Source organism: Variovorax sp. HJSM1_2 (assembly GCF_049316285.1).
Classification (GTDB): domain Bacteria; phylum Pseudomonadota; class Gammaproteobacteria; order Burkholderiales; family Burkholderiaceae_C; genus Rhodoferax_B.
Window position 1 is genome coordinate 1 of sequence record NZ_JBMOXA010000020.1, and the last position, 55,774, is coordinate 55,774.

The following is a 55,774-nucleotide window of genomic DNA, read 5'->3' on the forward strand; positions in this document are numbered from 1 at the left end:
GCGGTGAAGCGGCGGGAATGATGGCCGGGTCGAAGCGTTGCTCGATCACCGGGCGCAGCACACCATCGACCACCTTGGCGCGGCCCATGTAGTTGGGCAGCATGAGTTGGTTGTCGGCGGCGCGCATGTTCACGCTGCCGTAGATGGTGTCGAGCTGGGCGCCGCGCAGGGCCTTGCTCACCTCGGCGGGCTTGACGCTGCCGGCCTTTTTCACGCCGTCAAACATCACCTGCGCGCCGTTGTAGGCCTGGCCTTCGTTGTCGGTGGGCAGGCGGTTGAACTTGGCTTTCCAGGCCGCGACAAAAGCCTTGTTGCGTGGCGCGTCGATCTCGGGGGTGTAGGCGGTGTTGCCGAAGGTGCCTTCGAGTGCCTTGTCGGTGGCGGTGACCATGAAGTTCTGGATCAGTGCATGGCCGATGAGCTTCTTCGCCGGGATCAGACCGAACTCCTGCGCCTGCTTCACAAACGCGATGGCGTCGCGGCCGGTCTCGGCCACCCAGATGGCTTCGACGTTGGCCGCCTTGAGTTGTGCAATGTAGGGTGAGTAGTCCTTGGTGCCCAGCGGTGCGTACAACGCCAGGGGCACGCTTTTGCCGGCGGCTTCGGCGGCCTTTTTGAACGACTCGCCCGAATCGCGGCCCCAGACGTAGTCGGCGGCCAGCACGGCGAACGACTTTTCTTTCAAGTCCTTGGCCAGCTCGTTGATCATGGCGATGTCCATCGCGTCCGAGTGGTTGGTGCGGAAGCTGCGTGCCTTGCAGGTGTCGCCGGTGAGTTTGTCCGACTTGCTGGCGACCACGAAGTAGGCCGCGTCCCAACGGTCCAGGTTTTGCGCAATGGCCAGCGAGATGGAGGAGGGGATGGCGCCGATCAACAGGTTGTAGCCGTCGCGCGCCATCTTCTCGGCCACACGGCGGCCGGCGTCGGGTGTGCCTTCGTCGTCGCCTGTGGTCACTTCCACCTTGCGGCCGTCAATGCCGCCTTTGGCATTGGCCTCGTCGATGGCGAACTGCACGGCGCGAATCACCTCTTCGCCCTGTTGCGCAAACACGCCTGATTTGGACGACACCAGGCCGACCTTGACCGGCTCTTTGCCCTGGGCCAGCGCGGCCAGCGGCAGTGCGCCCGCGGCGCTGAGGGTGAGTGCGGCCAGCGTGGCCAGGGGCTTCATCTTGAACATGGTTTTGTCTCCTGAATCAAAGAGCCGGAATCGGTCCGGCCACCGTCTTAATCAGATCTGCAGAAAGCGTTTAGACCGTCACGTGTGCTTCCAGGTCGTGCAGGCTGGCCTTGGTGTTGTGTACCGCGCCTTGCGCCACCACCGAGCCCTTGGCCATGGCGCAGTAACGCTCGGCCACACGTACCACCAGGCTCATGTTTTGTTCGATCAGTAGCAGCGCCGTGCCTTGCGCCGCCACCTGGTTGAAGATGTCACTGAGCTGATCGACGATCACCGGTGCCAGGCCTTCTGTGGGTTCGTCGAGCAGGATCAAGGCGGGGTTGGCCATCAGCGCACGGCCCACCGCCAGCATCTGCTGCTGGCCGCCCGACAAAGCCGTGCCCGGCGTGTGCGCGCGCTCTTGCAGAATCGGGAACAGCTTGTAGATTTGGGGCACGCTCCACGGGCCCTTGCGGCCCACGGCGGCGCCGAGTTGCAGGTTCTCCTCGACCGTCAGGTTGGCGACGATGCGCCGGCCTTGCGGAACCACCACCACGCCGTTTTGCGAAGCCAGATAAGGGCGCGGTCGCGGCAAGCTCTTGGCGCCCAGGCGGATGCTGCCGCCACGCAAGCTGGCCAGACCCAGAATGGTGTTGACCACCGTGGTCTTGCCCACGCCGTTGCGGCCTATGAGGGCGACGCGCTCGCCGGGGTTCACCGTCAAGCTCAGGTTGTGCAGGATGTGTGCCGAGCCATAAAAGGCGTTCACATCTTCGAGTTTGAGCAAAGCACTCATTTGTTGACCCCCACGTTCGGCACTTTTGTGTCCTCTCTGTCCCCCAAGGGGGCGTTCGCTGGCTTGAAGCGGTTCTGCGCTGCGCTCATGCTGCGCTCCCCAGATAGGCTTCGCGCACACGCGGATCGGCGCGCACGCTGGCCGGTGCGCCACTGGCGATCACGCGGCCGAGTTCAAATACGGTGACGGCGTCGGAGATGCCGAACACCACGTCCATGTCGTGCTCGACCAGCAGCACCGAAACATCCCAGCGCGAGGTCAAGGCTTTCAGATGTTTCGCCAGGTCGTGCGACTCTTTGACTGACAAACCGGCCATGGGCTCGTCGAGCAGCAGCACACTCGGGCGGCCCACCAGCGCCAGGGCCAGGTCCAGGCGGCGCTGTTCGCCGTAGCCCAGGTCTTCGGCCGTGGCTTCGGCCAGCGCGATCAGGTCCAGCTCTTGCAACACGGCGTCGGCGTCGGCGCTGGAGTCGGCCACCCCCATCTTGTGCGAGGCCAGTTCCACCTGCTGGCGCACCCCCATCTGGCCAAAGATGCTGGTGCGCTGAAAGCTGCGCGACAGACCGCGCATGCGCCGCTGTGTGGCGCCGAGCGCACTCACGTCCTGGCCACCAAGCTTGACCGAGCCACGCGTCAGGCTCACGCGCCCGGTGATGGCGTCTATGACCGTGGACTTGCCGGCACCGTTGGGGCCTATGAGCCCGCGAATCTGCCCACGTGTGAGCGTGAGCGAAACCCCGTCCACGGCCTTGACCCCGCCGTAGTGGATGGCCACGTCGTGTGCTTCCAATACATAGTCCGTCATGTTGTCTCCTTCAAAGCGCGGCCGCAGGTGCATTGCCTGGACCTTGGTCTTGTGTGGTGTTTGCAGCGGGGGTGGCCGCGGCCTTCTGCCCGGCTGCTGTAGCTGCAGGTTTTTTGCGCTGGAACGATTTCTTCAGTGCACCGGCGATGCCGGTGGGCGAAAACACGATCACCGTGATCAGCGCCACACCGAAGATGGCCATCCAGTGGTTGGCGTAGTCGCCCAGAATGTCCTTGGCCAGGAAATACACCACCGCGCCCAGGGCGGGGCCCCACATGGCCTTGTAGCCGCCCACCACCACCATCATCAGCGCCACGCCCGACAGGCTCCAGTGCAGGTTCTCGGGCGAGACGAAGCCGGTGTTCAAGGCCGACAACAAGCCGGCGACCGCCGTGACACCGGCCGACAGGCCGTACACCGCGGCGCGCGGCATCAGGGTGCGGATGCCGATGAAACGCGCGCGTTCCTCGTTGTCGCGCACGGCCTCGGTAATGCTGCCGAAGCGGCTGCGCAGCAACAGGGCCAGCACCAGCATCACCAGCACCAAGGCGGCCCAGCTCAAGAGGAACATGTTGGCCGGCTTGAGCAACAGCGACAGCGGCACACCGAACAGCGTGCTGGGCCAATCGATGTTCATGCCGTCGGCGCCGCCGGTGATGCCGCGTGAGCGCGAGGCCGTGAGAAAGAACATCTGGCCTATGGCCAGCGTGAGCATGCCGAAGGCCACACCGGGCACACGCACAATCACCAGGCCCACCAGGAAGGCGCCCAGGGTGATGCCCAGGAGCGTGAGCACCAGTGCCGCCTCTGCCGGAATGGCTTGGGTCTGCAGCATCAGGCCCACGGCGTAGCCCGAGCCACCGAAGTACAAGGCATGGCCGAAGCTGGCCATGCCGTTCTGGCGCAGCAGCAGGCCCACGCCCAGCGCGAACACGGCGTAGATGATGGCCTGCGTGAGCAGCGACAGCACGGTGCTGGAGGTGACGGTGGCGGCCACGATGGCACCCACCACCACAGCGCCTACAGCGTTGAAGCCGATGCGTTGGATCGAAAACATGTTTGAGAACTCCAGAAGCTTGGGTTAATCAGGTGCGGCTGCCGGCTAATCCAGACGGCTTCCAGATCAGGATGACAACCATGATCACGAAGGGCAGCACGGCGGCCAGGTCGGCGATGTACACCGCGCCCAAGGCCTGCACCATGCCCAGTGCCATGGCGGCGATGAAGGCGCCAACCAGTGAGCCCAGGCCGCCGATCACCACGACCACAAACGAATCGATGATCACGTCCGCGCTCATGGCCGGCGACAGCGACAGGAAAGGTGCGGCCACCACGCCTGCCAAACCCGCGAGCGCACAGCCCAGGCCAACCACACCGGCGCTGAGTGCATCGGTGTTCACGCCCTGCATGGCCGTGGTGGTCGGGTCGGTGCTGGCGGCGCGGACAAACAGGCCTATCCTGGAAAAGCGCAGCCACAGGCTCAGACCCAGTGCCACCATGGCACCCACGGCGATCACACCCAGGCGGTAGGCCGGCAGCGGCGTGCCGAAGAAGTCGATAGAAGTGTTGAGCAGCGCAGGCGCGGCCACCGACAGGTTGCTTTTGCCCCAGATGGTTTGCACGCCGTCTTCTATGATCAGCAGCAGACCAAAGGTGACCAGCACCACGCTCAGCGGGTCGCGGTCCTGCAGCAGGCGAAAGCCGTAGCGGTCGAGCAACACACCAAACAGCGCCATCACCGCCGGTGCCGCTACCAGGGCGACCCAGAAGTTGCTGTAGTTGGCGATCGAATAACCCAGGTAGGCGCCCAGCATGTAGAGCGAGCCGTGGGCAAAGTTGACCACGCGGCGCAGGCCGTAGATCAGCGCCAGGCCCGAGCACATGACCACCAGCAGAGCGCCGTAGACCAGGCCGTTGAACAAGTTGATCGCAAGCATTGTTGTCTCCTCACTTTTTTAAAATCAATCGAGTGCGGGCAGCAGCGACTCGGTGGCACCGAAGGCCGACCAGCCGCCGTCCACCGGCAGCACCGCGCCAGTGACGTAGCTCGCGTGTGGCGAGGCCAGGAAGGCAATCACCTCGGCGATCTCTGCGGGCTCGGCCATGCGGCCCAGCGGTGTGCGGTGGCGAATCGCGGGCGCGTCAACGGCGCCTTTTTCTTCCAGCGCGATGAGTAGTGCTGTGCGCACGTAGCCCGGTGCCACGGCGTTGACGCGTACACCTGCGCGTGCCCACTCGCTGGCCATGGCGCGGGTCATGCCCAACACACCGGCCTTGGCAGCGCAGTAGGCGTTGCGTGCGGGCAGGCCGACGAGGCTGGCGATGGAGCCGAGGTTGACGATGGCGCCGCGAGCGCCCCTGGCCTGGGCCGGCTGCTGCAGCATGTGCCGGGCGACGGCCTGGCTCATGAGAAACGTGCCGCGCAAATGCACGGCCAGCACGCGCTCGAATGCGTCGGCGCCTTGTGTCAGCGTTGGGCCGGTCTGGTCACCTATGCCGGCGTTGTTGACCAGGACGGTTATGCGGCCACACTGCTGCGCGACCTGAGCCATGGCGTTGTCCACACGGTTGGCATCGGTCACGTCGCAGGCGAGGCCAAGGTGTTGGCTGCCGAGTTGTGTTGCGCGCGCCTGTACCGCTTCGGTATGTTGGTCCAGCAGGGCCACGCGGTAGCCGTCGGCTGCCAGGCGCTGTGCGGTGGCCCAGCCAATGCCGTCGGCCGCGCCTGTGACGATGGCGGCGCCGGGGCCGGATGGCGATGTTGCATCAGTTGGCAAGCTTGTCTCCTTGTGGTCTGAAACTTCACACCGGCTGTGGCCGCCGTTGGGGTGTGAAATGTTTTGACGGTGTGGCTGCTGTTGTTTTGCTTGTGGTGCGCCAACCGTCTTGATGGCTGCGAATTTTGGGAGTCGGGACTGTCTCGGCGCTCGACGATTCGGGCCAGCAACAGGACATTTCGTGCACGTCTTGGTGGGTGTTTTCCCCTGGTGCCCTGTGGCTAGACAACATCGTGACCATGACAAAAAATCCTTTAGGCTGCGGCCATCCACACCCCGCAAAAATGCGGCGTGAAGTGTTTGCAAAAACCGGGTGAGGTGGCTTAGGGGGTGGGCTGCGCGAAAGCGCTGGCGCGTGCGCCCGCATGTTTGGCGGCCAGGTAGCCGAACACCAAACCGGGGCCTATGGTGATGCCCGGCGCGGTGTACACGCCGCCCATCATCGATTGCATGTCGTTGCCCACGGCGTAGAGGCCGGGAATGGCTTTGTCGTCTTCGCCGAGCACACAGGCATTGGCATCGGTGGCGAAGCCCGTGGCCGCGCCGATGTCGCCGGGGTACAGGCGTATGGCGTAGAAAGGGCCTTGGGTCAACGCGCCCAGGTTGGGATTTTTTCCGCCGCGTGCGGCGTCGCCAATGTTCTGTTGGTAGGCCGTCACGCCACGCTGAAAGTCGGGGTCTACACCGCTCTGGGCATAGGCGTTGATCTTGGCCACACTGGCGTTTAAACCCGCAGCGTTGATGCCGAGTTTTTGCGCCAGTTCATCCAGGGTGTTGGCCTGGGTGAGATAACCATCGGCTAGAAAGGGCGCCAAACCTTTGCCACCGGGCCGCACCATGCCCATGCCGTAGCGGCGCAGGGCTTCGGCGTCGGCCACCATGAAGGCGGGTACAGCCGGTGTGGTTTTGTGCGCCTGCTGCATGGCCAGGCCAAACAGGTGGTACGAGGTGCTTTCGTTGACGAAGCGCTCGCCGTTCTGGTTCACGGTGAGCATGCCGGGTTTGGCGCGGTCCATCACAAAATGCGGGAAGGACGCGCTGCTGCCATCGGCACGCTTGCGCAGCGAAACCGGCGCCCAGAACGCATGGCTGGCGCCCTGTGTGCCGTAGTGCGCGCCAATCTGTTGCGCCAGTGTGTGGGCTTCGCCGGTGGCCACCGGGGCGGTGGGCGACCACTCGGCCGGCACACCCGGAATCATCTGTGCGCGCAGCTGTGCATGGCGGTTGAAGCCGCCGCTGGCCAGCACCACGCCGCCGTTCACGCTCACCGTGCGGCGCTGGCCCTCCTGCATCAACAGCACCGATTCGATGCCACGTGTGTGCTCCAGGCTGCGCCCCAGTTTGCCAACCGAGGTGTTCAGCAGCAGCGAGACATTGCTGCGCTTGGACAGCGAATACAACAGTCGCCCGACCAGGGCGTTGCCCATCACCAGGCGGGTGCCGCGTGGGTGGCTTAGCCGGTCGAGGCCGTGGCGCGTGATCAGCTTCAGCGCGTGTTTGAAAGACGCCATCGACTTGCCCAGTGCGAGCAGGTGGTTGATGTCGGTGCGGTCCACCATCATGCCGCCGAGCACGGTGAATTCTGGAATTGGCGGGCGCACGAGTTTGAACAGATCGCCCAGCAGGCGGCCGTCAAACGGCAGCGGCTCCAAGGCGCGGCCGTTGAGTGTGGAGCCGCCCAGGTCGGAGATGTAGTCGGGGTGTTTGGCGTAGGGCCGGTAGTGGACTTCGGAGTGGTCTTCCATCACGTCTACCGCTGCTTTGCCGTTGTCCAGAAAAGCCTGGCGCAAGGCGCGTGGGCTGTGTTCACCCACGGCGTTGTCCAGGTAACGCGCCGCCTCGGCCAGAGTGTCCTGGGGGTTGACCTTGGCGGCGTGGCGCGTGCCGGGAATCCAGGTGGTGCCGGCCGAGTATGCGGTGGTGCCACCGACGTATTCGGTACGCTCCACCAGCAGTACCTTTTGGCCGTCAATCGCGGCAAACAAGGCCGCCGCCATGCCGGCGCCGCCGGCGCCAATCACCACCAGGTCGAACGATGCTGCTTCGGGAAGGGCGGCGAGGGAGGAGAGGATTTGCATGCTCATGTTTCAGTAGTAGACGCCGCTGCTGGGGCCGCGGCTGGTTGGGTGGACAAACAGCGTGGAACTGGTTTGGCCAGACCACAGGTGTTGCCCCTGCAAGGGGGTTGGCGGAGCGACACGTTGTGCACGCTGGGGCCTAGGGCAAGGCGTGACAGGTCCGGCGTGCGCCGCGTTTGCTCGTGTTCCTCGTTAGAGCAGGAAGTCCACCATCAGGTCGCGCACACGCGCAAACATGTGGCTGCCGGTCATGGTGTGGCAGCCTTTGGCGCGGGCGGCGGCGATCAGTGGTGTCACGGCCGGTGCGGTGATCACGCAGCCGACGAACATGCTGGCCGTGAGGCGCTCCACGTCCAGTGGGTAGGGGTCGTGGGCCTGCATGCCGACGGGTGTGGCGTTGACCACCACGTCAAATCCTGTCGGGTCGGCGCTGCCGTGGCTTACCGGGCAGCGGCCCAGGCCGGCAAGCCGGTCGACCAGTGTGCTGCGGCGCTGGTCGTTGTCATCAAAAATGGCCAGCTCGCGCACACCGGCCATCACCAGCGCGTGGGCGATGGCTGAGCCCGCACCGCCCGCGCCCACCAGCAGCACTTTCTTGCGCTCCGGGGCGCAACCGTTGTCGCGCAGCGCGGCGACAAAGCCCAGACCGTCGAACATGTCGCCATGCCAGGTGCCGTCAGCATTGCGGCGCATGGTGTTGACGGCGTGCAAAAAGCTGGCGCGTTCGGTGGTGGTGGTGCACAGATCGAAGCAGGCGAACTTGTGTGGCACGGTGACGATGACACCATCCACATTGTGTGCCAGCGACACACCTGCCAACCAGGTCGCCAGGTCGGCCGGCGCCACATGGGCCGGCATCACATAGGCGTTGTGGCCGCGGTCGTGGAAGGCCTGGCTCACGCCCTGGGGTGATTTCACCTGGGCAATGGGGTCGCCGACGATGAAGTGCACTCGGCTGGCGCCGCTGAGTGGCTCCTTCAGGGGCTCTGTTTTCAGCGAGGAGATGGAGGTCGGGTTCAAAACGGTTGTCATGTGTCTGCCCTGGTTTGTCTCAATGATTGGCAGTTTATATAAAACTGGAATACTATTCAACTATAGAACAAAGTTTTATTTAAGAATAGAATTTCGACAAACCATGACGGAGAGCCACCATGAACGGTGTTTTGGAGCGAACCCTGGGCATCCTGGAGATGTTGTCGCGTCACGGCGAAGGCCTGGAGATGGCCACCTTGGCCGATCAGTTGAATATTCCGCGCAGCGCGGTGCACCGACTGCTCGGCGACCTGCAGCAGTTTGGTTATGTGCGGCAAACCCGTGAACACGGCGACTATGTGTTGACCACCAAACTGGTGTCGCTGGGGCTGAGCTTCCTGGGCAACTCGGGCATCAGCGATGTGGCGCAGCCACTGCTGGACCGCCTGGCCAACGTCTCCGGTGAACTGGTGCGCCTGGCGGTAGTGGACGGCAACCGGCTGACCTGGGTGGCGCGCGCCCAAGGCGCTCGCCAGGGCTTGCGCTACGACCCCGACATGGGCAGCGAGGCAAGGCTGAGTTGCTCGTCCAGCGGCATCGCCTGGTTGTCGGCCTTGGCGGATGAAGAGGCGCTGGCCCTGGTGGCTCAGCAAGGCATAGGCCCGCCCGAAGCCTATGGCCCGAACGCCGCCGCCAGCCTGCAGGAAGTGTTGGCCCAAGTGCAGGCGGCGCGGACACGTGGCTACAGCCTGACGGAAGAAACCTATACCGCAGGCCTGAACGCCATGGCCGTGCCGGTGGGCCTGCCGGGCGAGCCGCCGCTGGGGGCGATCACGGTGGCGGGCCCGACCGTGCGCTTCACCCGCGCCCGCATGCTGGCCCTGGCCCCCGAGTTGTTGGCCGTGGCCGCTGAGTGCGCCAAGGCCAGCCTGGCCTCGCCGTTTTTTAACCACGCCCTGGAGCGCCCACGCGCTGCCGCAAACAGTGTGCCCATTTATGCAGAATGAAGTGGTTTGTGATCTGCTGGTCATAGGCTCGGGTGCGGGTGGGCTGGCCACTGCGGTGACGGCTGCGCACCTGGGCTTGAAGGTGCTGGTGGTGGAGAAAGAGGCGCAGTTTGGTGGCACCACCGCATGGTCTGGCGGCTGGATGTGGATCCCGTGCAACCCATTGGCGGTGTCGGCGGGCCTGGTGGAGGATGTGGCGCGGCCGTGGTCTTACCTACAGCATGAGTTGGGGGCGCAATTCGACGCCCAGCGCGCGGATGCCTACCTTGCGGCGGGTCCGCGCATGGTCACATTTTTCAAGACCCACACGGCGCTGCAGTTTATCGACGGCAATGCCATTCCCGACTTCCATGGCCGCACCACGGATGCCGCCCAGGGCGGACGTTCGATCTGTGCCGCGCCGTTTGACGCGCGTCGGCTCGGCCGCAAAGTGGCCTTGCTGAAGCCGCCGCTGCCGGAAACCACCTTGTGGGGCATGGGCATTGCCTCGGGCGCGGAGCTACGTCACTTCCTGAATGCGCTGCGCAAGCCCGCGTCGTTCTGTTATGTGAGCCGGCAGGTGCTGCGTTATGCGCGTGACCGGCTGTTGTATGGCCGGGGCATGCGCCTGGTCAATGGCAACGCCCTTGCCGCAGGTCTGGCGGCCTCGGCATGGGAGGCGGGTGTGGAGATACAGCTGAACAGTCCGGCGCGTGATCTGCTGGTCGAGCAGGGCCGGGTGACGGGCGCCGTCATCCGCAGCCCGCAGGGTGATGTGAGCGTGCGCGCCACACGTGGTGTGGTGCTCGCCTGTGGTGGTTTTCCATTCGACGCGCTACGCCTCAAGCAACTGTTGCCCCACGCGCCCACCGGGGTCGAGCATTGGTCCGCCGCCGCGCGCGGCAACACCGGTGATGGCCTGCGCATGGGCGAAGCCGCAGGCGGCGCGGTGGCGCGCGACCTGGCACAAGCGGCCGCGCTGGCGCCGGTGTCGCTGGTGCCGCGGCGCGATGGCAGCGTGGCGCATTTTCCGCACCTGATAGAGCGCGGCAAGCCCGGGCTGATCGCGGTCACCCCCAGCGGCCAACGCTTTGTCAACGAAGCCGACTCCTACCACGACTTCATGCGCGGCTTGCTCGCGGCCACGCCCGCGGGCGAGCCCGTGCAAGCCTGGTTGCTGTGTGACCACGCCTTCATCCGCCACTACGGTCTGGGTGCCGTGAAACCGGCTCCGCTGCCCATGCGCGCCATGCTGCGTAACGGCTACCTGAAGCGCGGCGCGAGCCTGGCCGCATTGGCCCGTGCCTGCGGCATCAACAGCGATGGCCTGCAGGCCACGGTATTGCGCTACAACGCCATGGCCCAGGCCGGCCGCGATGCAGATTTCGCCAAAGGCGAAACCGCCTACAACTGCATGCAGGGCGATGCTGCTGCTGGCTGGCCCAACGCCTGTATGGCGCCGCTGGCGCGTGGCCCGTTTTACGCGGTGCGGGTGGTGCCGGGCAGCCTGGGCACGTTTGCCGGGCTCAAGACCAATACACAGGCCCAGGTGCTGGATGCGCAGAACGCGCCCATCGCCGGTTTGTACGCCGTGGGCAACGACATGAACAGCCTGATGGGCGGCCACTATCCCAGCGGCGGCATCACCTTGGGGCCGGCGATGACGTTTGGCTTTATTGCCGCACACCACGCAGCCCACAGAAGTTTATGAAAAAGAGGCCGCTGAGGCTTGGCCAATCAGCGCAAGCCGCTGCGAATTGAATAGCAAACATTTTTGAACATCACATCAAGGAAGCCCCATGTTTTACGAACTTGCCACCATGACCCTGCCTTTTGGCACTGCCGCCCAGGCCGCCAACCAGGTGCAGGCCTTTAGCACCGCCGCCGAGGCTGGCGGTGAGTTGCTCGCCTGCTGGTTCACCGACATAGGTGCGCTGAACCAGATGCTGGTGTTGCGTGGCTTCGATGACCTGGCGGCGCTGCAGGCCGAGCGCAGCCGCACGCAAAAAAGCGCCGACCCGTTTGGCTGCGGCGGCCTGTTCCAAAGCCTGGAGATGCACAGCTACGAGGGCTTTGGCTGGATGCCACCGGCGCGGCCCACGGCCGCATCCGGCATCAGCGGCCCGGTGTATGAAATCCGCACCTATGGCATCAAGCCCGGCGGTGTGCAGGCCACCATAGACCTGTGGCAGCAATACCTGCCGGCACGCGAAAAAATCTCGCCCTGTGTGCTGGCCATGGTGGCACTCGATGGCCCGCTGCGCTTCACCAACATCTGGGCCTACTCCACGCTGGATGCGCGCAGCCAGGGCCGCGCCGACGCGGTGGCGCAAGGCATCTGGCCACCCAAGGGTGGCCCGGCCAATCTGACGACGAATATGTTGTCGACGATTGCCTTGCCCACGGCGGTGTCGCCTATGAAGTGAAGGGCGCCGCAACGGCAAAGTTTGTCAGGGCCCCGGCCAACCCGCGTCCAGCGAAGCCTGTGTCACGCGTTCGGCCAGAAAGTCCAGCAACACGCGCACGCGTGCCGGCAAGCGCCCCGGCTTGCCCAGGTAGACCGCGTGTATGGGGGCACGGTCGCCGGGGTTGAAGTCTTCCATCACGGCCACCAGCCGGCCCGCATCGATATCGGCCTGCATGTGGTAACGCGAAAGCCGTACCAGACCCACACCGCTGATGGCCAGACGGCGCAGGGTTTCGCCATCGGCCGCACGCACGCTGCCCTTTACCGGCAGGTGTTCCATCTTGCCGGCCACACGCAGCGGCCAGTCCGGCGCGTTGCGGCGGTAGCTGGAGCCTAGCCGGTTGTGTTGCGCCAGCGTCTCCACGCTGTGCGGTGTGCCGTGGCGTGCAAGGTAGTCCGGCGAGCCGACGATGGCCAACGCGGTGTCACCCAAGCGGCGTGCCACCAGGCCGGAGTCGGGCAACTCGCCCCAGCGCACGGCGACATCGGTGCGCTCGTCCATCAGGTCGACCACACGGTCGGTGAGCGCAATGTCCAGCGTCACCTCGGGGTATAGCGCCAGAAAATCCGGCACCAGCGGCAACAACACACTCAGGCCCACGGGCAGGCTGGAGTTCAGGCTCACCCGGCCACGCGGCGCGGCAGCGGCGGCGGCACCACGTTCGGCGTCCAGCATATCGGCCAACACCAAGACGCTGCGCTCGTAGAAGGCGTTGCCCTCGGCTGTGAGCTGCAGCTTGCGGGTCGAGCGGTGCACCAGTTGCACACCCAGGCGCGCCTCCAGCCGCAGCACCAGTTTGCTGATGGCCGAAGGTGTCATACACAAATGACGCGCCGCGGCCGAGAAGCCGCCGCGTTCGACGATTTGCACAAAGGCTTCCATTTCGCCGGAGCGATTGACTTCGTTGCGTGGCATGCCGCGTGACCCGGGTGAAGGATGTGATCTGTGAATTGAAGTCACAAATCTACTTCTTTTTGGGCCGCTAGTCGCGCCCAGGGTTTATCCCCATCATTCAGTCCATCATGTCTATTGCACTCCTTGCCCTCACCGCCGGCGCCTTTGGCATCGGCACCACCGAATTCGTCATCATGGGCCTGCTGCAGCAGGTCGCGGCGGATCTTCAGGTTTCCATCACGGCCGCCGGTCTGCTGATCTCGGCCTACGCTCTGGGTGTTGCTGTTGGCGCGCCCGTGCTGACCATTGCCACGCGCCGCCTGCCGCGCAAAACCGTGCTGCTGGCGCTGATGGTGATCTTCACGCTGGGCAACATCGCCTGTGCGCTGGCGCCCAATTACGCCTTGCTGATGGCCGCACGTGTGCTGACCTCGCTGGCGCACGGCACCTTCTTCGGTGTGGGCGCGGTGGTGGCCACAGGTTTGGTGGCGGCCGAACGCCGCGCTTCGGCCATCGCCATCATGTTCACCGGCCTGACGGCGGCCACGGTGCTGGGTGTGCCCGCGGGCGCCTGGCTGGGTTTGCACTACGGCTGGCGCGCCACCTTCTGGGCGGTGGCAGCGGTGGGTGTGGTGGCGCTGCTGGTGTTGGCCATCTTTGTGCCGCGCAGCCAGCAGGCCGAGCCCACGGTGGCCTTGCGCGACGAACTGGCGGTGCTGGCCCGGCCACAGGTCTGGCTGGGCCTGGGCATCACGGTGTTTGGTTTTGCGGGGGTGTTGGCGGTGTTCACCTACATCCAGCCGCTGCTGACCGAGCTGACCGGTTTGTCTGCCGCAGCCGTCTCGCCGGTGCTGCTGGTGTTTGGCGGCGGCCTGGCCGCGGGCAATCTGCTGGGCGGGCGCCTGGCCGACCGGGCGCTGATGCCCGCGCTGCTGGGCTCTCTCGCGGCCTTGGCTGTGGTGTTGTTCGCCATGCCCTTGGCGATCTACACACCGGTGGCGGCGGTTGTTTTCATGGGTGTGCTGGGCGTGGTGGCGTTCGCCACCGTGGCGCCGCTGCAGATGCGGGTGCTGGAGCAGGCCAGTGGCGCCGGGCAAAACCTGGCATCGAGCTTGAACATTGCGGCCTTCAACCTGGGCAACGCCCTGGGCGCCTGGATGGGCGGGGTGGTGATTGCGCAGGGCCCCGGCCTGGCCGCCTTGGGCTGGGTGGCCGGCCTGCTGACCCTGGTGGGCCTGGTGTTGACCTGGTGGAGCCGTGCGCTGGAGCGCCCACGTAGTGCTTTGGCCGGTGTGTAAGCACCTTACTTCTCGCTTTATTCTGAAAGACAGTCATGGAATACCGTTATCTCGGCCGCTCGGGTTTCAAGGTGCCCGCACTTGGTTTTGGCGCGGGCACGTTCGGCGGCAAGGGCCCGCTGTTCAGCGCTTGGGGCAATACCGGCGACGCTGGTGCGCGCCGCATCGTGGACATGAGTCTGGACGCGGGCTTGAATCTGTTCGACACCGCCGACGTTTATTCAGACGGCGCCTCGGAAACCATACTCGGCAGCGCGCTCAAGGGCCGCCGGCAGCAGGCCATCATCTCGACCAAGCTGTCGCTGCGCAGCGGTGCCGGGCCGAATGATGTTGGCTCTTCACGCCACCATTTGCTTGAGGCCACACACGCCGCATTGAAGCGGCTCGACACCGACTACATCGATATCTTGCAGTTGCACGCGTTTGACGCCATGACGCCGGTGGAGCAGGTGTTGCAGACACTGGACGACCTGGTGCGTGCGGGCAAGGTGCGCTACTTAGGCGTGTCCAACTTCTCGGGCTGGCAGTTGATGAAGTCGCTGTCGGCATCCGACCGGCTGGGCCTGCAGCGCTACGTGGCCAACCAAACCTATTACTCGCTGATCGGCCGCGACTACGAGTGGGAACTGATGCCGCTGGGCATGGACCAGGGTGTTGGCGCCATCGTCTGGAGCCCGCTGGGCTGGGGGCGGCTCACCGGCAAGATACGCCGCGGCCAGCCGCTGCCTGAAGGCAGCCGCCTGCACGCCACCGCCAGCTCTGCACCGCCGGTCCACGATGAACATTTGTACCGTGTGGTCGATGCCATGGATGTGGTTGCCGAGGAAACCGGCAAGTCCTTGCCGCAGATCGCCTTGAACTGGCTGCTGGCGCGGCCCACCGTGGCCAGTGTGCTGGTGGGCGCACGCGACGAAGCGCAGTTGCAAGAGAACCTCGGTGCCTTGGGCTGGCAGCTCAGCGCCGAGCAACTCGCACGTCTGGATGCGGCCAGCCGGCTCACGCCGCCGTACCCGTATTACCCGTATTGGAACGGGCAGTTCAGCGAACTCAGCGCGCCGCCGGCGTAGGCGCGGCAGGCGGATTTCCTCACGCGCGCTTGAGGGCCAGCCGCACCTTTTCGATCAAGGCGTTGCGCACCGGCGAGCCTGCGCTGTTGCTGTTGTAGGCGGCGTAGATCTTGAACGTGGGCGCCCGCTGGATAGGGCGAAACGCGAGTTTCTCGCTGGTCCAGGCGCGGGCGGTCAGGTTGTCCACGATGGCAATGCCCGCGCCGCTGGCCGCGAGTGATGACGCCAATTGACCCGAGCGGACTTCGATACGCGCATCGCCGCCCAGGCCATGTTCTTGGCGCCAGGTGTCTATGAGCCGGCCCTGGGGCGTGTCGGCGCTGAAGCCTATGATGGGCTCGTGCAACACGTCGCGTGCGCTGATGCTGCGCTTGGCCTGCAGCGCATGGCCCGCCTGGAACACGCAGGCCAGCGACCATTCACCTATGGCTTGTGCCTGCAGCAGGGCGTGCTCAATGGGCAGGGTGGACAGCGCGACATCGGCTTCGCCGCGCGCCAGTTGCGCCACCATGTCGCGCACCAGCAGCGCTTCTACGTACAAACGCACCTGCGGAAATTTCTGCGCCACCTCGGCTACGGCCTGGGGCACGGCCTCCAGTGACAGGCTGGGGCTGGCCAGCACCCGCAGCGTCTGCCCGCCGCCGTGTTTCAGTGCCTGGGCGGCATCGTCTATGCGCTGCACACCACGGTAGACCTGCTCCACCGTGTCGTACAAAAACTGCGCCTCGGACCTGGGCCTGAGCTTGCCTTTGACACGGTCGAACAACTGCACGCCGAGCTGGAGCTCGATGTGCGCCAACATGCGGCTGATGCCGGGCTGCGAAACATGCAGCAGCCGGGCCGCGTCGGTGACCGAGCCGGCCATCATCACGGCGCGAAAAACTTCGATCTGGCGGAGGTTCATGGCAGAGCAGAGAAAGTCTTGGTGAATAACATGATGTTATGTGAAACAGAAATATTGGTATTTGCCGCATGGCTTAGGCCTGCCTAGCATTTGCGTTATCAATAACAGGAGACAAGCCCATGCGTGTGCCGCAAGCCATTCCCGGATTCCAACTTTCACGTCGCGACAGCCTGCGCCTTTTGGCCTCGGGGGCCGCGCTGGCGGGGCTAGGCCTGACCGCGTTGCGCCCTGCACATGCTGCACAGGCCTGGCCTGCCAAGGCGCTGCGCATCATTGTGCCGTTCGCGCCCGGCGGTGGTGCCGATGGCTCGGCACGTGTGTTGGGCGAGGCGCTGGCGCCGCAGCTCGGCCAAGCCGTGATCGTCGACAACAAGCCCGGTGCCGGTAGCGCCATCGGTGTCGCCGCCGCACTGCAGAGCCGCGATGGCCATACCCTGCTGATGGGCAGCAACAGCATGGTCATCAACCCGTTCTTGAACCCCGCAGCCAAATACGATGTGACGCGCGACTTTGATGCCGTGGGCATGGTGTCGTCTCAGCCCCTGGTGTTGGTGGTGCCCGCCGCATCGGCTCTCAAGTCGGTGAAGGACGTGGTGGCCCATGCCAAGGCCAAGCCCGATGAACTGAGCGCCGGCAACAGCGGCACCGGCACCCTGGCGCACATCGCGTCTGAATCCTTTGCCGCGCAGGCGGGCATACAACTGACACCGGTCGCCTACAAGGGCGAAAGCGCGCTGATGCCGGACCTGATCTCCGGGCAGGTGTCGCTTGGCTTCTTGAACCTGCCCAGTGTGCTGACTCACATCAAGTCGGGCCGGCTGCGTGCGCTGGCCGTGTCGTCGGCCCAGCCCGTGAGCGACTTGCCTGGCGTGCCCACGCTGGTATCGCAGGGCTACCCGACGATGGAGTTCGAGGGCTGGGCCACGCTGGTTGCGCCCAAAGGCAGCATTCCGCCGGAAGGCCTGGCCCGGCTGCAGGCCTTGCTGAGCGCAGCGCTGGAGTCTGACGCCGTACGCAAACGCTTCACAGCCTTGGGTGTGGCGCCCATGGTCCGCAGCCAGCAGGCGACCGGGCAGTTCCTCAAGGAAGAGTCCGAGCGCTACGCCGCCATCATCAAATCGCGCAACATCAAAGTCGACTGAAATGCAAACTCTTGGATCCATGAATACCGACGTGCTGGTCTGTGGGGGAGGTGTGGCCGGAACCATCGCCGCCGTGGCGGCAGCGCGGCAGGGCGCACGTGTGTTGCTGGTGGAACGATATGGCTTTCTGGGAGGCAATGCCACGGCCGGTGCGGTGGCGCAGTTCAACAGCTGGCAGACCGAAGCCGGGCGGCGCGTGGTCGCGGGCCTGGCGCAAGAGGTGGTGGACCGGCTGCGTTCTTACGGTGCGGCGGCGGCGCACGATGTGTTTGTGATGTCCACTGGCCACACCATGGACCGCGTGGAGTACGCCCCCGAGGTGCTCAAGCTGGTGCTGGACGACATGGTGGCCGAAGCCGGGGTGCAAACACTGCTGCATGCCAGTGTGCTCGATGTGGTGTGCCAGGGGCCGCGCATAGAGGCGGTGCAGGTGCTCACCAAGGGCGGTGTGTTGCGCCTGGAGGGGCGTGTGGTGATCGACGCCTCTGGCGACATTGACGTGCTGCACCGAGCGGGTGCCCGCTTCCTGGAACTGGGGAGTAACGAGGCGCTGCAGCCGGCAACCATGATGTTCCGCTTCGGCCCGGTGGACACGGCGCGCTTCCAGGCGCTGACGCCGGGTGAACTGAGCACGCTGGCCGCGCGTGGTTACGCACAGGGTGCTTTGGCGCGCGCTGCGCTGCATGCCGCGCGCGACCCGTTCTCCAGCGACTACTGGTTCAACATCAGCCGCCTGGCCATCGATGCGACCGACCCCTTTGCACTGAGCCAGGCCGAGATCGAAGGGCGGCGCCAGGCCTGGCGTGCCTGCCAGTATTTACGTACCCAAGTGCCGGGCTGCGAAGCCGGCCAATTGCGCCAGTTCGCCACCCAGGTCGGCGTGCGTGAAACCCGTCGTGTGTACGGCGAACATGTGCTCACCGCAGAAGAGTTGTTGGCGCCGGCCCAGTTTGACGACGCGATTGCTGCAGGCGCCTACCCTATCGACATCCACCCCGCATCCGGCGGCGAGCTGATCTATCGCCCGCTGGGCAAGGAACACGCCTACCAGATCCCCTACCGCAGCCTCATCCCGCTGGGCCTGTCCAATGCACTGGCCGCGGGGCGCGGGGTCTCGGCCACACACGATGCGCTGGCCGCGATCCGGGTCATGACCATCTCCATGGCCGTGGGCCAGGCCTGCGGCACGGCTGCTGCGTTGGCAGCGGCCAAAGGGGGGGCAGACGTGCGCAGCGTGTCGGTCGACGGCCTGCGTACCCTGCTGGCCGACGCGGGGGCCTGCCTGCAGTAAAGCGCATGCGCCCACCCGGTCGTCAAGAAATCGACCAAAGGCTTTAAACCGCCTGGTGCAAGCTGGCCAGATTGGTGGCGCGTATCAAGCGTGTCTCCTGCGCGGTGATCAAGTGGCCCGAGGCCTGCAGATAGGCGGCAAAGTCGGGATGCAGATCACGCGCGCGGCAGCGCCGCTCGTAGTCGGCCAGGTCGTCGTAGCCCCAGAGGTGGACAAACTGGTTTTGCGGCCCCACCAGGCTGGTGTAGAAGCCTATGGGGTGGCCCAGCGTCTGCAGCAGGATGGGCATCGCCAGGCGGTCGAACACCTCGACAAACTCGGGCATCTTGCGCAGCGCAATGGTGTAGATGCGGTGGTCGACCAGCGGCTTGCTCATGTAGTGCACGTTGTTCATGCTGGGGCTCCTGCAAGGTCTGCAATGTGGTTGCCGGTCACAAAGCCGAAGGTCATGTTCGGCCCGTGGGTAATGCCCGCGCCGGGGTAGTTGCCGCCCATGATGCTGGCGCGGTCGTTGCCCACGGCGTAGAGCCCGGCGATCGACGTGCCGTCGCGCTTGAGCACCTCGCCGACCACGCTGGTCTTGATGCCGTCGAAGGTGCCCAGGTCACCCATCACCACCTTCACCGCATAAAACGGCCCTTGGGCAACCGGCGCCACACAGGGGTTGGGCTGGTGCGCCGCATCGGCGAGGTAGCGGTTGAATGAGGTGCTGCCGCGCTGGAACTGCAGGTCCTGCCCCTTGGCCGCGCCGGGGTTGTAGGCGTCCACCGTGGCGCGCAGGCCGGCGGCGTCGATGCCGGCATGGCGCGCCAATTCTTCCAGCGTGTCGCCCTTGATCAGGTAGCCGTTGCGCAAATGTGGGCCCAGCGGCATGGGGGCGGGTTTCACAAAACCCAGGCCGTATTTTCCCAAGGTGGTTTTGTCACACACCAGCCACATGGCGGTTTCTTGCTCACCGGCACAGGCGCGTATGAGTGCGGCACCCACATCGTGGTACGAGTTGGATTCGTTGGTGAAACGACGGCCATTACGCAGCACACCAATCACGCCGGGTTTGTAGCGGTCCAGCAGATGCGGAAACACGCCGACCTCGCCCTTGCCGTACGGCACGCGCGACACAGGCATCCACGCAGCTGAATCACCAAAGCGGATGTCGGCCGAGGCGCCCAGGTCTTCGGCCAAGCGCACACCGTCGCCGGTGTTGCCCAGCGGTGTCGGCGAAAGATGTTCGCCGCCGCGCTGCACATGCGGATAGGCCTGGGCGATGCGCTTTACGTCCTGCGGAAAACCGCCACAGGCCAGCACCACGCCATGGCGCGCGGTAAGGGTGCGAGTGCCGGCTTGCCCGCTGACCTGCACACCCATGGCACGGCCCTCTTGCATCACGATGTCACGCACCGGGCTGCTGGTGAAGATGGGAATGCCCAGCTTCAAGGCCGAGGCCGCCAGCCGTGCGGCGAGTGCGTTGCCACTGGTCACGTTGATGCCACGGCGGTACAGCAGCAGCTCCTTCATGTGGGTGAGCAGGCGCCTGGCCACGTAGACAAAAGAGGTCAGCGACTTGGTGGCCTGGAAGAAATGCTTGAGGTCGGCATTCGAGGAGTTGAACATCATGCCCATGAAGGTGATGGTCTTGAGCGGCGGTTTCAGCCGCGGCATGTCCTTGCCCAGGCCACGGATGTCGTAGGGCGCGGCCAGGATGGAGCGGCCCACGTCCACGCCGCCTGCCACATCGGGGTGGTAGTCGGGGTAGAGTGTGGGCACGAACTGCATCTCGGTCTCGCGCTCGAAGAATGCCACCATCTTGGGGCCGTTTTCCAGGAAGGCTTGGATCGCGGCCTCGTCGTAAAAGGCGCCGGTTTCGCGGCGCATGTAAGTGTGTACCGCATCCAGTGTGTCGGCCGCGTTCTGCTTGCGGCCATGCGGGCCCAGCGGGATCCACAACACCCCGCCCGAGAGCGCGGTGGTGCCGCCAAACACCGGTTCTTTTTCCAGCACCACCACATCCAAGCCGCGTTTGCGCGCGGTGATGGCGGTGGCCAGACCGGCCGCGCCGGAGCCGACGACAATCAGGTCGTATGTGTTCTTTGCGTTCATCTGGTGTGTCTCCGTCAGCCTTGCGCGGTGGCATTGAAACCGGGGCGGGGCACCATGTCCATGAGCATGGAGCTCATGCCGCCGTCCACCAGCAACTCGGCACCGTTGACATAGGCCGAACGTGGGCTGGCCAGGAACAGCGCCACGTCGGCGATGTCTTGTGGCTCACCCACACGCCGGCTGGCGGTGACGGCCGCGCGTTTGGCCTCAAAGCCCGGCTCTTCGTAGAACTTGGCCGAAAGTGCTGTGCGAATCATGCCGGGGCAGATCACATTGCTGCGCACACCTTCGGCGCCCCATTCGACAGCCATCTGGCGCGACAGCAATAACACGCCCGATTTGCTGGCGCTGTAGGCGCCGCTGCGCGCTTGTGGAAAACATGCCGAGATCGATGCGACGTTGACGATGCTGCCAACACCAGCGGCACGCATGGGTTTGGCAAAAGCCCGCGCGCACAACAGATAACCGGTGAGGTTGACGGCCAGCACCGCGTTCCAATCGTCCAGGCTCACGCTGTCCAGATCACCCGCGCGCAGAAAGCCCGCGTTGTTCACCAGGGCGTGGCAATCACCCCATGCGGCTTGGACTTTTGCGGCGGCTTGGGCGACGCTGGATTCGTTCGATGTATCACACGCCACGGCCAGCGCGCGGTGGCCCTGTATGGTCAGTTTGTGGGCCAGGATCTCGCAGCCTGCGACGTCGCGGTCGAGCAGGGCCACGGCCGCTCCAGCCTCTGCAAAGCTACGCGCCACGGCCGCACCAATGCCACTGGCCGCACCCGTGACCACACACACTTTTTGGGCCAGGCCCAACCAGTGATTGTTCATTCTTGTCTCCTTTGGTATGGGCTTTATTCTGGTTTTCCAGCCCGGTTTTCGGATTGACGATTCACGCCAAGGATTGGACAATTCGTGCATCCGGTGACGGTGGAGCGAGATATGGTCAGAAGCATCCCCAACTACGCGCTGTATGGCGACCAGGCGCAGCCGGGCTGGTCCAACTCATTCAATTTCGAGTGGATTCCACAGCGTTCGGCGCCTTACAACTGGGAGATCCAGCCGCATGTGCACGATGCGTTTATCCAGTTGCTGTACCTCACACACGGCGCAGTGACGCTGCAACTCGACAACGTGCGCCAACAGGTGTCGGCACCGTGTTTGTTGCTGGTGCCGGCAGGCACGGTGCACAGCTTTCACTTCGAGCGCGACACCGATGGACCGGTGATCACGGCCACACAAAAGCCGCTCGAATCCTTGGCGGCGGTGGTGATGCCCGAGTTGGTGGCGACGATTCGCACACCCACGGTGGTGGCGCTGGACGCGACCACGCGTTACACCGAGGCCTTGATGCCCTTGTTCCTGGCGGTGGAACAGGAATCGCGTATCCATGCCCGCGGCCAGGTGGCAGCGGGCATGTCGCTGCTGACCGCGTTGCTGGTGCAGGTCTCGCGCATTTGCGATAGCCGCCAGCCCGCAGCCATGCCCGTGCACTCACGCAAGGCTGCGCAGATCGAACGTTTTCGGGCGTTGGTGGATGCGCGCTTTCGCACGCGGTGTTCGGTGGAATCGTATGCCGATGAACTGGGGGTGACGCCGGGCCAACTCACACGCCTTTGCCGTGAAGTGTTGGGCATGTCCAGCCTGGATGTGATCAATGCGCGGGTGATGCACGAGGCACAGCGTGACCTGGTGTATTCCATCACCAGCATCCAGCAACTGGCGGCGCTGCTGGGCTTTGAGGACGAAGCCTACTTCAGCCGCTTCTTCCGCAAACACAGCGGCCAGACGCCCAAGGAGTTTCGGCGGCTGGCGCTGGAGCAGATGGCACAGGCGGAAGCCGGCGCCGGCAAGGGCTGAGTGTGCTCAGCCTTCCGCCGCCGCAAAGTGGCGTGTGGCCATGGTCGCCATGGTGGATGCGATCAGCGGCTTGAAACCCATCTGGTCGAGCACATCACGCTGCAGGTCTATGCCCGGGGCGATCTCAAACAACTCTATGCCGGCGGCTGTGAGACGGAAGCTGGCGCGTTCGGTCAGGTACAAAATCTCTTGCCCGCGCAGCAAGCCCTGAGGCCCGCTGTAGGTGATCTGCTCCACCTGCGGCACCAGCTTTTGCACCTGGCCTTGCTGCAGTACCTGCAGTCGACCATGGCCGGTGGCCAGCTTCACACCCTTGGCCGACAAGGTGCCGCAGAACACCACCTTGCGCGCGTTCTGTGCAATGTCGATGAAGCCACCGGGGCCCACGGTCAGGCCGCCCAGGCGTGACACATTGACGTTGCCCTGGGCATCAAATTCGCCAAAGCCGAGAAACGCCACGTCTAGCCCGCCACCGGCGTAGAAATCGAACTGCGTGGCCGCATCCAGCATGGCGCTGGCGTTGCGCGCGTAGCCGAACAACACACCGTCCATCAAGGTGCCGCCGTAGGTGCCGTGTTCAATGGTTTGGTAGATGCGGTCCATCTGCCCGCGTTTGGCCAGCAACTTGGCCACGGCATCGGGCACACCCACGCCGTAGTTCACCACCGGGCGCGCCTTGCCGGTATTGAACAACTCCTCTGCCGCACGCCGCGCAATCGCTTGGCGTTCGCTGAAGGCTTCAGCCGCTACCGCGTTTTCGGCCGCATGGTCGGCGCGTTCGCTGGCCAGGCGCGCCTCACCCGTGAGTTCACCACTGAAGGCCGGGTCGAACGGAATGGCATAACTGGTTTGCTGCTGCGGGTCGACCACCACGGCGTCGACCCAGGCCGCGGGAATACGCACCTCGCGTGCGCGCAAGGCACCACGTGGCAGGCGTTCCTTCACTTGCACGATGACCTTGCCGCCGCTGGTGCGTGCGGCCAGCGCCAGCGATTGTGCGTCCAGGTTGGCGGCCTCGTGTTCAAAGCTGATGTTGCCGTCTTCGTCGGCCGCACTCGCGCGCACCAGGGCGACGTTGACCGGAAAGGGTTTGTAGCGCAGGTATTCACGGCCGTCGATGTGGGTGACTTCGGCCAGGTCTTCTTTTGCACTCTGGTTCATCTTGCCGCCGCCCAGGCGCGGGTCGCACACCGTGCCCAGGCCCACATGGGTGAACAGGCCGGGCCGGGCTCCGCCAATCTCGCGCAGCAGTTGTGACGACACGCCACCCGGCAGGATGTAGGCCTCGATCTTTTCCTGCTCGGCCAGTTGCTGCATCGCCGGCGACCACACCCAGTGGCCGCCGATTACGCGCTTGACCAAACCCTCGTGTGCAAAGCAGTTCATGCCCTTGCTCTTTTTGTCGCCAATGCCCAGCGCGTGGACCACGGTCAGCCGTTTGGGGCTTTGTGTGGACAGGTAACGCGCCTGCACGGCTTCAAACAAATGGCTGGCTTCCATCAAGCCGCCGCCGCCGCCCATCAGGGCCACGGTGTCGTTGTCGAGTATCAGTGCCACGGCGTCTGCGGCCGTCATGAATTTGGAGGTCATCACGGGCGCCTCTTAACGGTTCAACTCAAACAGCGCCGCGCCTTTTTTCATCACCGTCTTGGCGATCACGCTGCGGTGGATTTCGCTGGTGCCGTCGAAGATGCGGTAGATACGTGCGTCGCGGTAGTAGCGTTCGATGGGCAGTTCCTTGCAGAAACCCATGCCGCCAAAAATCTGCACCGCGCGGTCGACCACGCGACCCAGGGTTTCAGCGGCGTGCACTTTGACCATGGCGATGTGGGTGCGCGCGTCCATGCCCTGGTCAATCATCCAGGCGGCGTGCAACACCATCCAGCGTGCGGCGTTGATCTCGATCACGCTGTCGGCCAGCATCTGCTGGATCATCTGGAAGTCGCCTATCTTCTGGCCGAACTGCTTGCGTTCGTTGGCGTATGCGTTCATCAACTCCAGCACATGGCTGGCCTTGCCCACGGCGCGCGCGCCGACTTGCGCCAGGCGCACCACGTTGAGCGCACCCATGGCCAGCTTGAAGCCCTGGCCTTCGGCGCCGAGCAGGGCCAAGGGCTCCAGCGGCACGTTGTCGAAGAAGAGTTCGATGTGTGGTGTGCCACGAATGCCCATCATCTTCTGGTCCTTGCCTATGGTGAAGCCGGGCAGGCCCTTGTCGACCATGAACATGGAGATTTCTTTCTCACCCGCTGCATTGTGTGTGAGGGCCGAGACCAGAAAGAAGTCGCTCCATTCACCGTCGCTGATGAAGTGTTTGCTGCCGTTGAGCAGCCAGCCAGTGTCCGTTTTCTTGGCGTGGGTCTTGATGCCTTGTGCGTCCGAGCCCGCACCCGATTCGGTGATCGCAATGGCGCAGGTGCGTTTGCCCTCGACGGTGGGCGTGAGCCAGCGCGCGATCTGCTCACCCCGGCATTCGAGTATGGGTTCGTAGACGTTGCCAAATGCGCGGCGGATCAGGATGTCGGTGGTGTGGCCAAACTGCTCTTCACACAGTATGCGGTCCACGGCCGACAGGCCGCCACCGCCGAGTTCGGCCGAGATGTTCATGGCGTAAAGGCCGAGCGCCTTGGCCTTTTGGTGCACGGCTTGGGCCTTGGCTTGTTCCAGATAGCCCTTTTCTTCCACCTCGTCTTCTAGCGGCTTGAGTTCCTCCCTGATGAAGCGACGCACGGTGTCGATCATCATTTTTTGTTCATCGTTGAGTTCAAAGTTCATGTCTGCTCCAGAGAGAAATACGGAAGAGGGGGAAGGGCTGGGCTGTCTCGGCACAGCTTGGCATTGCTTAGAATGGCGCGATCGTAGTCAAAAGTGGAATTGAATTCAAGTATTGAATTAAATTCTTATTTATCGGACAATTCCAAACATGACGCTTGTGCCGGTTCATCCTGTAATCTCTCTGCCCAGTGAAATTGCTATCCACCTTGACCCCACTGGAAACCCATGAACGGAATACTGGAACGAACCCTAGGCATCTTTGAATTGCTGGCGGCGCAAAGCGACGGCATAGAACTGGCGGCCATTGCCGATGCCCTGGACATTCCGCGCAGCGCCGTGCACCGGCTGCTGACCGACCTGGTGCGCTGCGGCTACGTGCGCCAAAGCCGTGAGCACGGCGAATACATGCTCACCACCAAGCTGGTGTCGCTGGGCCTGAGCTTCCTGGGCAATACCGGCATCGTTGACGTGGCGCAACCACTGCTCGACCGCTTGGCCGAGATTTCCGGTGAACTGGTGCGCCTGAGCGTGGTGGACGGCTCGCGCCTGACCTGGGTGGCGCGTGCACAAGGGGCACGCCAAGGCTTGCGCTACGACCCGGACATGGGCAGCGACGCTCAAATCAGTTGCTCGTCATCCGGCCACGCCTGGATGCTGGCCCTGACCGACGAAGAGGCTCTGGCCCTGGTGGCGCAGCAAGGCCTGGGCGCACCCGGCCAGTTCGGCCCGAATGCCCCGACGACGCTGCAGGCGGTGCTGGAGCAGGTGCAGGCCGCACGCCAGCGCGGCTACAGCATGACACACGACACCTACACCGCCGGCCTGAGTGCCATGGCCGCGCCCGTACGCCTGCCCGGCCAGCCGCCCATGGGCATCATCAGCATCGCCGGGCCCAGCGCTCGTTTCACTGAAGAACGCATGCTGGCGCTGGCGCCGCAGTTGCTTGATTTCGCTTCGCAGATGGCGGCGGCCAGCCGGGCATCGCCATTTTTCAACCGCCGACCGCCAGCAGCGGGCCGGCAACCCATCTACGCGCCGTAACAACGCTGTTCGGCATTACAAAGAGGTTTCAGCATGCAGCCCGATTTTTCAATGGCCTATCTCACCGCCACCGCTTTCACGGCACCCCAAGCCGTGGAAGTCGCGGCTGAAGTCGGCTACCAGCAAGTGGGGCTGCGTCTGTTGCCCAACGGCGCCGGCGCCATCTTCCAGCCCATGCTGGACGCGCCCGAGGTGCTGCGTGAAACGCTGGCGCGTTTGAAGGACACGGGTGTGCAGGTGTACGACCTGGAGATCATCCGCATCGGCGCCAATTTCGATCCTTATGCGTTCCAGCGGTTTTTTGAAGTGGGTGCGCAACTCGGCGCCAAAGCCGTGCTGGTGGCGGGCGACGACACCGACCTCGCGCGCCTGGCGGCCTCGTACGCCAAGCTGTGCGAGGTGATGCAAGCCTATGGTCTGACGGCCGACCTCGAATTCATGCCCTGGACCGCCGTGCACAACGCCAACACCGCGCTCGACGTGATACGCGCTGCCGGCACGCCCGCCAATGCCGGCATCCTGGCCGATGGCATCCACTTTGGCCGTTCACACACCACGCTGGCCGACATCGCGGCGCTGCCAGCCTCGCTGTTGCATTACGCGCAACTGTGTGATGCCACGCCAGGCACCTCATTCACCGAGGCCGAGCTGATCCACACCGCACGGGTTGAGCGTTTCCTGCCGGGTGAGGGCGGAATCGATTTGGCCGGCTTGTTCTGCGCATTGCCGCGCACATTGCCGGTGAGTGTGGAGATTCCGAGCGCCGCGCGTGTAGAGCAGTTCGGTGCTAAAGAATGGGCCCGCAAATGTCTGCAGGCCAGCCAGGCGTTCATCGCCGGGCTGCCGGTGCCACAATAAAGCATGCACACCAAGGCGCCGCGCGTATCCATCCAAACCCAGGACTTCAACCTCGCCGACGAGGTGGCAAGGCTGCGCCTGCACGACCCACGCGTGGGCGCCGTATGCAGCTTTGTCGGCACGGTGCGCGACCGGCATGCGGGCTATGGATCGGCCCAGCCCTTGAACACAGCGGATGCGGTTTCTTCCATGGAGCTGGAGCACTACCCCGGCATGACCGAGAAGGCGATCGAGGCGATGGTCGACACTGCCTTCAGCCGCTTTGACATCTTTGGCGCGCGTGTGATCCACCGCGTGGGCCTGCTGCAGCCGCTGGACCAGATCGTGCTGGTGGCCGTGACTTCGGCCCACCGTGGCGAGAGTTTTCAGGCCTGCGAGTTTTTGATGGACTACCTTAAAACCCAGGCGCCGTTCTGGAAAAAAGAGCAGACCGCTGAAGGCGCGCGCTGGGTCGATGCGCGTGTGAGCGACGACGCGGCGCTGGCGCGCTGGGGCATCACGGCCGTGGGCAATTTGCCAGCTTAATCTTCTGCCGGCGGGTCGGGCAGTGCAGGGCATTCCCAGGCCAGAAGTTCGGCCAGGCGGCAGACAATCCAGGTCGCCTCCAACGGGTTGACACCAGCCCCTTCGGCGCGCAACGCCGTATGAAAGCCCAGCAGAATGGCGGCTTCGGAAGGCGCTTGAGCGTGGTACAGGTGTTCGGCCTGCGTGACCAGCTGGCAGGCCAGGTCTTCACAGACCTCGTAGCGTTCGCGCACCAGGGCGATGGGCGCACGCAGGCGCTGGTGTTTGTCGGCGTAGACGGCGACGAACGACGGTGGGGGCTGGATTTGGTTATCGTGTTCGGAAGACATGGGCGTGATTGTGGCGCACGAACCTGTCTATGCAGCTGCCGTGCAGGCGCTTGAAAAACCTTGGATAGGCCCAAATTAAGCTGCCATAAGGAGTATCCAACCGATGCGACAAGACAAACTCACCAACAAATTCCAGGAAGCCCTGGAAGCCGCCCAAACCCTCGCGGTGGGCGCAGACCACGCCTATATCGAACCCGCCCACTTGCTGGCCGCCATGCTGCGCCAGGACGACGGCCCGCAGGCGCTGCTGCAGCGTGCCGGCATCAAGGTGCCAGCGTTGCAAGCCGCAGCCGATGCCGCGATGAAGAAGCTGCCCCAGGTGCAGGGGCAAGACATCGTGCAGCCCAGCCGCGAGCTCATGAGCCTGCTGCAAGGCGCCGAGCGCGAATCCATCAAACGTGGCGATCAGTTCATTGCCAGCGAACTGGCCTTGCTGGCGCTGGCCGATGGCAAGACCGACCTGGCCCAAGCCGTGCGCGACGCCGGGCTGGACCGCAAGAAGCTGGAAGCCGCGATCGACGCGGTGCGCGGTGGCCAAAGCGTGGACAACAACGACCCCGAAGGCCAGCGCGAAGCACTGAAGAAATACTGCCTGGACCTCACCGAGCGTGCGCAGATGGGCAAGCTCGACCCGGTGATTGGCCGCGATGATGAAATCCGCCGCGCCATCCAGGTGCTGCAACGCCGCACCAAAAACAACCCGGTGCTGATAGGCGAACCCGGCGTTGGCAAGACCGCGATTGTGGAAGGCCTGGCACAGCGTATCGTTGCCGGCGAGGTGCCCGATTCACTCAAGGGCAAACGTGTGTTGTCGCTGGACATCGCCGCCTTGCTGGCCGGTGCCAAGTTCCGTGGCGAGTTTGAAGAGCGCCTGAAAACCGTGCTCAAGGAGCTGGCTAAGGACGAAGGCCAGACCATTGTTTTTATTGACGAGCTGCACACCATGGTGGGCGCCGGCAAGGGCGACGGTGCACTGGACGCGGGCAATATGCTCAAGCCCGCGCTGGCGCGTGGCGAGCTGCATTGTGTGGGCGCCACCACACTCGACGAGTACCGCAAATACATAGAAAAAGATGCCGCGCTGGAACGCCGTTTCCAGAAGATTCTGGTGGGCGAACCTACCGTGGAAGCCACGATTGCGATTCTGCGCGGCCTGCAGGAAAAGTACGAAGTGCACCATGGCGTGCAGATCACCGATCCGGCCATCGTGGCCGCCGCTGAACTCAGCAACCGCTACATCACCGACCGTTTCCTGCCCGACAAGGCCATCGATTTGATAGACGAGGCTGCGGCCAAGATCAAGATCGAGATGGACTCCAAACCCGAGGTGATGGACAAACTCGACCGCCGCCTGATCCAGCTGCAGATCGAGCGCGAAGCCGTGCGCCGCGAAACCGATGAAGCCTCGCAAAAACGCTTTGCCTTGATCGAGGAAGAAATCGTCAAGCTGCAAAAGGAGATAGCCGACTTCGACGAGATCTGGCAGGCCGAAAAGGCGCAGGCCCAGGGCAGCGCCCAGGTGCTGGAAGCCATAGACAAGATGCGTTTCCAGATTGAAGAACTCAAACGCAAGGGCGACTTCAACAAGGTGGCCGAGCTGCAGTACGGGCAATTGCCCGAGCTGGAAAAACAGCTCAAACAAGCCGAAGAAAAAGAGTCGCGCAAGGCCGATGGCACAGCGCCGCGCCTGTTGCGCACCCAGGTCGGCGCCGACGAAATCGCCGAAGTGGTGGCGCGTGCCACCGGTATTCCGGTGAGCAAGCTGATGCAAGGCGAGCGCGACAAGCTGCTGAAGATGGAAGACAAGCTGCACGAACGTGTGGTCGGCCAGGACGAGGCGATCTCGGCTGTGGCCAATGCCATCCGGCGTTCGCGCTCGGGCCTTTCCGACCCGAACCGCCCGGTGGGCTCGTTCCTGTTTCTTGGCCCCACGGGTGTGGGCAAGACCGAGTTGTGCAAGGCCTTGGCTGGCTTCCTGTTCGATGCTGAAGACCACCTGATCCGCATCGACATGAGCGAGTTCATGGAGAAACATTCGGTGGCACGCTTGATTGGTGCGCCCCCGGGTTATGTGGGCTACGACGAAGGCGGCTACCTCACGGAGGCCGTGCGCCGCAAGCCCTACAGCGTGCTGCTGCTCGATGAGGTGGAGAAGGCGCACCCCGACGTGTTCAACGTGTTGCTGCAGGTGCTGGACGATGGCCGCCTGACGGATGGCCAGGGCCGCACCGTGGACTTCAAGAACACCGTGATCGTGATGACCAGCAACATAGGCTCACCCATCATCCAGGCGATGGCCGGGCGTGATGCCGAGGACATCAAGGATGCGGTGCAGGACGAGCTGAAGAACTACTTCCGCCCCGAGTTCTTGAACCGTATCGACGAAACCGTGGTGTTCCATGGCCTGGATGCGAAAAACATCGAGGCGATCGCCGCGATCCAGATCAAGGTGCTGCAAGCACGTTTGGCCAAGCTGGACCTGACGCTGGAGGTGTCGCCCGCAGCCTTGTCGGAAATCGCCAAGGTCGGCTTCGATCCGGTGTTTGGTGCCCGGCCGCTGAAGCGCGCGATCCAGCAGCGCATAGAGAACCCGCTGTCCAAGCTGCTGCTCGAAGGGCAGTTTGCGCCCAAGGACGTGATTCCGGTGGACGTGGACCCGATACAGTCGCCGGGGCAGTTCAGTTTCGGGCGGACCCTGCACTGAGCAGGCTGTCCACGGTAGATTGATAGTTGATTGACGGGAACCTCAGCGGTTCTCGGGCTTCTAACGGCCAGGCTGCAAAGCCTGGCCGTTTTTTTTGCTTATTGCAAAGAAGCGTAAAGCGCATTGCATAGGTTGAAATTTGACGTGTATACCTGCAACTAAAGCAGCCGGGCACGCGTCCCTGCAAATTGTGTTTGTATTGCGCTGGGTGTTCCAATGCAGGGGCCGGTGGTGCACCGGCAGGTTACGGAGGTATGTTTTGGCAGATTTTTTATCGGGTTTGATGCGTTTTGTTCTGCAATTGGCGCTGGTGGTTTTTGCGCTGATTTTTGTCGGTAGTTTGCTGCTGGCGGCTGCGCTGCTGGCCGGTGTGTGGAGCCTGCGCGCTTTGTGGTCCAAGATCACCGGTCGGCCGATTGCGCCGTGGAGCATGCGCATGAGCCCCGGAGCCGGCTGGAACCAGGTGTTCCGTGCCGGCGAGCGCTGGACGCCAGCAGGCCGTGCCGCGCGTGGTGCCGCAACACCCTCAGCACGTCGCGCGACCGATGTGACCGACGTGCAAGTGAAAGAGATTACCGGCCACTGACCGACTCTAAAGTGGCGCATGCCACAGCCGGGTCACCAGGCGTAGCCCACGCCCAGGCCGTAGCTCAACTGGCCGCGTTTGCCGCGTTCGGTGACGATGGGGCTGTCGGCTGCCGAGCCTTCAATGCTTTGGTAGACCAGGCCCAGGCCTATGAGCCAATGCGCGTCCAGTCTGTGCACGATGGCGGGCCAGGCGAACCATTGCCGTATGCCGCCGCTGGGTTGGTAGGCCGGGAGGCCGGACGCAGCGGCCCCTGCGGCGTCTATACCGTAGTAGGTGCGCATGAAGGCGCTACTGCCCCAGCTCAAACCGCCACCCCAGCCAATAATGGTGTTCTGAGAAATGGGCATCCATGCGCTGCCGCCTATCGTGGCGGTATTGCCCTTGCTGACGTTGCCCACGTCATGAAACACCGCCACGCCTAGCCGGGTGCGTATGGGTAAGGGGCCGCTGCTGATATGTGTCCAGCTGAAAAACGCCCCGGCCTCGACGGTGGTGTCGATCTCGGGTAGGCGGCTGACGACCGGGTCCTCGACATTGGTCCGGCCAAATCGCAGGTTCAGGGCGGGCCCGAACTGCCAGGTTTCACCCGCGAGCAGATTGAGGCTGACCTCGGGCCCGGTGAGCTGGATGTAGCGGCCGGCGTTGTCCAGTTGATAACGCGCCCCGGGGGCAATGCCTGCGACGCGTTCCGATGCGCCGGTGTAGCGTGTGGTGGTGCCCAGGCCCAGGCCCACATAGTTCGGAATGAAGTCCAGGCTGGGGCCGGTTTGTGCCCAGGCTGAAGTGCATAGGCCGCTGGCCAGCAGCACGCCGGACAAACTTGAACAGATATACGCTGCGCTGGATTGTCTTGAAGCCACAGGTGAATCCTCTCGGTGAGCCGGTTCGCTGGCGCAAGTTGTATTGAGGGCGGCACTGCGCGTGCCATCATGCCCCATGCCGACGTGTATGGTTGGCGCTGTGATCAAAAAGTAACAGTTTGCATGCGCCGCGATGTTGGATGTCTGGACGGCATTTGTTGTTTTTTCGGGGTCTAAGATCGGAGCATGTCTCAAATCGTCTCTCAAACCGTTTCAGCAAGCCTTGTTGAAGCCGCGACCGAAGCCGGGGTGCACGCCGATAGTCCAACGCCCGCGCCCTCAGTACTTGCTGCGTTGTTCGAAGCCCAGTATCAAGCCAGCCGTATCCAGGTGGATGTTCCGCTCAAGCTGCGGCGTGATCGCCTGTCGCGTCTGTCCACCCTGCTGGATAAACACGCCGATGCGCTGTGCGCCGCCGTACATGCCGATTTTGGTGTGCGTTCACCGTCGCTCACGCAGGTGGCCGATCTGTTTGTGCTGCGCAACGAGTTGCGCCACGCCCAGCGCCAACTGAAGCGCTGGATGGCGCCAGTGCGCGTGTCAACGCCGTTTTACCTGTGGCCATCGAGTGCACATGTGCAGCGCCAAGCTTTGGGGGTGGTGGGCGTGATCTCGCCCTGGAACTATCCCTTGCAGTTGGCCTTTGGCCCGGCCATGTCGGCTATTGCCGCCGGCAACCGAGTGATGCTCAAACCCAGCGAGTTTGTGCCGCGCACTTCGGAGTTGATGGCCGAATTGGTGGGCAAGGCTTTTGCACCTGAAGAGTTCAGTGTGGTGCTGGGCGGCGCCGATGTGGCGGCCGAGTTCTCGAGCCTGCCGTTCGACCACCTGTTTTTTACCGGCTCCACCCGTGTGGGGCGCGTGGTGGCACAAGCCGCGGCAACCAACCTCACACCCACCACGCTGGAGCTTGGTGGCAAGTCGCCGTGTATCGTGGATGCCTCGTGTGACGTGGCCGCCGTGGCGCTGAAAATTGCGCACGGCAAGTTGCTCAACGCCGGACAGACGTGTATTGCGCCCGACTATTTGCTGCTGCCGCGCGGCCAGGAAGAAGCGTTTGCCAAAGCCTTTATGCAGGCCGTGGTGAGGCTGTTCCCGCGCATTGCCGGCAACCCTGACTACGCCGCCATCGTCAACCCGCAGCAGCACCAGCGCCTGCAAGACCTGCTGGCCGACGCCGAGGCGCAGGGCGCGCGTGTGGAGCGGATTTATCCCGATACCGGCCCGGCCTTCACCAGTGGTGAAGCGGGCATGCCGGTGGACCGGCAAATGCCGCCGACCTTGGTGTTCGACGTGACCGACCACATGCGTTTGCTGCGTGAGGAGATCTTCGGGCCTATCCTGCCCATCATTGCGTATGACTCGCTGGATGAAGCCATCACGCACATCAACGCCCGGCCCAGGCCATTGGCCTTGTACTGGTTTGGCAGCAACCGCCGCCACCGCGACCAGGTGTTGGCGCAAACCGTGAGCGGCGGCGTCACCGTGAATGACACCTTGGTGCACTTTGCGCACGAGAACCTGCCGTTTGGCGGTGTGGGTGAAAGCGGCTGGGGCAGCGGCCACGGCGAGGCCGGATTTTTGCGCTTCTCGCAGCAAAAACCGGTGTTGCTGCAGTCGCGTTTTGGTGGCGGCAGCTTGTTCTACCCGCCGTATGGCGCGCGGCTGGCGCGCGCCATGAAGTGGCTGCGCAAGCTGGGTTAATCTACTTTTGCGCCCGAGGCCTTGACCAGCTTCTCGTACTTGGCGAGTTCCTGTTTCATGAAAGAGCCAAACTCATCCGGTGTGGTCGGCACGGGTTCAGCCAGCAGCGTGGCAAAACGGCTGCGCGCTTCGGGCGAATTCAACGCGGCGACAAAGGCGTGGTTCAAGTGCTCGACCACATCTTTCGGGGTGCGCGCCGGGGCGACCAGGCCCCACCAGGTGTCGATAGAAAACCCCTTGAGTGTGTCGGCCACGGGTGGTGCGTCGGGCAGGGCGCTGGAGCGCTTGAGTGTGGTCACGGCCAGCGCCTTGAGCTTGCCGGCGCGGATGTTCGGAGCCGCCGTGGCCAGGTTGTCGAAATTGAAATCGACTTGGCCCGACAGCAGCGCCAGTTGCGCCGGGTTGCCGCCAGGGTACGGAATATGCACGGCAAAAATGCCGGCCTGTGACTTGAACAGTTCACCCGCCAGATGGCCCGCGCTGCCGTTGCCGCCCGAGCCGTAGTTCAGCTTGGCCGGGTTGGCTTTGGCGTAGGCGATGAGTTCGGCCACGCTGTGGATCTTCAGGCGGTTGGCGGTGTCGGCATTCATCACCAGCACGTTGGGCACGCGCACCATCTGGGTGATGGGGGCGAAGTCGGTGGCCGCGTTAAACGGCATCTTGCTGAACAACCAAGGGTTCACGGCGTGTGTGGCGGTGGCGGCTATGCCTATGGTCAAGCCATCGGGTGCCGCTTTGGCGATGGCGTCCACGCCGATATTGCCGCCCGCACCGGGTTTGTTTTCAATGATGACGGTGCCCAGCGTGTCTTTCACACGTTCGGCGAGAATGCGCGCGGTGACGTCGATCGGGCCGCCGGGGGCGTAGGGCACGATGAGGCGAATCGGGGCGGAGGACGATTGCGCAAAAGCGGGCGCGAAGCTGGCGCTGGCCAGGGATGCGCCTACGGCGCCTGCGGCTTGGAGGAGGAGGGTACGGCGTTGCATGCGGCGCATTGTTTCATCCAATGGAGCAATGGGAGCGCTGGCAATCCCTAACCAAGGTGCAGCGCTAGGTAATTGCGCTGTTCAGCGGCTGCACCTGCCTGTCTCCGGCTCGCGACAGGTGTTTGTAACTCTGTGTATTAAATCGGTCGATTCAGCATATCAACCGTGCGCAGGAAGCTATGTATTTTATAGTGGCCTCGGGTGCGCGGTTTGGCGCGGCGCGAGGGCTTGACATGCCGCTGGTCTGGGCGCTTGGGCTCTTTTCTAGCCAACTTCACAACACAGGTTGACGGAACTCACATGTACAAGCTCTGGCTACTCATCTGCGTTGTTCTGGTGCTTTCGGCCGGTATGAGCTGGTACTTGCGCGGGCTCAAGCCGTCGATTCTGGCGCTGCAGTTTTGTTTTACCCGGCGAGGTTTTCTGGCGATCCTGGTGGCCTGGCAAACCGAGGGGGTGGCGCGCTTCAAGAAGCACTTTGTGGCCGACTACCCCTATCTGGTGTGTTACGGGCTGCTGGGTTATGCACTGGCCACGCAGGTATCTTGGCTGCAGCAGGCGCCAGTGGGAGAGGCTTTGTTGGGCGTGTTGCCCTGGCTGCTGCCGCTGGCCGCCGTGTTCGACTTGCTGGAGAACAGCCTGCACCGCCATCTGGTGCGTGGACAAAACGCCATGCACGCACCCGAGGCGCTGTTTTTACTGGCCGGCAGCGTGGCCACACTCAAGTGGCTGCTGGTGGCCGGCTTTTTGATGCTTTGCCTGGTGGCCGGTGTTTGCGCCTTGACTTAGCGCAAGCGACACCTGCGCTGCTGCCGCCATGGGGCAGGCTATTCCTGGATTACCTGTCCGGCCTTGTCGGCTTCCGAGGTGAACGCATCGGCGTAGAACTCGTCGGCGGGCAGGGCCGCCTGGGCGATGTAGTCGGCCCGGGCCGAATCGACCACAATCGGCGCGCCGCAGGCATAAACCTGGTGAGCCGAGAGGTCGGGCAGGTCTTGCAGCACGGCTTGGTGCACGAAGCCGGTGCGGCCGGTCCAGGCGTCTTCCGCCAGGGCGTTGGACACTACGGGTACATAACGCAGTTGTGGCATTTGGGCTTGCAGGGCCAGCACCCAGTCGTGCATGTACAGGTCGCCGGGGCGGCGGCCACCCCAATAAAGCGCCACGGGGCGCGTGCTCGCCTTGGCCAACATCTGTTCCAGAATCGCCTTGATGGGGGCAAAACCCGTGCCCGAGGCCAGCAGCACGATGGGCTTGTCCGAGTCTTCGCGCAGGAAGAAGCTGCCGTACGGACCCTCGAGGCGCAGGATTTCTTTTTCCTTCATGGTGCCGAACACGTGGTCCGTGAACTTGCCGCCCGGCATGTGGCGTATGTGCAGTTCCACGCCCGGCGCGGCCACGGGTGTGCCGGCTGCGGCTTGTGTGTCGGTGCCCGGTGCCGGCAGCGCCTGCGGTGCGCTGGCCATGCTGTAGCTGCGGCGGGCGCCGTCGCGCAGAATGAATTCCACGTATTGCCCGGCGTGGTAGCGCAGCGTGTCGTTCGCGGGCAGCTGCAGCTGGATCACCATGACATCGTGCGACACTTTTTCCAGCGTGCGCACACGTGCCGGCATACGTTTGATGGGGAAGGCGCTTTCGTCGGTGACCTGGCGCGATTCGAGCACCACATCGCTCTCGGGCACGGCGCAGCAAGTGAGCACCAGGCCGGCAGCGGCTTCGTCGGGGCTCAGCGCCTTGCTTTGATGCGGGCCGTGGTGCACCCGCCCTTCCAGCATCTTGCACTTGCACGAGCCGCAGGCGCCATCTTTGCAGCCATAAGGCAAGCCCACACCCTGGCGTATGCCGGCGGCCAGAATGGTCTCGCCCGGCTCGGCCACAAATACGCGGCCGCTGGGCTGCACAGAGACATTGAACGGGGTGGGGCTGGTCATCTTTTGGGTATCCTTGGGGCATCCCTTGCGGGACTCTTTGTCTTCGAGAAAAAGCCCTCCATTTTGCCCTCAATCCAATCTCCACTTGGCGCGCTGCCCGCGCGCTTCCGCCGCGAACGTGTGCTCATCATCGGCTGTGGCGACGTGGGCCTGCGCGTTGCTCGGCAGTTGCCACGTCCGGTACGGCTCCTGGCGCTGACGCGTTCTGCCGAGCATGTTGCGCCTATGCGCGCGCTGGGCATCACGCCGCTGCATGGCGACCTGGACCAAGCCCTTAGCTTGCGCCGGCTGGCCGGCGTGGCGCACCGCGTGCTGCACCTGGCGCCACCGCCGGGTGAAGGTGCTGGAGACCCGCGCACCGTGGCCGTGTTGCGTGCGTTGCAGCGGCGTGGCCGTTTGTCCGCACTGGTCTACGCTTCGACCAGCGGCGTGTACGGTGACTGCGCCGGGGCGCTGGTCAACGAAACACGCGCGCTGGCGGCGCACACGCAGCGCGCCCAGCGCCGGGTGCAAGCCGAAGCGGCTGTGCGTTTTGCGGGGCGCGCAGCAGGTGTGCGCACCAGCATACTGCGCATTCCTGGCATTTATGCCCCTGACCGCGAGGGCGGCATGCCTTTGGAGCGGCTGCGCAAGGGCACTCCCGTGCTGGACGCGGCCGACGACGTGTTCACCAACCACATCCACGCCAACGACCTGGCGCGCGCCTGCGTGGCCGCTCTCTGGCGCGGGCGGCCGCAACGCATCTACAACGTCAACGACGACAGTTGTTTGAAAATGGGTGATTACTTCGACTTGGCGGCAGACCTGTTCGGCTTGCCTCGTCCGCCGCGTGTGCCGCGCAGCACCGCGCAGGGGCATTTGCCTCTGGCATTGCTGAGCTTTATGTCGGAGTCGCGGCGCCTGGACAACACGCGCATGAAACATGAGCTGCGCCTGCGGCTGAATTACCCTACTGTCGAAACGGGTCTGGTCTCCGCGCGATAGTAGAGGCTGGAGGTAAGCTGGAAAAACTGAATCGACAAGCGTCTTTGGTCACCGCCGAAGGAGAGTATCTTGAAACGATCCAATTGGGCTGTATTGCTGGCATGTGCTGCGGCAAGTTCGTCTGTTGCGGTTTTCGCTGATCCTCTGAGCGACCGCATGGCCGCGCTGATGAAGGTCGCTTCAGCCCCCAACTACCAGGCGATGGAAGTGCCAAGTGCGGGCAGCTTCATCGCCGACCAGATCACACTCATGAGCTTGGCCGCAGGCGCCGACAGTGTGGTGTCAGATCAGTTGGTGGAGGTTTTGTCCAAGCCCGAGCCGGTGCAACTGGCCGTGACGGGCGAAGACGATGCCATTGCTGCCGCCACTTTGGAACGCGCCTTGACCAAGGTGCGGGGCAGGCCGCTGGCGGCACATCAGTTGGCCTACATTGGCAGCAAGGAATTCGAGGAACCGCTGACCAAAACCGCCGTCGAGGCGGGTATCAAACTGCTGTTTGTTGTCTACCCTTGAGGGTAGATCATTTGATATCAAATGAATAGCTGCTTGCGTATGTCCTATATGCGCAAACGGCTCTTTTATTGAAGATTCTTAAATGCCCTTGGGCTTGGCCAGCGCACGCATGCGGTCGGTGGCGCGCAGGGTGATGGTCTTGATATCGGCGCCTTGCAATACGGTGAGCTGAATCTGCGCGTCGGGCTCCTGGTGGTCCCAGAGCTTTTTGTAGAAGGTCTCCAGCGTGGTGACCTTGGCGCCGTCCACCGCCAGCACAATATCGCCGGCTTGCAGCCCGGCTGCCTCGGCCGGGCCTTCCTTGCTCACCTGCAGCACTTGCACGCGGCCGCTTTGCTCGGCCGAGGTCAGCCCAATCCAGGGGCGTTTGCTGCTGCGGCTGGTGCCGGTTTGGCGCATTTCTGCCAGTATGGGCGTGAGCAGCGCGGTGGGCACAAACATATTGCCCGGCAAGCGACGCCTGTCCCCCAGGGCATCAGCGACCACCAGACTGCCAATGCCGATCAACTCGCCGCGCTGGTTGAACAGCGGTGCGCCCGAATGATTGGGAATGGCCGGCGCGGTGAACAACGCGGTGTCGATGAAGTACTCCCAAGTGCCCGAAAAAGCGCGCTTGCTCACCAGTTGTGTCATGTTGACGTCGCCATCCTCGCCGCCGGTTGACACCATCAGCACCGTCCCCAGCGCCACATCCTGGGCCCCTGCGATGCTGACGGGCTTGATGCTGCGCATTGGCGTGAGCGGTTGCACCAGTCCAAAGCCGGTGGCGTGGTCGTAGGCCACCACACGTGCGGGCAGCACTTTGCCGTCTTGTGTGGCGATGTCGATACTCTCGGCCTCCAGCACCAGGTAGCCAATGGTGAGCACCAGACCGTCCGCGCCAATCACCACGCCTGAGCCTTTGCGCCGCAGCCCCAAGGATTCGGCCGAGCGCGCGTCTTCAGGCACTTGAGCGGTCAGCCCGACGACCGCCGCGTTGGCCCGCTCCATGGCGTTGATCATGTCCTGTGCAGACGGCGCAGGTGCGGTTGCGGCGTGTACCAAGCTTGCGGAACAGAGCGCCACACTTGCCAGCAAGGGCAGCAGTTTCAGTCGGGCGGTCCACATGGCGATGCCTTTCCAGAAGCCCGCGAATGGATTGCGAGCAGTGTGTCTAGGATGCGCTTAAAAGTGGCCGCCGACAAGGGATTGGCGCTTGTTTTTGGGTAAGAGAAAAACGATTGATGGCACCCTCCTGGCGGTTGGCGGATGCCAGTCCTCTGCAGGCTTACTGTGGGCCAAGCTTCTTGATCAGCGCAGCCAGCATTTCCACTTCGTTGGGCTTCAGATCGGACAGCGGTGCACGCACCGTACCGGCATCGTGGCCGACCAGCTTGGCGCCAGCCTTGATGATGCTCACACCGTAGCCTTCGACACGGTTGCGGATCTCCAGGTAAGGCATGAAGAACTCCTTCAGCAGGCGGTGCTGCGTGGCCATGTCGTCATCGCGCACGGCGTTGTAGAAGTCCATCGCCGTCTTGGGGATGAAGTTGAACACGGCCGACGAGTACACCGGCGTGCCCAGCGCCTTGTAGGCCGCGGCATAAACCTCAGCGGTGGGCAGGCCACCCAGGTAGGCGAAACGATCGCCCATCTTCATGAAGATGGAGGACATGGTCTCGATATTGCCCACGCCGTCCTTGAAACCGATCAGGTTGGGGCAACGCTCGGCCAGGATGGCCAGCGAGTTGGGCGTGAGCTTGGTGCGGTCGCGGTTGTAGACGATGACGCCGAACTTCACGCTGTTGCAGACCTGTGCCACGTGTTCGATCAGGCCTTCCTGGCCGGCTTCGGTCAGGTAGTGTGGCAACAGCAGAATGCCGTGGGCGCCCAGACGCTCGGCTTCCTGGGCGTGCTGTATGGCCACGCGGGTCGGGCCACCGGCGCCGGCAATGATGGGCACCTTGCCGCGGCAGGTGTCGACGGCGGTCTTGATGATCTCGGAATACTCTTTGGACTCGAGCGAAAAGTACTCACCCGTGCCGCCGGCGGCGAACAGCGCCGAGGCGCCGTAGGGGGCCAGCCATTCCAGGCGGGCGGCGTACGACTTGGCGTTGAAGTTGCCTTGGGCGTCAAAGTCGGTCACGGGGAACGACAACAGGCCGGAGCCCATGATGGTTTTCAGATCTTGCGGGTTCATTGGCGTGGTGCTTTCGAAATGAGGTGGTGTGTAAGGTGTCGGTTGTTAGAACTTGTGTGTCATGCCCACGCCAAAACGCGTGGCTTCCAGAGCGGTGCTGCCATCGGCGCGGGCCGTCTTGAGCTGGCGGTAGGCGGTGTAGAGACGTGTGCGTTTGGACAGGTCGTAGGTGCCCATCATGCTGAAGCCTTTGGCGTCTATCACCTGCCGACCGCTGCTGTTCTCGGTCTTGGAACTGGCGTAGCCCAGGGCCACGGTGTAGGCATCACCAAAGGGGGCGTTGAAGCCCACTTCCCATTCATTCGACTTCTGGTGGCCGGCAATGCGTTCGTCGGTTTGCCGCTGCACCGCCGCCACCATTTGGGCCGGGCCGAAATCGTAGTTGCCGGCGACGATGTGGAAGATGTTTTTGCCGGTGCTGTAGCGTTCGGACTGGTAGCCATAGCCAATGCGTATCGGCCCGCCGGTGTACTTGCCGTGCAGCGAGATCATGCGCGGCGCATCGATGGCGGTGCTGGCGTTTTCATCGAAGCTGTAGCTGACCGAACCGCTGAGGGCGTTGTTCATCGGTGTGGCGTAGTAGACGGTGTTGTTGCCCCGTGCCAGATAGTCGCTGCCGACTGCGGCCGGCTGGCCATTGGCGGCGGTGGCGCTGGCGCCCCACACCTGGCCGGTCGATGCAAAGCCGGACGAATCGTACAAATGGTTGGTGGAGCCACGCAACGCATCAAAGGCGCCCAGCATGCGGCCCAGGCGCACTTCACCAAAGCCGCCACTCAAGCCGACATAGGCCGCGCGGTTGAAGCCATCGTTGGAGTTGGAGACGCGGGTGATGGTGCCGGTGTCCGCGCTGATGCCTTGTTCCAGGATGAAATTGACCTTCAAGCCGCCGCCCAAGTCTTCAGAGCCGCGCATGCCAAAGCGGCTGGCCTGTGCGCCGCCACTTTCCACGGTGCCGGTGGCGCCCTGGCTGGTGCCGCCCACCTTGTTGTTGGTCTGGCCCACCCAGGCGTCGACGATGCCGTAAAGGTTGACGCTGGACTGGGCCGACGCCTGGGCCGAGAACGCGCAGGTGATGAGGGTGGCAAGCAGGGAACGCTTCATTTTTCGATGTCTCCTTGAAAAGTACGGCTTTAATCAATCTGACGTCAGTCGTCTGATGAGTTGGCGCATGGTACTTTTTGACGCCTAGACTTCGCACCCGTGAAAACCCTAGTTGGGAAAGGCCGCAGAGAAAAGCTGGAGAGAAAAGCGGCAGGCGGGGCGCGGCGTGGATACCGGCCCTGGCGCAGGCGTTTTTACGCTGCGCTGGTGGCGCTGGTGGCCGTTGTGCTGCTGTGCATGCGTTCGCGGCTATTGGTCAGGTGCATGAACATGGCCGCACGTGCGGCGGCTGGGTCGCCGCGGCGAATGGCTTCAAAAATCGCTTCGTGTTCACGCTGCGTGATGGCCTTGCCGCTCTCCAGCACGGGCTGCGCTTCACCAAAGCGCGCACCCACGGTGGCCAGGCTTTCGGCGGGGGCTGCTTCGGCGCCGGACGGGCGGGGAATGGTGGCGTTGCCCAGGCTGCGCAACACCTCTTCAAAGTATTCGTTGCCGGTGGCGGCGGCGATCTGTACGTGGAATTGAAAGTCTGATTCGGTGGTGCTGCCGCCTACACGGCGCTGGGCGTCAAAGGTGTCCAGTGCCAGGCGCATGGCTGCCAGATGGCTGTCCTGCCGGCGCACAGCGGCCAGGCTGGCGGCTTCGGATTCGAGGCTGATGCGCAGCTCCAGCATGGCCAGTTTCTGGCGCACCTGCACGTCGCCCGCGCCGATGGACAGCAGCGGGCCGCCACCCGCAGGGGCCGCCAAGACAAAAGTGCCCACGCCCTGGCGCGTTTCTACCAGGCCGCTGGCTTGCAGGCGCGACATGGCCTCGCGCACCACCGTGCGGCTCACGCCAAACTCGCGCATCAGGCTGGGTTCGGGCGGCACGCGGTCGCCGGGTTTCAGGGCGCCGTTCTGGATACGCTCGGAAACGCCGTCCACCACGCGTTGTGGCTGGCTTTTGGCCCGGGCGGGGGTTTCAATCATGTGGCGCTTTCATACGTGAATGTGGTTGGTGGGGGAATATACAGGCGCCGTTGTTTTCCCAACAGACGACTGATGCCCCGGAGACACAGCATTTCTTCTAAGCCTAGGGTAAATACGCATAAACACGTCAGACGTGTTGCCTAGAATGACCACAAGTCTGACGACTGATGTTTAGAAAGAACTTCATGAAAATTGCAAGCGTTACCGGCACCGAATTCACTTATCCCACCCGCCGCTCGGTGGACAGCGCGGGCCACTCCCACCCCGGCCCCGAAGGTTTGGCCAAGCTGGCGATGCTGACCATCACCACCGAAGACGGCCACAGCGGCTACGCGTTTGCGCCGGTCGAGGTGATTCGTCCGCACGTGTTGGATGCCTTTGTGCGCAAAGTGCTGGTGGGGCAAAACGCCTTTCAGCGCGAGCAGCTGTGGCATGGCCTGGAACACTGGCAACGCGGCAGCGCCGGCCAACTGACCGACCGTGGCCTGGCCGCTGTCGACCAGGCCTTGTGGGACTTGGCCGGCCGCGCCCTGGGTCAGCCGGTGTACCGCCTCATCGGCGGCTACCGCGACAAGGTGCCCGCTTACGGCAGCACCATGTGTGGCGACGAGCTGAAGGGCGGCCTCTCGACGCCGGAAGAGTACGGCGCATTTGCCGAAAAGCTGGTGTCGCGCGGCTACAAGGCCTTGAAGCTGCACACCTGGATGCCCCCGGTGTCGTTTGCGCCCAGCGTCGAGATGGACATCAAAGCCTGCGCCGCTGTACGGGAAGCCGTGGGCCCCAACGTGCCCTTGATGCTCGACGGCTACCATAACTACAGCCGCATGGACGCGCTGACCATAGGCCGTGCGCTGGAGAAGCTGAATTTCACCTGGTTCGAAGAGATGATGAACGAGCAGAGCATGGCGTCGTACAGCTGGCTGGCCGATCAGCTCGATATCCCCATCCTCGGGCCCGAGAGCCTGTCGGGCAAGCACCATAGCCGCGCCGACTGGGTGAAGGCCGGTGCCTGCGACATTCTGCGTGCCGGTGTACCGGGCGTGGGTGGCATCACACCGACGCTGAAGGTGGCGCATCTGGCCGAAGCCTTTGGCATGCAGTGTGAAGTGCACGGCAACGGCTCGGCCAACCTGGCTGTGTGTGCCGCCATCAAGAATTGCCGCTGGTACGAGCGTGGCCTGCTGCACCCGTTCCTCGACTACGACGAAGTGCCCGCCTACCTGAACACCCTGGCCGACCCTATGGACGCCGAAGGCTACGTGCACCTGTCGCAACTGCCCGGTTTGGGCGAAGACATCAACTTCGACTACATCGAAGCGCACACCACCAAGAAGTATTGACGCCGGTTGCGGTCACACCAGCCCACACCCGCCAGTCGATTCCGAGGAGACACGAGTTTATGAACAACAAAAAGTGGCTGCGGCCACTGGCGCTGGCCCTTGCGCTGTGTGCCGGAGCTGCCGCCTTGCAAGCCAAGACGCCGGTCGACCAGTTGATCGTGGGGTTTAGCATGAACAACCTGCTGTCGCTGGACCCGGCCGCTGCCACCGGCAACGACGTGGTGGAAATCAACGCCAACCTGTACGACTACCTGATCGAGCTGGACGCGCAAACGCCCAGCAAAATCCTGCCCGGTCTGGCCGAGCGCTGGAGTGTGTCGCCCGATGGCCGCAGCCTGAACTTCACGCTGCGCACGGGTGTCAAGTTCCAGTCCGGCAATCCCTTGACCGCTGAAGACGTGGCCTGGTCGCTGCAGCGTGTGTTGAAGCTCAACCTGGCCATGGCTTCGCCGTGGAAGAGTTATGGCTTCAGCGCCAAAAACGTCGACAAGGTGGTGCGCGCCACCGATGCGCAAACCCTGGTGATCGACCTGCCCGTGGCCACCGACCCGAAGATGGTGCTCTACACCCTGGCCACTTCGGTCAGCGCCGTGGTGCTGGACCGCAAGGTGGTGATGGAAAACGAGAAGAACGGCGACATGGGCAACGCCTGGTTGACCACCCACTCGGCCGGCTCGGGCCCGTTTTCGCTGGCGCAGTGGCGCGCCAAAGACACCTTGATCATGAACCGTTTCGACGGCTACTGGCGCGGCCCGGCGAAGATGAAGCGGGTGGTGATGCGCCACATGACAGAGTCGCAAACCCTGCGCCTGATGCTGGAGCGTGGCGACCTGGACCTGGCCGTTGGCATGTCGGTGCCCGACCTCGAATCCATGCGCAAGAACCCCGATGTGGTGGTGCAATCCATGCGCCGCGGCACCATGTATTACGTGGCCGTGAGCATGAAGGATGAAAAGTTTGCCGACCAGCGTGTACGCCTGGCCGTGCGCAAACTCATAGACTACGACGGCATCAACAGCGCCGTGATGACCGACTACGGCGTGCCCAACCAGCGCCCCGTGCAGCTCGGTTTGCCGGCCACCTTGCCCAGCCCGGGCTACACGCTGGATGTGGCGGGCGCGAAGAAGCTGCTGGCCGAAGCCGGCTACCCCAACGGCTTCAAGACCACCATCCGTGTGCTGGCCGATCCGCCGTTCATCAATATCGCCACCAATCTGCAGGCCACCTTGGCGCAGGCGGGCATAGAGGCGAGTGTGCTTTCGGGCACGGGCAACCAGGTGTATGGCGCCATGCGTGAGCGCAAGTTTGAAATCCTGGTCGGCCGTGGCGGCGGCGGCGTAGAGCCGCACCCGCATGGCAGCCTGCGTGCGCTGGTGCTGAACCCGAACAACGCCGACGCGGCACGCCTGACCAACTTCCAGGGCTGGCGCACCTCGTTCTTCAGCCCCGAGCTGAACGCCTTGATTGGCAAGGCCGAAGTCGAGCGCGACGAAGCCAAACAAATGGCCGACTACCAAGAGGTGCAGCGTGTGTATGACCAGCAGGTCGGCGCCATCCAGCCGATCTCGCAGATGGTTGACACCGTGGTGGTGCGCAAGGATTTGCGCAACTACCAAGGCCACCCGTCGGCCACCACACGGCTGCGTGATGTGTTCAAGCAGCGTGGCGATGCTGTAGCCGCTGGCACGACCGGGGGCTGATGTGATGGAGAAAACCTTGTCCTCATTTTTCACCGCTGCGCGTATGCAGGCCATTGGCAAACGTGCGATGAGCGTGGTGCTGACCCTGCTGGGCCTGCTGCTGCTGACCTTTGTGATCGGCCGCGTGATGCCGCTAGACCCGGTGTTGTCCATCGTCGGCCCCGATGCCGACAAATCCACCTACGACCAGGTCTACAAACAGCTGGGCCTGGACCGGCCGCTGACCACGCAGTTTGGCTACTACCTGCGCGACCTGCTGCAGGGCGACCTGGGCAAAGCCATGCTCACCGGCCACAAGGTGACCGACGATCTGGTCCGGGTGCTGCCGGCCACTGTGGAGCTGGCCACCATGGCGATCCTGCTGGGCACCTGTGTGGGCATTCCGCTGGGCGTGTTTGCCGCCACGCGCCGTGGCCGCCTGGCCGACCACGTGGTGCGGGTGATCAGCCTGTTTGGTTATTCCACACCGGTGTTCTGGTTCGGCATGATGGGCTTGCTGGTGTTCTATGCCTGGCTGGGCTGGGCCGGTGGTGCCGGGCGTGTGGACCTGGCGTTTGACGGCATCGTGCCCACCCGCACCGGCTTGCTGCTGATCGATTCGCTGCTCGCGGGCGACTGGGAAGTGTTCCGCAGCGCGCTGAAGTTCCTGATCCTGCCGGCGTGTATCTTGGGCCTGCATTCCATGGCCTACATCAGCCGCATGACGCGCAGCTTCATGCTGGCACAGCTGTCGCAGGAGTACATCACCACCGCGCGGGTCAAGGGTTTGTCGGAACGCGGTGTGGTCTGGCAGCACGCGTTTCGCAACATCCTGGTGCAGTTGCTGACCATCGTCGCATTGGCCTACGGCAGCTTGCTGGAAGGTGCGGTGCTGATCGAGACCGTGTTTGCCTGGCCCGGCTTTGGCCAATACCTCACCAGCAGTTTGCTGCTGGGCGACATGAACGCCGTGATGGGTTGTGTGCTGGTCGTAGGGGTGATCTTCATCACGCTGAACCTGCTGTCCGACGCCATGTACCAAGTCCTTGACCCGAGAACACGCTGATGGCTTCCTCCACTCTGACCCGCTATTCCGAAACGCCCGAGTCGGCCACCCAGGCGCTGCTGCTCAGCCTGCGCCAGGGGCTGCGCCGCCTGATGCACAACCCCATGACGGTGGCCGGCCTGGTGGTCGTGGCGCTGTTGCTGCTGGTGGCCTTGTTCGCCCCGTGGATCGCCACACACAACCCGCTGGAGCAAAACCTCAAGCAGGCGCTGCAGGCGCCGTCGTCGGCACACTGGTTTGGCACCGATGAATACGGCCGCGATGTGTTCAGCCGGCTGGTGCACGGCTCGCGCATCTCGCTCTACATCATCACCCTGGTGACGGTGATCGTCGGTCCCGTGGGCCTGGCGGTGGGCAGCATGGCCGGCTACTTTGGTGGCTGGGTAGACAACCTGTTCATGCGCATCACCGACATCTTCATCTCGTTTCCCAGCCTGGTGTTGGCGCTGGCCTTTGTGGCCGCGCTGGGCCCCGGCCTGGACCACGCGGTGATCGCGATAGCGCTGACCGCCTGGCCACCGATTGCGCGGCTGGCGCGGGCCGAAACCCTGTCGCTGCGCCATGCCGATTACGTGGTGGCGGCGCAGTTGCAAGGCGCATCGTCGGCGCGCATCTTGTTGCGCTACATCGTGCCCATGCTGCTGTCGTCGGTGGTGGTGCGTTTGACCATGAACATGGCCGCCGTGATCCTGACGGCTGCCGGCCTGGGCTTTCTGGGCCTGGGCGCACAGCCGCCCTTGCCCGAGTGGGGCGCGATGATTTCCAGCGGCCGGCGCTACATGATCGAGTGCTGGTGGCTGGTGGCCGCACCCGGCGCCGCCATCATGCTGGTGAGCCTGGCGTTCAACCTGTTGGGCGACGGCTTGCGCGACGTGCTCGACCCACGCAGCGAATGAGGACCATGAACATGCAAAACCCTCCTGCCGCAGCATCGGTTGTGGCCCCCAAGCTGCAAGTCGAAGACCTGCACATCCACTTCGCCACACCCGAGGGGCCTATGCACGCCGTGCGTGGTGTGTCGTTCAACCTGGCGCGTGAAAAGCTGGCGATTGTGGGTGAGTCCGGTTCGGGCAAATCCACCGTGGGCCGAGCGCTGCTCAAGCTGCACCCGCGCAGCGCCAAGATCGAAGCACGCAAGTTGGCGTTTGACGGCATCGACCTGTTGAACGCCAGCCCCAAGGCCATGCAGAAGATTCGCGGCCAACGCATGTCCATGATCATGCAGGACCCCAAGTATTCGCTGAACCCGGTGGTGCGTGTAGGCCAGCAAATTGCCGAGGCCTATCTGGCGCACCACGACGTGCCGCGTGCCGAGGCTTACGAGCGCACCATGGTCATGCTGGAATCGGTGCGTATCCGCGACCCGCAGCGGGTGTTCAACCTCTACCCGCACGAGGTGTCGGGCGGCATGGGCCAGCGCATCATGATCGCCATGATGCTCATCACCGAGCCCGAGATTCTGATTGCCGACGAACCTACTTCGGCACTTGACGTGTCGGTGCGGCTGCAGGTGCTGGCGGTGCTGGATGAATTGGTGAGCCAGCGCGGCCTGGGGCTGCTGTTCATCAGCCACGACCTGAACATGGTGCGCCACTTCTGCGACCGCGTGTTGGTGATGTATGCCGGCCGGGTGGTCGAGAGCATCGCCGCCGCCGACCTGGACCATGCCGAGCACCCCTATACCCGTGGCCTGCTCAGCGCCTTGCCTAGCCTGGACCAGCGCCGCAAGCGCCTGCCGGTGTTGCAGCGCGACCCGTCCTGGCTCACCAGCTAAATCACCCGCAAAAGCGACCCAAGGATCCAGCATGGAAATGATAGACGTCAAGGCATTGAACCTGGCCTTTGGCTCCGCCAAGGTGCTCAACGATGTGAATCTGCAGGTGCGCACGGGCCAATCGTTTGGCCTGGTGGGCGAGTCGGGTTCAGGCAAAACCACGGTGCTGCGCTGTCTGGCCGGCCAATACACCCACTGGACCGGCAGCGCCGAAATGGCCGGGCGCGCGCTCACACACAAGCTGGATCGTTCGCGTTGCCGTGAAGTGCAAATGGTGTTTCAAGACCCCTACGGCTCACTCCATCCGCGCCACACCATACACACCGTGCTGGCCGAGCCGCTGCGCATCCACGGCATAGGTGATCAGCGCGAGCGCATCGAAAGCATTCTGGGCAAGGTGGGGCTGAACAGCAGCTTTCGCTTCCGTTACCCGCACCAGTTGTCTGGCGGCCAACGCCAGCGTGTGGCGATTGCGCGCGCGCTGATTCTGGAGCCACGTGTGTTGCTGCTCGACGAGCCCACGTCGGCGCTCGACGTCTCGGTGCAGGCCGAGATCCTGAACCTGCTGGCCGAGTTGCGCGAGCGCGATGGACTCACCTACCTGATGGTGACACACGACCTGGGTGTGGTGGCGCATCTTTGTGACCAGGTGGCGGTGATGCAGCAGGGCCGCATTGTCGAAACCTTGTCGGTCGACGCTTTGTGTGCCGATCAAGCGCAGCACCCCTATACCCGCATGCTGGTCAACGCCACACGCAACCATGGGCACACCATGGAAGAGGCTGCCACGGTCTAGCTGTAGCCGCCCACATAGCGGACTCCAAGGCGGCGCCAGACCGCTGCGCCGCGAAGATTTTCTAACCCCGGAGACAACCATGCTGAACCGCCGCCGCGTTCTCGCGGCTTCCCTTGCCGCGCCCTTTGCATCCCATCTGCCCCTGGTCAGTGCGGCCGAAACCGCGCCGCTGCTCATCGATTCCCACGTGCACGTCTGGAAGCGCGATCCGGCCTTTCCGTTCGCGCAAGGCCGCAAGCCACCCGAGTTTGATGCGTCTGCCGAGATGCTGCTGGCGCTGATGCAGGCCAACGGCGTGTCGCGCACGGTGATCGTGCAGGTGATCCACTACCGTTGGGACAACAGCTACCTGGCCGATGTGCTGAAGCGCTACCCGGACAAGTTTCAGGGCATCTGCCGCGTCAACCCCGAGGACCCGGCGGCGCCCGATCACCTGAGCCGGCTCACCTTGGAGCAAGGCTTTCGTGGTGTGCGCCTGAGCCCATCCGACCAGGCCGACGGCGACTGGATTCGTGGTCCGCTGATGCCACCCTTGTGGCGCCGTTGTGCCGAGTTGAAGGTGCCTATGACCATTTTGGCTTCGCCACAACGCATGGCCGACCTGGTGCCCTTGATCGAGCAGAACCCCGACCTGACCGTGGTAATAGACCACATGGCCGACGCGCTGCCTGACCAGCCGCAGCAGCTCGAGGCATTGCTTGCGCTGGCGCGTTTCCCCAAGGTGTTTGTGAAGATCTCGCATGTGCCGCGTTTGTCGAAACAGGCCTATCCCTACGCCGATGCGTTCGACCAGGTGAAACGTGTGATAGACCGCTTTGGCGCGGGCCGCTGCATGTGGGGCACCGACTGGCCAATCTCGCTGAGCGAGTTGCCTTACGACAGGATGGTGGCGGTGTACCGCGACAACCTGGGCTTTTTGTCGGCCAGCGATAGACAGCAGATCTTGTCGGGCACGGTGCAGAAGATCTGGCCGTTCGGGCTCTGAACTGGCTTAAAAAAGCCCGCTGAAAGCGGGCAAGAACCGACGCGAGAGAGGGAGGGAGGATTTCAACGTCGGTTCAGATCAGCATCAGGCGCCATTGGGCCGCGAGGTACAACCGTTGCGGGATGGAGATGTTCATCTGCTGCCGGGTTTTGGCAACAGGCGCATTCGGTGGTGCCTTGTGGTCAATAAAATCTACCGCGGCCATCAACTCGCGGGTCTCAATCCAGTGAGAGCCCGGACCGTAAAGCTTGTTGGACGCGTTGCACAGCAAGCGCATATTCAACGCCGACTCTTTGGTTTCTTCTTCCCAGCCGCTGTAAGAGGGCGTGCTGTAAATGTGCGCCGATGGATGGACAGCGCTGGGCAGCCAACAGATTCGTACTTGTTGCATGGTGTTCACGCGCGGGCTGTTGTGACCGGCCCACTATACGAATGAGCTCAGAAAAAAGTGCAAGCCGCCTGCTTATTCGTTTGTAGGCGCGTGCGCACAACAAACATGTATTTGCGCTGCTTCTCATCAAGAGGACGGGCGCAGGAAGGCTGCATTCGAAAACCAACTGCATCACCGGTTGAAGCGGGTTGATGAGGCTTTTTCGCGTCGATGGATGTGGATTGCGCTACTGCTCCCAGTGATCCTTGGCGCGGCTGCCATAGAGGCTCTGATGTGGCGTCTTCATTTCGGGTTCAATGTCTAAGCCTGAACCTAATTGGATCCCATGATGGACCACGACTCAGCGTGGCTCCGCCCAGCCATTAAGCTTTTCAGCGCGATCAAATTGGGCGCGACCCGCTTCAGGATATTCCCATACGGAAAAAAAACCGTAAGCGTTCACCTTGGTTGGCTCCCCTAAAAGAGAGCGCACATCGCTATCAGTCATGCCCCGCTTTAGCGCGCGCCAATTTTCTCTTTGTCGCCAACCTTCCGCCTGGTTGATGACGGGCTTTGGGCTCGGTGAAGGAGACGCGGCCCGCATCTGTTGCCTTTCAAGCTGATTTACGCGTTCCTCTAACTGGCGAACGCGCTCTTCAAGCGACTGCGCGGACGCAACGGTGAAAAGCAGTAGACCCAAAGCGATGCCGGTTAAACGTTTGATCATTCTGGCGTCCTTCTCTATACGGCTCATCCAGGCCTGCCATCAGCAGCGCCTGGTGCATTGGATGTCGCCCTTGCCGGCGAGCAGCTAGATCTCCGTGATGCGCGCCCATTCTTGGGCCTCTCGCTTGGTGCCCCAGACGGCCGACTTGCGCTGCCCATTGCGCTCAACTTCGGCTCGGCATCTGTTCTTGTACTTGCGTATGTACGCTGTCCGCAGCACCTGCCTTGTGGCCCACCGTGCGGGATTTTTGCGGGATTGTGGCCGATTTCTCGCGTTTGGGGGCGTGTGGATGTGGGGCATTAAAAACCCATTTCTCCAATGAAAAACCCCTTGATCGTTTCCAATCAAGGGGTTATCACACTAAGCGTGGTGCCCGGGGCCGGAATCGAACCGGCACGCCTTGCGGCGGGGGATTTTGAGTCCCCTGCGTCTACCAATTTCACCACCCGGGCTAATTTTGTTGCTGCAGAAGCAAGACCCGAATTATGGCACAGTCTAGGGTATGAATTACCTGACGATTGAAGATGCGATTGGGAAAACTCCGCTGGTAGCGCTTCAGCGCATCGGAGCCGCTGCCAATAAAGAGAAAAACAACGTGGTTTTGGGCAAGCTGGAGGGCAACAACCCGGCGGGCTCGGTGAAAGACCGACCGGCGTTGTCCATGATACGGCGCGCTGAAGAGCGCGGCGACATCAAGCCTGGCGATACCTTGATCGAAGCCACCTCGGGCAATACCGGCATTGCGCTGGCCATGGCCGCCGCGGTCAAGGGTTACCGCATGGTGTTGATCATGCCGGAGGACTTGTCGGTCGAACGTGCACAGACCATGAAGGCGTTTGGCGCCGAGCTGATCCTCACCCCCAAGAGCGGTGGCATGGAGTACGCGCGTGATTTATCTGAGCAGATGCAGCGCGATGGCAAGGGCCGCGTGCTCGACCAGTTTGCCAACCCCGACAACCCGCGCATTCACTACGAGACCACCGGCCCAGAGATTTGGGCCGACACGGCGGGCCAGATCACGCACTTTGTGAGCGCCATGGGAACCACCGGCACCATCACTGGCGTGGGGCGGTTCTTGAAGGAAAAAAACCCCAACATCCAGATCGTTGGCGCGCAGCCCACCGAGGGTTCGCGTATCCCGGGCATACGCAAGTGGCCCGAAGAATACCTGCCGAAGATTTACGAGCCTTCGTTGGTCGACGAGATGGTCTACGTGACCCAGGACGATGCCGAAGACATGTGCCGCCGCCTGGCGCGCGAAGAGGGCATCTTTGGTGGCATTTCGGCTGCTGGCGCCTGCTGGGTGGCGCAGCAGATTGCCGAGCGCGAAAGCAATGCCACCATCGTGTTTGTGGTGTGTGACCGTGGCGACCGGTATTTGTCGACCGGCGTTTTCCCTGCGTGATGGCTGCCATGCACATAGACCAGGAACTCGACACCCGTGGGCTGAACTGCCCCTTGCCGATTCTCAAGGCGAAGAAAGCCTTGTCCGGCATGCAAAGCGGCGAGTTGCTCAAGGTGGTGTCCACCGATGCGGGTTCGACACGCGATTTTCAGGCGTTTGCGCGGCAAACCGGCAATGAGCTGGTGCAACAGGAAACGCTGGGTACAGACTACATCCACGTGCTGCGCCGGCGCTAAACCAAGCGACCCTTCAAAAAGAAAAGCCGCCGTGCGCTTTGAGCGCAACGGCGGCTTTTCAGTTTTTACCCAGGAAAACGAGGCTTAGCTCAAATCCAAAGTCTTGAGCTTTTCGCGGAAAGCCGCACCCACTTCAGGGTGCTGCAGCGCCAGTTCCACCGTGGCTTCCAGAAAGCCTTCTTTGCTGCCGCAGTCGTAACGTTTGCCTTCGTACTGGAAGGCATGCACGATTTCGGTCGACAGCAAGCCGGCGATACCGTCAGTCAGTTGGATTTCGCCACCCGCGCCGCGTGGTTGGGCGCGAATCTGGTCGAACACACCAGGCGTGAGCACGTAACGACCGGCCACGCCCATGCGCGAGGGCGCGTTCTCGGGCGATGGTTTTTCCACAATTTGGCTGACGCGCGTGAGGCGGCCATTTTCCACGCCGGAGACCACTTCTCCGGCGACGATGCCGTAACGCTTGACCTGGTCTTGTGGCACTTCCTGCACTGCCAGCAGCGAGGTGCCCCAGCGCGTGAAAGCGGCCGTCATCTGGGCCAACACCGCTTGACCACCCGTGGGGCCAATCATCAAATCATCGGCCAGCAGAACCGCAAACGGTTCGTGGCCGACCAAGTGCTCGGCGCACAACACCGCGTGGCCCAGGCCCAGCGAACGTGGCTGGCGCACAAATGAGCAGTTCATGTCGTCCGGGTGTACCGAACGCACGAGGTTCAGCAACTCGCGTTTGCCATTGGCTTCGAGTTCGTTTTCCAGTTCGTAGGCGGTGTCGAAGTGGTCTTCGATGGCGCGCTTGTTGCGGCCGGTGACGAAGATCATGTGCCGAATGCCGGCCGCATACGCTTCTTCGACTGCGTACTGGATGAGGGGCTTATCCACAATCGGCAACATTTCCTTCGGTTGCGCCTTGGTGGCGGGGAGGAACCGTGTTCCTAGCCCGGCGACCGGGAAAACGGCTTTCTTGACGACTTTGTGTGGATTTGTAGCCATAGATCAATAGTTCAGAGTTGCTAAGAAATGGATGAACAGGCGGAGGCCACTCAGCCCATTAGCTGGTCCTAGTATTGCCCCCCTGGTGACATGCTAACGGTTGTGTTAACCGCCGTCCATCAGCCAAGTCTTACAAGTTGTTCCTGAATGCGTACCAACGTGGTGCCGAAATCGGCCACGCGCTGGCGTTCCTGGGCGATCACGGCGGGCGGCGCCTTGGCCACAAAAGCTTCGTTGCCTAGCTTCACATTCGCACGGCTGATTTCGTTTTCCAGGCGGGCGATTTCCTTCGACAAACGCGCTTTTTCGGCGGCCACATCGACCTCCATGTACAGGCACATACGTGTGGCGCCAGACACCACGGTGGGGGCCGCCTGGGCGGCGGCTTGCCAGCTGGCTTCGTCGGCAAACAGCTTGACTTCGCTGAGCTTGGCAAGTGACTTGAGCACCGGCGCCACCTCGGCCATAAAGGCGTCGTCGCCCAGGGCGTACAGCGGCAGGCGCGTGGCGGGCGAGACGTTCATCTCGCCGCGCAGGTTGCGGCAGGCGTCGACCAGGGCCTTGAGCTTGGCGACATGGGCCAGCGCGGCCGGGTCGATCTTCTCGGGCTGGCTTTGTGGGTAGGGCGCAATGCTCACCGAATCACCGCCGATACCGGCCACTGGCGCCACCTTTTGCCACAGGGCTTCGGTGATGAAGGGAATCACCGGATGGGCCAGGCGCAGAATAGCTTCCAGCGTGCGGATCAGCGTGCGGCGCGTGGCGCGTTGCTGGGCTTCAGAGCCGGTCTGGATCTGCACCTTGGCGATCTCCAGGTACCAGTCGCAGAACTCGTTCCAGACAAAGTCGTAAAGTGTGTTGGCCACGTTGTCGAGGCGGTACTCGGCAAAACCTTTGGCCACATCGGCTTCGACTTGTTGCAGCACCGAGCTGATCCAGCGGTCGGCCAGGCTGAATTGCATGTAGCCATGGGCGCTGCCGCCGGGTTGGCAATCGGCCTTGCTGTGCTCTTTCAAGCCGCAGTCCTGGCCTTCGCAATTCATCAAAACAAAGCGTGTGGCGTTCCACAGCTTGTTACAAAAATTCCGGTAGCCCTCGCAGCGTTTGCTGTCGAAATTGATGCTTCGGCCCAACGTAGCGAGCGATGCAAAGGTAAAACGCAGCGCATCGGCGCCAAAGGCTGGAATGCCTGTGGGGAATTCTTTTTCGGTGTTTTTGCGCACCGTGGGCGCGGTTTCCGGCTTGCGCAGGCCGACCACCCGCTTGTCGAGCAGCGGCTGCAGGGCAATGCCGTCGATCAAATCGACCGGATCGAGCACGTTGCCTTCGCTCTTGCTCATCTTCTTGCCTTGGGCATCGAGCACCAGGCCGTGGATGTAGACGTGCTTGAACGGCACGCGGCCGGTGAAGTGTGTGGTCATCATGATCATCCGGGCGACCCAGAAGAAGATGATGTCGTAGCCCGTCACCAGGACCGAAGAGGGCAGGTACAGGTCGTAGTCCTGCGTCTTTTCGGGCCAGCCCATGGTCGAGAAAGGCACGAGCGCGGACGAGTACCAGGTGTCTAGCACGTCTTCGTCGCGGCGCAGGGTCTTGCCCGGCGCCTTGGCTTGGGCTTCGGCTTCGTTGCGCGCCACGATGACGTTGCCGTCCTCGTCGTACCAGGCCGGGATCTGGTGGCCCCACCAGAGTTGGCGGCTGATACACCAATCCTGGATGTTGTTCATCCACTGGTTGTAGGTGTTGACCCAGTTCTCGGG

At 63.2% G+C, this 55,774-nt stretch carries 53 protein-coding genes and 1 tRNA gene (1 of these 54 cut by a window edge); 26 read left to right on the forward strand and 28 right to left on the reverse strand.

Going from position 1 to position 55,774, the window contains the following annotated elements; all coding sequences use genetic code 11:
* The 8 genes from ACFQ95_RS18945 to ACFQ95_RS18980 all read right to left on the reverse strand — a co-directional run.
* Positions 1-1,180: ABC transporter substrate-binding protein (locus ACFQ95_RS18945; RefSeq protein WP_422833443.1), on the reverse strand; the 1,180-nt coding region annotated here is incomplete at its 3' end.
* A gap of 70 nt (positions 1,181-1,250) precedes the next feature.
* Positions 1,251-1,955, reverse strand: coding sequence for an ABC transporter ATP-binding protein (locus tag ACFQ95_RS18950; RefSeq protein WP_422833445.1), 705 nt, complete (start codon positions 1,953-1,955; stop codon positions 1,251-1,253).
* Positions 1,956-2,040: 85 nt separating this feature from the next.
* A complete protein-coding gene (locus ACFQ95_RS18955; RefSeq protein ID WP_422833447.1) occupies positions 2,041-2,760 on the reverse strand; it encodes an ABC transporter ATP-binding protein in 720 nt (239 codons plus the stop codon).
* Between the two features lie 10 nt (positions 2,761-2,770).
* Positions 2,771-3,817, reverse strand: coding sequence for a branched-chain amino acid ABC transporter permease (locus ACFQ95_RS18960; protein WP_422833448.1), 1,047 nt, complete (start codon positions 3,815-3,817; stop codon positions 2,771-2,773).
* A 28-nt stretch (positions 3,818-3,845) separates the two neighbouring features.
* Positions 3,846-4,697, reverse strand: a complete 852-nt coding sequence (locus ACFQ95_RS18965; RefSeq protein ID WP_422833449.1) for a branched-chain amino acid ABC transporter permease — start codon at positions 4,695-4,697, stop codon at positions 3,846-3,848.
* Between the two features lie 24 nt (positions 4,698-4,721).
* The gene (locus ACFQ95_RS18970) at positions 4,722-5,537 is read right to left on the reverse strand and encodes an SDR family NAD(P)-dependent oxidoreductase (protein WP_422833451.1); all 816 of its coding nucleotides are present in this window, start codon (positions 5,535-5,537) and stop codon (positions 4,722-4,724) included.
* Between the two features lie 323 nt (positions 5,538-5,860).
* Positions 5,861-7,615: an FAD-dependent oxidoreductase gene (locus tag ACFQ95_RS18975; RefSeq protein WP_422833569.1), complete on the reverse strand. Its 1,755-nt coding sequence runs from the start codon at positions 7,613-7,615 to the stop codon at positions 5,861-5,863.
* Between the two features lie 192 nt (positions 7,616-7,807).
* Positions 7,808-8,647: a shikimate dehydrogenase family protein gene (locus ACFQ95_RS18980; protein WP_422833453.1), complete on the reverse strand. Its 840-nt coding sequence runs from the start codon at positions 8,645-8,647 to the stop codon at positions 7,808-7,810.
* A 119-nt stretch (positions 8,648-8,766) separates the two neighbouring features.
* Between ACFQ95_RS18980 and ACFQ95_RS18985 the strand changes: the two genes are divergently transcribed.
* The 3 genes from ACFQ95_RS18985 to ACFQ95_RS18995 all read left to right on the forward strand — a co-directional run bounded on the left by ACFQ95_RS18985 (position 8,767) and on the right by ACFQ95_RS18995 (position 11,999).
* Positions 8,767-9,594, forward strand: a complete 828-nt coding sequence (locus ACFQ95_RS18985) for an IclR family transcriptional regulator (RefSeq protein ID WP_422833454.1) — start codon at positions 8,767-8,769, stop codon at positions 9,592-9,594.
* A complete protein-coding gene (locus ACFQ95_RS18990; RefSeq protein ID WP_422833455.1) occupies positions 9,584-11,284 on the forward strand; it encodes an FAD-dependent oxidoreductase in 1,701 nt (566 codons plus the stop codon). The genes ACFQ95_RS18985 and ACFQ95_RS18990 overlap by 11 nt, the downstream gene beginning before the upstream one ends.
* Positions 11,285-11,372: 88 nt before the next feature.
* A complete protein-coding gene (locus ACFQ95_RS18995; RefSeq protein ID WP_422833457.1) occupies positions 11,373-11,999 on the forward strand; it encodes an NIPSNAP family protein in 627 nt (208 codons plus the stop codon).
* Between the two features lie 24 nt (positions 12,000-12,023).
* Here the strand turns inward: ACFQ95_RS18995 and ACFQ95_RS19000 are convergent, their stop codons facing one another.
* Positions 12,024-12,956, reverse strand: coding sequence for a LysR family transcriptional regulator (locus tag ACFQ95_RS19000; protein WP_422833459.1), 933 nt, complete (start codon positions 12,954-12,956; stop codon positions 12,024-12,026).
* 107 nt (positions 12,957-13,063) lie between these two features.
* Between ACFQ95_RS19000 and ACFQ95_RS19005 the strand changes: the two genes are divergently transcribed.
* Positions 13,064-14,233, forward strand: coding sequence for an MFS transporter (locus ACFQ95_RS19005; protein ID WP_422833461.1), 1,170 nt, complete (start codon positions 13,064-13,066; stop codon positions 14,231-14,233).
* Positions 14,234-14,268: 35 nt separating this feature from the next.
* On the forward strand, positions 14,269-15,300 hold the full coding sequence (locus tag ACFQ95_RS19010; RefSeq protein ID WP_422833463.1) for an aldo/keto reductase: 1,032 nt from the start codon (positions 14,269-14,271) through the stop codon (positions 15,298-15,300).
* Positions 15,301-15,319: 19 nt separating this feature from the next.
* On the opposite strand, the gene ACFQ95_RS19015 is transcribed toward ACFQ95_RS19010, so the two are convergent.
* Positions 15,320-16,204: a LysR family transcriptional regulator gene (locus ACFQ95_RS19015; protein ID WP_422833465.1), complete on the reverse strand. Its 885-nt coding sequence runs from the start codon at positions 16,202-16,204 to the stop codon at positions 15,320-15,322.
* Positions 16,205-16,323: 119 nt separating this feature from the next.
* Between ACFQ95_RS19015 and ACFQ95_RS19020 the strand changes: the two genes are divergently transcribed.
* A complete protein-coding gene (locus ACFQ95_RS19020) occupies positions 16,324-17,346 on the forward strand; it encodes a Bug family tripartite tricarboxylate transporter substrate binding protein (RefSeq protein ID WP_422833467.1) in 1,023 nt (340 codons plus the stop codon).
* A gap of 1 nt (position 17,347) precedes the next feature.
* Complete coding sequence (locus ACFQ95_RS19025; RefSeq protein ID WP_422833469.1) at positions 17,348-18,637, forward strand: FAD-dependent oxidoreductase; 1,290 nt, start codon at positions 17,348-17,350, stop codon at positions 18,635-18,637.
* Positions 18,638-18,680: 43 nt separating this feature from the next.
* Here the strand turns inward: ACFQ95_RS19025 and ACFQ95_RS19030 are convergent, their stop codons facing one another.
* The 3 genes from ACFQ95_RS19030 to ACFQ95_RS19040 are packed head-to-tail and all read right to left on the reverse strand — an operon-like array spanning position 18,681 to position 21,561.
* Positions 18,681-19,031, reverse strand: coding sequence for an NIPSNAP family protein (locus ACFQ95_RS19030; RefSeq protein WP_422833470.1), 351 nt, complete (start codon positions 19,029-19,031; stop codon positions 18,681-18,683).
* A complete protein-coding gene (locus tag ACFQ95_RS19035; protein ID WP_422833471.1) occupies positions 19,028-20,734 on the reverse strand; it encodes an FAD-dependent oxidoreductase in 1,707 nt (568 codons plus the stop codon). Before ACFQ95_RS19035 ends, ACFQ95_RS19030 begins: the two co-directional genes overlap by 4 nt.
* Before the next feature lie 14 nt (positions 20,735-20,748).
* Positions 20,749-21,561: an SDR family NAD(P)-dependent oxidoreductase gene (locus tag ACFQ95_RS19040; RefSeq protein WP_422833473.1), complete on the reverse strand. Its 813-nt coding sequence runs from the start codon at positions 21,559-21,561 to the stop codon at positions 20,749-20,751.
* Between the two features lie 111 nt (positions 21,562-21,672).
* On the opposite strand from ACFQ95_RS19040, the gene ACFQ95_RS19045 reads away from it, so the two are divergent.
* Entirely contained in the window at positions 21,673-22,590 is a 918-nt protein-coding gene (locus ACFQ95_RS19045) for a helix-turn-helix domain-containing protein (RefSeq protein ID WP_422833475.1), read from the forward strand.
* 6 nt (positions 22,591-22,596) lie between these two features.
* On the opposite strand, the gene ACFQ95_RS19050 is transcribed toward ACFQ95_RS19045, so the two are convergent.
* Both ACFQ95_RS19050 and ACFQ95_RS19055 read right to left on the reverse strand, forming a co-directional pair.
* Positions 22,597-24,180: an acyl CoA:acetate/3-ketoacid CoA transferase gene (locus ACFQ95_RS19050; protein WP_422833476.1), complete on the reverse strand. Its 1,584-nt coding sequence runs from the start codon at positions 24,178-24,180 to the stop codon at positions 22,597-22,599.
* Between the two features lie 12 nt (positions 24,181-24,192).
* Entirely contained in the window at positions 24,193-25,365 is a 1,173-nt protein-coding gene (locus tag ACFQ95_RS19055) for an acyl-CoA dehydrogenase family protein (RefSeq protein WP_422833478.1), read from the reverse strand.
* A gap of 225 nt (positions 25,366-25,590) precedes the next feature.
* On the opposite strand from ACFQ95_RS19055, the gene ACFQ95_RS19060 reads away from it, so the two are divergent.
* The 3 genes from ACFQ95_RS19060 to ACFQ95_RS19070 are packed head-to-tail and all read left to right on the forward strand — an operon-like array spanning position 25,591 to position 27,789.
* Positions 25,591-26,406: an IclR family transcriptional regulator gene (locus ACFQ95_RS19060; RefSeq protein ID WP_422833480.1), complete on the forward strand. Its 816-nt coding sequence runs from the start codon at positions 25,591-25,593 to the stop codon at positions 26,404-26,406.
* 33 nt (positions 26,407-26,439) lie between these two features.
* Positions 26,440-27,264: a sugar phosphate isomerase/epimerase family protein gene (locus ACFQ95_RS19065; RefSeq protein WP_422833481.1), complete on the forward strand. Its 825-nt coding sequence runs from the start codon at positions 26,440-26,442 to the stop codon at positions 27,262-27,264.
* A gap of 3 nt (positions 27,265-27,267) precedes the next feature.
* Positions 27,268-27,789 carry a molybdenum cofactor biosynthesis protein MoaE gene (locus tag ACFQ95_RS19070; protein WP_422833483.1) on the forward strand — a complete coding sequence of 174 codons (522 nt, stop codon included), beginning with the start codon at positions 27,268-27,270 and terminating at the stop codon, positions 27,787-27,789.
* On the opposite strand, the gene ACFQ95_RS19075 is transcribed toward ACFQ95_RS19070, so the two are convergent.
* Entirely contained in the window at positions 27,786-28,118 is a 333-nt protein-coding gene (locus ACFQ95_RS19075) for a hypothetical protein (RefSeq protein ID WP_422833485.1), read from the reverse strand. The two genes, ACFQ95_RS19070 and ACFQ95_RS19075, sit on opposite strands and share 4 nt — an antisense overlap.
* A 103-nt stretch (positions 28,119-28,221) precedes the next feature.
* On the opposite strand from ACFQ95_RS19075, the gene clpB reads away from it, so the two are divergent.
* Positions 28,222-30,822 carry an ATP-dependent chaperone ClpB gene (gene clpB / locus ACFQ95_RS19080; RefSeq protein WP_422833487.1) on the forward strand — a complete coding sequence of 867 codons (2,601 nt, stop codon included), beginning with the start codon at positions 28,222-28,224 and terminating at the stop codon, positions 30,820-30,822.
* A gap of 259 nt (positions 30,823-31,081) precedes the next feature.
* Positions 31,082-31,408, forward strand: coding sequence for a hypothetical protein (locus ACFQ95_RS19085; RefSeq protein WP_422833489.1), 327 nt, complete (start codon positions 31,082-31,084; stop codon positions 31,406-31,408).
* A gap of 32 nt (positions 31,409-31,440) precedes the next feature.
* Here the strand turns inward: ACFQ95_RS19085 and ACFQ95_RS19090 are convergent, their stop codons facing one another.
* Entirely contained in the window at positions 31,441-32,271 is an 831-nt protein-coding gene (locus ACFQ95_RS19090; protein WP_422833491.1) for a MipA/OmpV family protein, read from the reverse strand.
* A gap of 186 nt (positions 32,272-32,457) precedes the next feature.
* On the opposite strand from ACFQ95_RS19090, the gene ACFQ95_RS19095 reads away from it, so the two are divergent.
* On the forward strand, positions 32,458-33,975 hold the full coding sequence (locus tag ACFQ95_RS19095) for a coniferyl aldehyde dehydrogenase (RefSeq protein ID WP_422833492.1): 1,518 nt from the start codon (positions 32,458-32,460) through the stop codon (positions 33,973-33,975).
* On the opposite strand, the gene ACFQ95_RS19100 is transcribed toward ACFQ95_RS19095, so the two are convergent.
* Positions 33,972-34,961, reverse strand: coding sequence for a Bug family tripartite tricarboxylate transporter substrate binding protein (locus ACFQ95_RS19100; protein ID WP_422833494.1), 990 nt, complete (start codon positions 34,959-34,961; stop codon positions 33,972-33,974). The genes ACFQ95_RS19095 and ACFQ95_RS19100 overlap by 4 nt on opposite strands.
* A 300-nt stretch (positions 34,962-35,261) precedes the next feature.
* Here ACFQ95_RS19100 and ACFQ95_RS19105 point away from each other — a divergent pair, with 300 nt between their 5' ends.
* Positions 35,262-35,750 carry a hypothetical protein gene (locus tag ACFQ95_RS19105; protein ID WP_422833496.1) on the forward strand — a complete coding sequence of 163 codons (489 nt, stop codon included), beginning with the start codon at positions 35,262-35,264 and terminating at the stop codon, positions 35,748-35,750.
* A gap of 38 nt (positions 35,751-35,788) precedes the next feature.
* On the opposite strand, the gene ACFQ95_RS19110 is transcribed toward ACFQ95_RS19105, so the two are convergent.
* A complete protein-coding gene (locus ACFQ95_RS19110; RefSeq protein WP_422833498.1) occupies positions 35,789-36,892 on the reverse strand; it encodes a CDP-6-deoxy-delta-3,4-glucoseen reductase in 1,104 nt (367 codons plus the stop codon).
* A gap of 63 nt (positions 36,893-36,955) precedes the next feature.
* On the opposite strand from ACFQ95_RS19110, the gene ACFQ95_RS19115 reads away from it, so the two are divergent.
* Both ACFQ95_RS19115 and ACFQ95_RS19120 read left to right on the forward strand, forming a co-directional pair.
* Positions 36,956-37,876: an SDR family oxidoreductase gene (locus tag ACFQ95_RS19115; RefSeq protein ID WP_422833500.1), complete on the forward strand. Its 921-nt coding sequence runs from the start codon at positions 36,956-36,958 to the stop codon at positions 37,874-37,876.
* A gap of 69 nt (positions 37,877-37,945) precedes the next feature.
* Entirely contained in the window at positions 37,946-38,389 is a 444-nt protein-coding gene (locus tag ACFQ95_RS19120; RefSeq protein WP_422833501.1) for a hypothetical protein, read from the forward strand.
* A 78-nt stretch (positions 38,390-38,467) separates the two neighbouring features.
* Here the strand turns inward: ACFQ95_RS19120 and ACFQ95_RS19125 are convergent, their stop codons facing one another.
* The 4 genes from ACFQ95_RS19125 to ACFQ95_RS19140 form a co-directional block, all read right to left on the reverse strand.
* The gene (locus tag ACFQ95_RS19125; RefSeq protein ID WP_422833503.1) at positions 38,468-39,496 is read right to left on the reverse strand and encodes a S1C family serine protease; all 1,029 of its coding nucleotides are present in this window, start codon (positions 39,494-39,496) and stop codon (positions 38,468-38,470) included.
* 160 nt (positions 39,497-39,656) lie between these two features.
* Complete coding sequence (kdgD, locus tag ACFQ95_RS19130; protein WP_422833505.1) at positions 39,657-40,568, reverse strand: 5-dehydro-4-deoxyglucarate dehydratase; 912 nt, start codon at positions 40,566-40,568, stop codon at positions 39,657-39,659.
* Positions 40,569-40,613: 45 nt separating this feature from the next.
* Positions 40,614-41,672: a porin gene (locus ACFQ95_RS19135; RefSeq protein ID WP_422833506.1), complete on the reverse strand. Its 1,059-nt coding sequence runs from the start codon at positions 41,670-41,672 to the stop codon at positions 40,614-40,616.
* Positions 41,673-41,866: 194 nt separating this feature from the next.
* Positions 41,867-42,643 carry a FadR/GntR family transcriptional regulator gene (locus ACFQ95_RS19140; RefSeq protein WP_422833507.1) on the reverse strand — a complete coding sequence of 259 codons (777 nt, stop codon included), beginning with the start codon at positions 42,641-42,643 and terminating at the stop codon, positions 41,867-41,869.
* Positions 42,644-42,828: 185 nt separating this feature from the next.
* On the opposite strand from ACFQ95_RS19140, the gene ACFQ95_RS19145 reads away from it, so the two are divergent.
* From ACFQ95_RS19145 to ACFQ95_RS19175, 7 genes are all read left to right on the forward strand, one after another.
* Positions 42,829-43,983 (forward strand): mandelate racemase family protein, encoded by a 1,155-nt coding sequence (locus ACFQ95_RS19145; protein WP_422833509.1) that lies wholly within the window; start codon positions 42,829-42,831, stop codon positions 43,981-43,983.
* Between the two features lie 59 nt (positions 43,984-44,042).
* Positions 44,043-45,683, forward strand: a complete 1,641-nt coding sequence (locus ACFQ95_RS19150) for an ABC transporter substrate-binding protein (RefSeq protein WP_422833510.1) — start codon at positions 44,043-44,045, stop codon at positions 45,681-45,683.
* A gap of 43 nt (positions 45,684-45,726) precedes the next feature.
* A complete protein-coding gene (locus ACFQ95_RS19155; RefSeq protein ID WP_422833571.1) occupies positions 45,727-46,728 on the forward strand; it encodes an ABC transporter permease in 1,002 nt (333 codons plus the stop codon).
* On the forward strand, positions 46,728-47,624 hold the full coding sequence (nikC, locus tag ACFQ95_RS19160) for a nickel transporter permease (RefSeq protein WP_422833512.1): 897 nt from the start codon (positions 46,728-46,730) through the stop codon (positions 47,622-47,624). The genes ACFQ95_RS19155 and nikC overlap by 1 nt, the downstream gene beginning before the upstream one ends.
* An 11-nt stretch (positions 47,625-47,635) precedes the next feature.
* The gene (locus ACFQ95_RS19165) at positions 47,636-48,502 is read left to right on the forward strand and encodes an ABC transporter ATP-binding protein (protein ID WP_422833514.1); all 867 of its coding nucleotides are present in this window, start codon (positions 47,636-47,638) and stop codon (positions 48,500-48,502) included.
* 37 nt (positions 48,503-48,539) lie between these two features.
* On the forward strand, positions 48,540-49,298 hold the full coding sequence (locus tag ACFQ95_RS19170) for an ABC transporter ATP-binding protein (protein ID WP_422833573.1): 759 nt from the start codon (positions 48,540-48,542) through the stop codon (positions 49,296-49,298).
* Between the two features lie 79 nt (positions 49,299-49,377).
* On the forward strand, positions 49,378-50,283 hold the full coding sequence (locus ACFQ95_RS19175) for an amidohydrolase family protein (protein WP_422833516.1): 906 nt from the start codon (positions 49,378-49,380) through the stop codon (positions 50,281-50,283).
* 73 nt (positions 50,284-50,356) lie between these two features.
* Here the strand turns inward: ACFQ95_RS19175 and ACFQ95_RS19180 are convergent, their stop codons facing one another.
* The 3 genes from ACFQ95_RS19180 to ACFQ95_RS19190 all read right to left on the reverse strand — a co-directional run bounded on the left by ACFQ95_RS19180 (position 50,357) and on the right by ACFQ95_RS19190 (position 51,832).
* Positions 50,357-50,683, reverse strand: coding sequence for a hypothetical protein (locus ACFQ95_RS19180; RefSeq protein ID WP_422833518.1), 327 nt, complete (start codon positions 50,681-50,683; stop codon positions 50,357-50,359).
* A 331-nt stretch (positions 50,684-51,014) separates the two neighbouring features.
* A complete protein-coding gene (locus ACFQ95_RS19185; RefSeq protein WP_422833519.1) occupies positions 51,015-51,380 on the reverse strand; it encodes a hypothetical protein in 366 nt (121 codons plus the stop codon).
* 367 nt (positions 51,381-51,747) lie between these two features.
* A tRNA-Leu gene (locus ACFQ95_RS19190) sits at positions 51,748-51,832 on the reverse strand.
* A 50-nt stretch (positions 51,833-51,882) separates the two neighbouring features.
* Here ACFQ95_RS19190 and cysM point away from each other — a divergent pair.
* Entirely contained in the window at positions 51,883-52,785 is a 903-nt protein-coding gene (gene cysM, locus ACFQ95_RS19195; protein WP_422833521.1) for a cysteine synthase CysM, read from the forward strand.
* Positions 52,786-52,793: 8 nt separating this feature from the next.
* Positions 52,794-53,021, forward strand: a complete 228-nt coding sequence (locus ACFQ95_RS19200) for a sulfurtransferase TusA family protein (protein ID WP_422833575.1) — start codon at positions 52,794-52,796, stop codon at positions 53,019-53,021.
* A gap of 84 nt (positions 53,022-53,105) precedes the next feature.
* Here the strand turns inward: ACFQ95_RS19200 and galU are convergent, their stop codons facing one another.
* Together galU and ACFQ95_RS19210 are read right to left on the reverse strand one after the other, a co-directional pair.
* Positions 53,106-54,014 (reverse strand): UTP--glucose-1-phosphate uridylyltransferase GalU, encoded by a 909-nt coding sequence (gene galU / locus ACFQ95_RS19205; protein ID WP_422833522.1) that lies wholly within the window; start codon positions 54,012-54,014, stop codon positions 53,106-53,108.
* A gap of 119 nt (positions 54,015-54,133) precedes the next feature.
* A protein-coding gene (locus ACFQ95_RS19210; RefSeq protein WP_422833524.1) for a valine--tRNA ligase crosses the window boundary here: on the reverse strand, positions 54,134-55,774 show its 3' portion. It continues 1,227 nt past the right edge of the window; the window shows 1,641 of its 2,868 coding nt (coding positions 1,228-2,868); its start codon lies beyond the right edge, outside the window; the stop codon is at positions 54,134-54,136.

Excerpts from the sequence above, each read along its gene's own strand:
- cysM (WP_422833521.1), top strand. The coding sequence starts at position 51,883 with ATGAATTACCTGACGATTGAAGATGCGATTGGGAAAACTCCGCTGGTA.
- ACFQ95_RS18995 (WP_422833457.1), top strand. The coding sequence starts at position 11,373 with ATGTTTTACGAACTTGCCACCATGACCCTGCCTTTTGGCACTGCCGCC.
- ACFQ95_RS19185 (WP_422833519.1), bottom strand. The coding sequence starts at position 51,380 with ATGATCAAACGTTTAACCGGCATCGCTTTGGGTCTACTGCTTTTCACC.
- ACFQ95_RS19040 (WP_422833473.1), bottom strand. The coding sequence starts at position 21,561 with ATGAACAATCACTGGTTGGGCCTGGCCCAAAAAGTGTGTGTGGTCACG.
- ACFQ95_RS18955 (WP_422833447.1), bottom strand. The coding sequence starts at position 2,760 with ATGACGGACTATGTATTGGAAGCACACGACGTGGCCATCCACTACGGC.
- ACFQ95_RS18990 (WP_422833455.1), top strand. The coding sequence starts at position 9,584 with ATGCAGAATGAAGTGGTTTGTGATCTGCTGGTCATAGGCTCGGGTGCG.
- kdgD (WP_422833505.1), bottom strand. The coding sequence starts at position 40,568 with ATGAACCCGCAAGATCTGAAAACCATCATGGGCTCCGGCCTGTTGTCG.
- ACFQ95_RS19145 (WP_422833509.1), top strand. The coding sequence starts at position 42,829 with ATGAAAATTGCAAGCGTTACCGGCACCGAATTCACTTATCCCACCCGC.
- ACFQ95_RS19150 (WP_422833510.1), top strand. The coding sequence starts at position 44,043 with ATGAACAACAAAAAGTGGCTGCGGCCACTGGCGCTGGCCCTTGCGCTG.
- ACFQ95_RS19070 (WP_422833483.1), top strand. The coding sequence starts at position 27,268 with ATGCACACCAAGGCGCCGCGCGTATCCATCCAAACCCAGGACTTCAAC.
- nikC (WP_422833512.1), top strand. The coding sequence starts at position 46,728 with ATGGCTTCCTCCACTCTGACCCGCTATTCCGAAACGCCCGAGTCGGCC.
- ACFQ95_RS19075 (WP_422833485.1), bottom strand. The coding sequence starts at position 28,118 with ATGTCTTCCGAACACGATAACCAAATCCAGCCCCCACCGTCGTTCGTC.
- ACFQ95_RS19100 (WP_422833494.1), bottom strand. The coding sequence starts at position 34,961 with ATGCAACGCCGTACCCTCCTCCTCCAAGCCGCAGGCGCCGTAGGCGCA.
- ACFQ95_RS19060 (WP_422833480.1), top strand. The coding sequence starts at position 25,591 with ATGAACGGAATACTGGAACGAACCCTAGGCATCTTTGAATTGCTGGCG.
- ACFQ95_RS19170 (WP_422833573.1), top strand. The coding sequence starts at position 48,540 with ATGATAGACGTCAAGGCATTGAACCTGGCCTTTGGCTCCGCCAAGGTG.
- ACFQ95_RS19045 (WP_422833475.1), top strand. The coding sequence starts at position 21,673 with ATGGTCAGAAGCATCCCCAACTACGCGCTGTATGGCGACCAGGCGCAG.
- ACFQ95_RS19105 (WP_422833496.1), top strand. The coding sequence starts at position 35,262 with ATGTACAAGCTCTGGCTACTCATCTGCGTTGTTCTGGTGCTTTCGGCC.
- ACFQ95_RS19055 (WP_422833478.1), bottom strand. The coding sequence starts at position 25,365 with ATGAACTTTGAACTCAACGATGAACAAAAAATGATGATCGACACCGTG.
- ACFQ95_RS19000 (WP_422833459.1), bottom strand. The coding sequence starts at position 12,956 with ATGCCACGCAACGAAGTCAATCGCTCCGGCGAAATGGAAGCCTTTGTG.
- ACFQ95_RS18950 (WP_422833445.1), bottom strand. The coding sequence starts at position 1,955 with ATGAGTGCTTTGCTCAAACTCGAAGATGTGAACGCCTTTTATGGCTCG.
- ACFQ95_RS19065 (WP_422833481.1), top strand. The coding sequence starts at position 26,440 with ATGCAGCCCGATTTTTCAATGGCCTATCTCACCGCCACCGCTTTCACG.
- ACFQ95_RS19110 (WP_422833498.1), bottom strand. The coding sequence starts at position 36,892 with ATGACCAGCCCCACCCCGTTCAATGTCTCTGTGCAGCCCAGCGGCCGC.
- ACFQ95_RS18965 (WP_422833449.1), bottom strand. The coding sequence starts at position 4,697 with ATGCTTGCGATCAACTTGTTCAACGGCCTGGTCTACGGCGCTCTGCTG.
- ACFQ95_RS18980 (WP_422833453.1), bottom strand. The coding sequence starts at position 8,647 with ATGACAACCGTTTTGAACCCGACCTCCATCTCCTCGCTGAAAACAGAG.
- ACFQ95_RS19175 (WP_422833516.1), top strand. The coding sequence starts at position 49,378 with ATGCTGAACCGCCGCCGCGTTCTCGCGGCTTCCCTTGCCGCGCCCTTT.
- ACFQ95_RS19020 (WP_422833467.1), top strand. The coding sequence starts at position 16,324 with ATGCGTGTGCCGCAAGCCATTCCCGGATTCCAACTTTCACGTCGCGAC.
- ACFQ95_RS19035 (WP_422833471.1), bottom strand. The coding sequence starts at position 20,734 with ATGAACGCAAAGAACACATACGACCTGATTGTCGTCGGCTCCGGCGCG.
- ACFQ95_RS19050 (WP_422833476.1), bottom strand. The coding sequence starts at position 24,180 with ATGACCTCCAAATTCATGACGGCCGCAGACGCCGTGGCACTGATACTC.
- ACFQ95_RS19125 (WP_422833503.1), bottom strand. The coding sequence starts at position 39,496 with ATGTGGACCGCCCGACTGAAACTGCTGCCCTTGCTGGCAAGTGTGGCG.
- ACFQ95_RS19165 (WP_422833514.1), top strand. The coding sequence starts at position 47,636 with ATGCAAAACCCTCCTGCCGCAGCATCGGTTGTGGCCCCCAAGCTGCAA.
- ACFQ95_RS19025 (WP_422833469.1), top strand. The coding sequence starts at position 17,348 with ATGCAAACTCTTGGATCCATGAATACCGACGTGCTGGTCTGTGGGGGA.
- ACFQ95_RS18985 (WP_422833454.1), top strand. The coding sequence starts at position 8,767 with ATGAACGGTGTTTTGGAGCGAACCCTGGGCATCCTGGAGATGTTGTCG.
- clpB (WP_422833487.1), top strand. The coding sequence starts at position 28,222 with ATGCGACAAGACAAACTCACCAACAAATTCCAGGAAGCCCTGGAAGCC.
- ACFQ95_RS19015 (WP_422833465.1), bottom strand. The coding sequence starts at position 16,204 with ATGAACCTCCGCCAGATCGAAGTTTTTCGCGCCGTGATGATGGCCGGC.
- ACFQ95_RS18960 (WP_422833448.1), bottom strand. The coding sequence starts at position 3,817 with ATGTTTTCGATCCAACGCATCGGCTTCAACGCTGTAGGCGCTGTGGTG.
- ACFQ95_RS18975 (WP_422833569.1), bottom strand. The coding sequence starts at position 7,615 with ATGCAAATCCTCTCCTCCCTCGCCGCCCTTCCCGAAGCAGCATCGTTC.
- ACFQ95_RS19010 (WP_422833463.1), top strand. The coding sequence starts at position 14,269 with ATGGAATACCGTTATCTCGGCCGCTCGGGTTTCAAGGTGCCCGCACTT.
- ACFQ95_RS19030 (WP_422833470.1), bottom strand. The coding sequence starts at position 19,031 with ATGAACAACGTGCACTACATGAGCAAGCCGCTGGTCGACCACCGCATC.
- ACFQ95_RS19005 (WP_422833461.1), top strand. The coding sequence starts at position 13,064 with ATGTCTATTGCACTCCTTGCCCTCACCGCCGGCGCCTTTGGCATCGGC.
- galU (WP_422833522.1), bottom strand. The coding sequence starts at position 54,014 with ATGGCTACAAATCCACACAAAGTCGTCAAGAAAGCCGTTTTCCCGGTC.
- ACFQ95_RS19135 (WP_422833506.1), bottom strand. The coding sequence starts at position 41,672 with ATGAAGCGTTCCCTGCTTGCCACCCTCATCACCTGCGCGTTCTCGGCC.
- ACFQ95_RS19155 (WP_422833571.1), top strand. The coding sequence starts at position 45,727 with ATGCAGGCCATTGGCAAACGTGCGATGAGCGTGGTGCTGACCCTGCTG.
- ACFQ95_RS19200 (WP_422833575.1), top strand. The coding sequence starts at position 52,794 with ATGCACATAGACCAGGAACTCGACACCCGTGGGCTGAACTGCCCCTTG.
- ACFQ95_RS19140 (WP_422833507.1), bottom strand. The coding sequence starts at position 42,643 with ATGATTGAAACCCCCGCCCGGGCCAAAAGCCAGCCACAACGCGTGGTG.
- ACFQ95_RS19095 (WP_422833492.1), top strand. The coding sequence starts at position 32,458 with ATGTCTCAAATCGTCTCTCAAACCGTTTCAGCAAGCCTTGTTGAAGCC.